The organism is Mongoliitalea daihaiensis (assembly GCF_021596945.1).
In the GTDB taxonomy this organism is placed as follows: Bacteria; Bacteroidota; Bacteroidia; order Cytophagales; family Cyclobacteriaceae; genus Mongoliitalea; species Mongoliitalea daihaiensis.
On record NZ_CP063779.1, the window covers coordinates 3920740 to 3978410 of the forward strand.

Consider the following 57671-nt stretch of genomic DNA (forward strand, 5'->3'; position numbering starts at 1 on the left):
GTGATATTGACAATAGACCTTCCGTTGACTGGCACAGCCTGTGGCTTGAAACCAATAAATGAATAGGTCAATACCGAACTAGCATTAGGTACATTGATGGTGTAATTTCCATCAATATCCGTCACAGAACCAATGGATGTGTTCTGTACCAAAACTGTTACTCCCGGAAGTGGCTGCCCATCTTCTTGGGAAATGACTTTGCCTCTCACCGTCAATTGCTGAGCATGTACCATCGCTGGTAAACTCAAAAGCAAGACGCACAGAAGAAAGTAACTCGTAAACGTTTTCCTCATAATTGAATTTTTTAGGGATAAATAATTAATTAAATGTAACCAAGCTAGAGCTCAGACCGAAGAATAAATGCTATTTTTTGAAAGTATTCAATTGAAATCAATTGAAAACAACTCAAAAACAGCACAAAACATCAAATCAAACTTTGATTATGTCTAAAATATGGCATAAAAAAGCAAGAGCAAAACTTTTTAAAGGAAAATTTTCAAAAAATAGAATGATCGGTAAGGGAGAAATAAAAGTGATTAGTGGTTTGAGTGATTAGTAGATTGAGTGATTAGTGGATTGAGTGATTAGTGGATAGGTACTATTTCATCACTTAATTCTCTTAATCCCTTCATGATTTTTTTCTATCAAGTAATGTTGAACTAACGGAGCATAGCTCAACATAACATAAAAAAAGCCCCTGATTTCTCAGAGGCTTTTTCTTGTTAGTTTGTAATGACAATCTTTTCTATCTTCTCAATTTTTTTCCCATCTACGTAGGTTATTTCTTTTTTGATTTCAACCTGTTCTTGCAAGGCCTGTGTACCATGAGGCCTTTCTGAAATATGTGGTGCAATTACCAAAGCCACAATGGATGTCAATTTGATCAGGATATTCATAGATGGACCAGAAGTATCCTTGAAAGGATCTCCTACGGTATCTCCTGTAACAGAAGCTTTGTGGGCATCTGAACCTTTATATTGCATCACGCCATCGATCATTACTCCTTTTTCGAAGGACTTCTTGGCATTGTCCCAAGCGCCACCAGCATTGTTTTGGAAAATCCCCATCAATACACCGGAAACAGTGATACCCGCCAACAAACCACCCAATACTTCTGCACCAAAGGCAAAACCTACAATCATCGGAGAAATAAGGGCTATCGCACCTGGTGCTACCATTTCACGAATGGATGCTTTCGTAGAAATCTCAACACATTTTTCATATTCAGGCTTGTTTTTATACTCCATGATGCCTGGAATTTCCCGGAACTGTCTTCTTACCTCATTGACCATATCCATAGCTGCGCGGCCCACAGCTGCAATGGCTAAAGAAGAGAAAATAAATGGAATCATCGCTCCCACAAACAAGCCTGCCAATACATCTGCTTTGTAAATATCAATCGAATCAATGCCTGCAATTCCTACATAAGCAGCAAATAATGCCAAAGCTGTCAAAGCGGCAGAAGCAATTGCAAAGCCTTTACCCGTTGCGGCTGTGGTGTTTCCTACAGCATCCAAAATATCTGTACGTTCGCGCACTTCTTTCGGTAGACCGGACATTTCTGCAATACCTCCAGCATTATCTGCAATAGGCCCAAAGGCATCAATCGCAAGCTGCATGGCCGTCGTGGCCATCATACCGGCAGCCGCAATAGCTACACCGTATAATCCTGCGGCCAAGAAAGATCCATAAATACCACCTGCCAACACTAAAATTGGCAACACTGTAGACTCCATCCCTACAGCAAGACCACCAATGATATTGGTTGCATGACCTGTAGAAGACTGCTTGATAATGGAATTCACCGGGCGCTTGCCCATCGCTGTATAGTATTCCGTAATCATACTCATCAGTGCTCCGACAATCAAGCCGATCACCACCGCTCCAAAAACACCCATTTTGGTAAATTCAATGGAACCACCTCTGGAAAGCACCAACTGACCCTCGGGTAACATATACATGATTAGCGGATATGAAGCCGCCACGGTCAATAAGATGGAAATCCAGTTTCCTTTATTCAAAGCTGTCTGTACAGAATCTGTATCCTTATTAATTCTTACAAATACAGTTCCTACAATGGAGAAAATCAAACCCATACCAGCGATCACCAACGGCAACAGGACAGGAGCTATTCCACCAAAATTATCATCAGATACAATCTCTCTTCCTAAAACCATGGAAGCCAAAATGGTAGCCACATAGGAACCAAATAAATCAGCCCCCATACCAGCTACATCTCCTACGTTATCACCTACGTTATCAGCAATGGTAGCCGGATTACGGACATCATCTTCTGGAATACCCGCTTCTACTTTTCCAACCAAATCCGCACCTACATCCGCTGCTTTGGTGTAAATACCTCCACCAACACGGGCAAACAATGCGATGGATTCCGCTCCTAAGGAAAAACCAGCCAACACTTCTAAGGCTGTTTCCATGGCTGCACCATTCACGTCTCCTCCTGTGGAGACGACAAACATGTTGTAAAAAAGGATAAATAATGATCCCATACCAAATACTGCCAATCCAGCCACACCTAGCCCCATCACAGTCCCTCCTGTAAAGGAGACATGCAATGCATTTTTTAAACTGCTTTTGGCTGCTTGAGTGGTTCTTACATTGGCTTTGGTAGCGATATTCATCCCTAAATAGCCAGCAAATGCAGAAAGTACTGCTCCAATCAAAAAGGAGATAGCAATGACTGGCGAGGAAGTTTCAATCAAAGTACCTGACCATCCGAGCAAAATACCTGCGATCACTACAAAATATGTGAGGACTTTCCATTCAGCTTTCAAAAAAGCCATAGCCCCCTTAGCGATGTGCCCCGCCAATTCTGTCATATTTTCATCCCCTGCTTCTTGCTTGGTAACCCAAGCTGATTTGATTGCCATGACGACAAGACCAATAATCCCCAGTAAGGGGACAATGTAGATAAACATTTGTTCCATAATGCGTGATTGAGTTTATTGTCAAATTTTCGATCCGACAAATATATTACTATTCATATACCATGCAATCAAAACATATAAAAGTCATCTAATTTTGATTTCAGTAGATTATTTGGAAAGGATTTAAAAAAAGCTTTAACCCTTTCACGCAAACTTTTTATCTTTATTCCGTAAATTATCTCTAAAACCTATTTTCAAATGACAGATGTAAGCCAACAATTACTTTTTGAGAAAATCCGTAAAGACATGGATTTTCTCACCCAGAGATTCAAAAATGTCCTAATCAATCTGGGAGAACATGAACTGGTCAAAAGCTTCGAATCGCAAAGTGGTCATCCAGAAATACTAGTGAAGCAGGCGGATGAATCCAAACATATCCAAACACTTAGCATCTATCTTCAATTGATGAATCTGGTAGAAGAAAATGCTGCAGTACAGTTTCGCAGAAAGATCGTTGACCATAGCGGTTCAGCCAATATCCGTGGATCTTGGGGTGAAACATTCCAACGCTTGCAAGCGGACGGATTTACCGAAGATGAAATCTTAAAGGTATTGACCGCTACAGAAGTGACCCCCGTCTTGACTGCCCACCCAACGGAGGCCAAAAGAATTTCTGTGTTGGAAATACATAGAGATTTGTACTTAAAATTGGTACAGCTAGAGAATACTTCCTTTTCCAAGACAGAAATCAAAGCCATTGAGCGGGACATTGAAACACTCATTGAGCGTTGGTGGAGAACGGGTGAAGTGTATTTGGAAAAACCAACCATTCAATCCGAACGAAACAACGTACTGCACTATTTCACCAAAGTTTTCCCCAAAGCCTTGGCCAAACACGATGAAAAGTTGAAGGATAGCTGGATTTCGGCTGGATTTGATGCTTCTCATATGCAAAAACCCTCCAACTTTCCCTTGCTTAGCTTTGGAAGTTGGGTGGGGGGAGATCGCGATGGGCACCCTTATGTATCAGCAGATATCACCGCCGAAACCTTGATGCTGCATAGGAAGTCTGCGCTCGAATTGATAGAAAAACAAATCCGAGAATTAGCCGCTAAAATATCCTTCTCTGCCATCCGAAATCCTACTCCAGGATTCTTTGAACAAGAAATAAAATCACTTCAGGAATCTTTGGGGGAGGAAGGAAAACAAGCGGTATTACGCAATTCATTTGAACCTTGGAGACAATATATCAATTTGCTTCTGGTCAAACTCGAGTACACAAAAGAACAAAACCTTGAAAAAGGGTTCACCAATGCTCAAGAACTCTCCCAAAAACTGCTAATCATGCGTGAAAGCTTGATGAGTATTGGGGCCATCGGGATTATGGAAACCTTACTCTTTCCAATCGAACGGCAATTGCAGTGTTTTGGCTTCCATTTAGCTAAACTAGATATCCGACAGAACTCAGCCTTTCACGATAAAGCGCTCGAACAAATCATTCAGCATTCATATCCCTATGAAGCCTTGTACAGCACTTGGTCTGAAGGAAAAAAAACCGAATTCCTAAACCGGGAACTGCAGACCAACCGACCTTTTGGTGTCATAGGTACAAGTTATGGAGAAGAAGCAGACAAAGTATTGGGTTGCTACCGGGTAGTCAAAAAACACTGTGACCGCTTTGGTAAAGATGGCATTGGATCCTTCATTGTGAGTATGACGAGAGGATTGAATGACCTCTTGACAGTGTATGTGTTTATGCGAGAGGCGGGGATCGCTATTGGCGACTTCCCGGTAGTTCCCCTATTTGAAACCATCGAAGATTTGCAGGCATCACCACAAATTATGAAAGCGTATCTTTCCCACCCTATTCATCAACGTCAAGAACGGGATGTACAGGAAGTCATGCTGGGTTACTCTGATAGTAACAAAGATGGTGGCATCGTGGCAAGCCGCTGGAATATTCACCAAACCGAGCAAGCGTTGAGTTCCATTGCGCTGCAACATGGCATGCGATTCAAATACTTTCATGGCATCGGTGGAACCATCAGCCGAGGAGGTGGAAAGTACCACCGTTTCTTGGAAAGCATGCCTGTGGGAAGCTTGACTGGAGAGATAAAGTTGACAGTACAAGGAGAGACCATTGCACAACAATTTGCAAACCTCCTCAACGGAGTATACAACTTGGAAATGCTCATCTCCGGAACAGTATTGCAAACAGCAAAAGCGATCAAAGGAGAAGCATTGGAAGCAGAAAAAATCAACGCCGCAGAACAGTTGGCTGCGATAGCGCAAGAACATTACAAGCAACTCATTCAGCATCCTGACTTCATTAAATTCTATGCAGAAGCCACCCCTATTGATGTTTTGGAATTAAGTAAGATTGGTTCCAGACCTGCAAGGAGAACAGGCACCCGCACCTTGGCTGACTTGCGTGCCATTCCTTGGGTGTTTAGCTGGACTCAAAGTAGATTCAACATTACAGGCTGGTTTGGTATGGGAAAAGCCTTGCGCACGCTTCGAACAGAACATCCGGAGTCCTACACACTGCTCAAACAAAACCAGGACCGTTGGCCTTTCCTACGCTATGTGCTCATACAACTTGAAACCAATGTCTTGAATGCCGACGAACAATGGATGAATACTTATGCTGCACTCGTAAAAGACGAAGGTGTTCGAACTAACCTATTAAAAATAATTTTAGAAGAGTATAAAAATTGCATGGATGAATTGGAACTGATGTTTGAGACGCCCCGTGCTACTCGTAGAGCCTCCTTATTGGATACTATGGAAAGAAGAACGGCAGCGATCGAAATCCTCCACCATTATCAAATCAATAATCTGATGGCTTGGCGGGAAACGAAACCCGATGAGAACAATCAGGAAATTATCACCCGCTTATTACAGATAACCACAGCTTTGGCTAATGGATTGAAGAATACGGGTTAATTCCAAAATGAACAATTACCCTTAAAGCTTTTTTCTCAGCTTAATTTTAAACAAAGTCCAACTTCTGTTTAAGCTGAGAAAATAGCTTTTTGCGTACTAATGGGTTTCTGATTTTGATATTTTTCAGACATAAAAACCCTTTGTTAGTAAAACATATTTAGTATTGAAATAATTATATTTGATTTATTTTTGGATACAACTATTTTTTCTGTCAAAAAATTTTTGAAAATTTTTATATCTCTCTAAATCACTCATTTTTAATTCAAAAATTGTTTTTTGAGTATTGAATACTTAAAAAAGTATTTTGAAACGATTTTCAAACTAAGTTTTTTCACTCCCTCTACCACTTAATAAAACCAATTTTTTTTTGAATTATTTATTGATAAATTTATGATAAGGAATGCGGTTTTTACAGAGAAAAGAGCCCAAAATTTCATTGTATGAAATGGAACATCCAGCATATCGCAAGTGTATTCATGTGGCTTACAACCTGGTTGTATGCCCAACCAATACTTGCGCAAAACTGTGGGCAAAACAATGTGACGGTGGCCGGCTTTGAGGTGACAGATTTGAATGGAAATCCCTTTTCAAGCACTAGCCCCTTTGAATTAGGTGAAGAGGTTAATGCAAGGCTCTTTATCACCATCAATGCCAGTAATTCAGAAAATGCCTTTTCAACAGCGATTTTTTATGATATTTTCATCGGTGAGACTAAAATCAATGAAGGTGGACGTCTCAGGGATTGTTTAGCTAATAATACACCACTTCCATTTGGCACTAGTGTTTTTGTAAGAGAAATTACCTTTACTTGGGGGGAAACATTATCCATTCGAAACATTTTAATCCGCTGGATCACAAACTCCAACTCAGCATGTTCAACCATCACAGAAACGGGAAATAATGCGCAGTGTTTTTCAAGTCCTCAAGGTTTTGAAGTCCCACTTCCCGTAATTCCTATCATTGATTTTAGTGCTGCAGCATGCGACAGAACTGTGAGTTTTGTAAGTGAATCACGTGGAGGAATTGGTCAATATACTTACTTATGGGATTTTGGTGATGGCACAACCTCTACAGAAGCGAACCCCGTACATACTTTTCCAGCTGTCAGTACTTACACGGTAAGTTTGAGGGTTACTGACGCCATTGGAGGTACCAATATCATTGTTCGAGACATTACTATTCCAACTATTACCATCAACATCGAAGTGATCCCTACCAAGCTAGGGCAAAACACTGGATCCATTACCGTTACTGCAAGTGGCGGAACAGGGCCCTACACGGTTACTTGGAGCAGTGCCGAAGGTTTCAATGGAACGCATAGTGGCTTTGACCCTAGTTACACCATAGAAAACTTGGGAAACGGCAGTTATGAAATATTTGTTACTGATAGTCAAGGATGTAGCAATTCTGTAAGCGAAGTTGTAGACTGGTCGTTGATTTTATCCTATGCGATAGAAAATTTTCAAGGACTCTACAATCCTACTACTCAGTCTGTAAAACTCTCTTGGCATACAGAACAAGAGTTTTTACCTGGCACTTTTACCGTACAGCGTGCGAGTAATGCGGCTCTACAGTTTGAAACCATTCATGAGTTTCAATCGAATGGATTTACTCAAACCGCAACCCAGTATACCTTTGTCGATACACGACTTCCTTTTGTACAGGGGCACATTTATTACCGAATCAAATACCAGGACAGTCCTAACAAGGCTATGTTCTCCACAGTCATTTCGACCCAGATTGCCAATGCAACACAAATAAGCCAAGGGTGGATGGCCTTTCCCAATCCAGTCAAAGGAGAGGCACTCATCCTTCGCTCTATGGGAAGAAAAAACTCTGAACCTCTGCTAATCAACCTCATTTCTACTCGGGGGGAACACGTACAGTTAAGCATTCAGGATCCTGGTATAGAAGTTAACCTCGCTCCCCACATCGAATCCTTCCCTAAAGGGCTCCTCATCATACAAATCCTCCAAAACGACCATCAGGAAACCATCAAGGTTTGGAAAAACTAACAGGTAAATGGTTAATCAAATTTGGAATGAATGAGGGGGATGATGAATTAGGAATTAGGAATGATGAATTTGGGATGATGAATTAGGAGTTAGGAATGATGAATTTGGGATGATGAATTTGGGATGAATGTTCCTAACGATCATTTGGGGTAGATTTTAATCTATGAATTGCAATGCAAGTTAGTGCTAAGTGGCTTGGCTACGACCGACATTTTTGCCATGGGTTTTAACCCATGGATGGGGATCATATCCTAGAATCAGAGGCTCGCAGGGTGATTGCCTTCGAGCTAAAAAGCGGTTTTCGAGCCGATACGAACGTGATTGTCTTAAAATCAATATTTTCGAGATTTGCAATCCTCTAGGTGAATTGGTTTTTTTGGGGATTTATTAGCTTAATTTGAACCAAAATGATTAATGCTACTTGCTTTCATTGTCGTTACTTTTGTCATTGCCACAAAAGTAACCAAAAAGGCTAGTCAGAAAAATCCTTCTCCCCGCAGGGCCCACGCCGGCGCGGTTTTCTGACCTCCTCCCCGCATCAGTACTACTATCGGACAATCTTAAAATAAACATTCAGGATTTTTTTATCTGAAAAAATCTAAAATTATAAATCTGCGCCAAATCTGTTCAATCTCCTGGATCTGTGAGAGAATTCGGTTTTTCTGACGTCCTCCCCGCAAGTACTACCAGCGGTAAGTGAACAGTGAGCAGTGAGCAGTGAACAGTGTAGTAACAAAAATCGATTAACTTAAGGAAAATTAAGTCTTGTTTCTTGATTCTTGTTTCTTGATTCTTGGTTCTAAATCTAAAATTATAAATCTGCGCCAAATCTGTTCAATCTCCTGGATCTGTGAGAGAATTCGGTTTTTCTGACGTCCTCCCCGCAAGTACTACCAGCGGTAAGTGAACAGTGAGCAGTGAGCAGTGAACAGTGTAGTAACAAAAATCGATTAACTTAAGGAAAATTAAGTCTTGTTTCTTGATTCTTGTTTCTTGATTCTTGGTTCTAAATCTAAAATTATAAATCTGCGCCAAATCTGTTCAATCTCCTGGATCTGAGAGAGAATTCGGTTTTCTGACCTCCTCCCCGCACGTGCTACCAGCGGTAAGTGAACAGTGAGCAGTGAACAGTGAACAGTGTAGTAACAAAAATCGATTAACTTAAGAAAAATTAAGTCTTGTTTCTTGATTCTTGGTTCTAAATCTAAAATCTAAAATTATAAATCTGAGTAAAATCTGTTCAATCTCCTAGATCTGCGAGAGGTTTACGGTTTTTCTGATCTCCTCCCCGCAAGTAACACCAACGGCTTTATATACCCTTCAAAATCTTTTTTCCGCGATTTCTGCGCTTTCTGCGAGAAGCTTTCGGTTTTTCTGACCTCCTCCCCGCAAGCACTACCAGCGGTAAGTGAACAGTGAGCAGTGAACAGTTAGGAATGATGAATTTGGGATGAATGTTCCTAACGATCATTTGGGGTAGATTTTAATCTATGAATTGCAATGTAAGTTAGCATTAAGTGGCTTAGCCACAACCGACATTTTTGCCATGGGTTTTAACCCATGGATGGGGATCATGTCCTAGAACCAGAGGCTCGCAGGGTGATTGCCTTCGAGCAAAAAAGCGTTTTTCGAGCCGATATGGACGTAATTGTCTTAAAATCAATATTTTCGAGATTTCCAATCCTCTAGGTGAATTGGTTTTTTTGGGGATTTATTAGCTTAATTTGAACCAAAATGATTAAAGCTACTTGCTTTCATTGTCGTTACTTTTGTCATTGCCACAAAAGTAACCAAAAACGCTAGTCAGAAAAATCCTTCTCCCCGCAGGGCCCACGCCGTCCCGGTTTTCTGACCTCCTCCCCGCACGTGCTACCAGCGGTAAGTGAACAGTGAGCAGTGAACAGTGTAGTAACAAAAATCGATTAACATAAGGAAAACTAAGTCTTGTCTCTTGATTCTTGTTTCTTGATTCTTGGTTCTAAATCTAAAATTATAAATCTGCGCCAAATCTGTTCAATCTCCTAGATCTTCGAGAGGTTTACGGTTTTTCTGACGTCCCACCCACACTTGCTACCAACGGCTTTATATACCCTTCAAAATCTTTTTTCCGCGATTTCTGCGCTTTCTGCGAGAGTTTTTGGACCTGCTACCAGCGGTTGTTAGTAAACAAATCTGTCTCAAAAATCCCCATAAGCCTGAAGGGCTTAAATATCTATTAACCCCGGGTAAGGTGTTACAGTAATAATTTTATACACTGACATCTCCTCACACCGCAACCCGGGGACAGGGATCGCCTCCAGAAACCAGAGGCTCGCAGGATGATTGCCTTCGAGCAAAAAAGCGTTTTTCGAGCCGATATGGAGGTAATTGTCTTTTAAATGGAATTACCGTAATATGATCTTTTTGGTATGTTTATAATTTTTGAATGGAGGTAAGAGATGGTACGGTTTTTACTTACATGTTCGTTACTTTTTGCATCGCCCAAAAAGTAACCAAAAACGCTAGTCAGAAAAATCCTTCCGCCCGCAGGGCCACCGCTGGCTCGGTTTTCTGACGTCCTCCCCGCACGTGCTACCAGCGGTAAGTGAACAGTGAGCAGTGAGCAGTGAGCAGTGAACAGTGTAGTAATAAAAATCGATTATCTTAAGGAAAACTAAGTCTTGTTTCTTGATTCTTGGTTCTTGGTTCTTAATTCTTGATTCTTAATTCTCGCTTCTCGCTTCTCGCTTCTCGCTTCTCGTTTCTCGCCTCCTGCCTCACGGTAGGCAAGCTCGCTTCTCCCCTAAAATCCTCCTCTAATGGTTTCCGCTATTTCAGCCAATTCCTCAGAAGTGAGTTTCAGCTTGGGTCGGGTGAAATTGATATCATCCATAGTCCGCAGTGGCACGAGGTGTACATGTACATGTGGTACATCCAAACCAATCACTGCTACTCCAACTCGAGTACATTTTATGGTTTTATCTATTGCCTTTGCTACCTTTTTTGCAAACACATGGAGACCTGCAAGCACCTCATCCTCTAAATCAAATATATAGTCTACCTCTTGCTTCGGCACTACCAATACATGGCCCTTACATAAGGGCATGATATCCAAAAAGGCAATGTAATGAGCATCCTCTGCCACAACATGTGCAGGGATTTCGCGATTGATGATTTTTGTAAAAATACTAGCCATGGGATAAAAATAAAAAATCCCGATGAATTTTCATCGGGACTGATAATTAATCATACGAAATATCTAAAACTTCAAATTCCAAAACGCCCGCCGGCGCGTTGATTTGAGCAATTTCACCTACTGTCTTGCCAACCAAGCCCTTCCCAAATGGAGAACCTAAGGAAATTTTTCCTGCCTTCAGATCTGCTTCTTCCTCCGAAACCAACGTGTAAGCCACTGTCATGCCATTTTTGACATTTTTAATTTTGACAGTACTCAAAATCCCTACCTTGGAAGTGTCTACTTTGGAGTTATCCATGACGCGGGCATTGCCTACTACCTCTTCCAACTTGGCAATCTTCAATTCCAACAAACCTTGGGCATCCTTCGCAGCGTCGTACTCCGCGTTTTCGCTCAAATCTCCTTTATCTCTAGCCTCCGCAATTTGTTTGGCGATATCGGACCTTCCCTTAGTCTTTAATTCCTGAAGCTCATCTTTTAGACGCTTCAAGCCTTCTTCCGTGTAATACTGAATTTTTCCCATGTTCGTATTCTTTTACTTGCTATGAAAAATAGAAGAAACGGCTCCCATATGGAAACCGTTTCCTCTACATATTTTGCTATATGATGTACAAATATATAAAATTCCCAATCATAAAACAATCAAACACAGATTTTGACTGCATTTGATGCTTCTCTCAGTAGTTAAATTCCTGTGAAATTTTTTGTACCAAAACCTGATTAATCTTTTCATAAGACTCCACCGTCCAGCCTGCCACATGTGGACTGAACACTACCTGCAAGCGGTCAGCCAACCGTGCAAAGGAAGCCTGCTGCTCCGAGGTGAACGTTTGGAATTTTTCATTTTCCAAGACATCCAAGACTGCCCCCTTTAATATTCCTTGATCAAAAGCCCAGTTGAGGGTATCAAAAGAAACCAACTCCCCTCTCGCGGTATTGATAAAAAAAATTGGTTTATGAAATTGTCGGAAAAATGACTGATCTAGAAAATTGGCAGTTTCAAAGGTCAGCGGCACATGTATGGATAAAATATCCGCATGCTCAAAAACATGATTCAAACTTACCTCCTGAACATGGCTTGTACCGAATCCTGATTTATACTTGTCGTAGGCCAAAACCTGCACATCAAACCCTTGCAAACGCTTAGCAAAAGCAGAACCCATATTTCCAAAGCCAATGATGCCTACTGTCTTTCCCTGCAATTCCACTCCTCGATTGGCTTCCCGTCTCCAAACTCCCTTCCGAACTTCTGCATCCGCCTGCGATAATTTATTCAATACTGCCAACAGTCCACCAATTGCATGTTCAGCCACAGCATCCATGTTACCTTCGGCAGCATGAAATAGTGAAATATTCCTTTCTATAAGAAACTCTTTATCAATCTGATCCAAACCAGCTCCTGCCCTCCCTATAAATTTCAAGGCTCCACCTGCTTCAATCAGCTGTCGATCAATGACAGTTTTTGATCGGATAATCATTCCAACATAGGCGCCCAAAATTTCCAAAATTTCAGATCTTCCAATATCGGGGCGGTAATCCACAAGCCAGCCACGACTTTCAAGCAAAGAAATTATTGACAGATGCATCTCATCGATGATCAACACACGATTGGTACTCATAAGAAGCTTAGTTCAGTCTATCCAATATCTCGAAACGTGAAGACTTGCTGATAAATTCCGGAACTATCTTTTTTAAATGAGAAACCATGTCATTTTCTACGCTTTTTTCAATCAACTCTTCAAATAGATTTATTTGCTTCTCCAATTTATAATATTCACCAGGTGCTACTTGGGCAATCATTATCCGTGGATGATGGGTGATTTTAACAAACTCTGAATTATTCAGCAGTTCTTCGTATAACTTCTCCCCTTCCCGCAGTCCGCTAAATACGATTTCTATATCTTCGCCGACTTTCTTACCACTCAATTGAATCATCTTTTTGGCCAAATCTACAATTTTGATCGGCTGCCCCATATCAAAGATAAAAATTTCACCTCCATTGCCCATCACGCCAGCTTCCAAGACCAACTGACAGGCCTCCGGTATGGTCATAAAATAACGAGTAATATCCGGATGGGTGACACTTACAGGCCCTCCTCGTTGAATCTGTTTTTTGAATAAAGGAATTACAGAACCATTCGATCCCAATACATTTCCAAATCGTGTGGTGATAAATTTGGTATGCTTGACAGAATGGTTTTTTTCTAGGAACATACTCAAGGATTGCACATACATTTCAGCCGCACGCTTGGTAGCACCCATTACATTGGTAGGGTTTACAGCTTTATCTGTACTGACAAACACGAATTTCTCTACCTGATGGGTTATTGATAAGTCCGCAACATTTTTGGTTCCCAAAATATTGGTTTTCATAGACTCCTCCGGATAATTCTCCATCATCGGTACATGCTTATACGCAGCTGCATGAAATACTATTTGAGGCTTGTACTGTTGGAATAACTGCTGCATTTTTTTCCGATCACGCACATCCCCTAAAATCACTCGAAAAGGATGCGATATACCTGACTCCTTTAATTCTTGCTCCATGTCATAGAGTGGAGATTCCGCCTGATCCAACAAAATCAAATCTTTCGGTTGATATTGTATGATTTGCCTGCATAATTCAGAGCCAATAGAACCAGCAGCCCCCGTTACCAAGATCACTTTCCCCTGTAAATCTTCTTGAACTTGCGGATTATTGATAGCAATCTGCTCACGACTCAATAAGTCCTCAATCTTCACGTCTTTGATAGCCTTGGCATCCAGATTACCATTGATCCACTGTTCCACCGGTGGCATAGTGCTGACATGGATATTAAGACGCAAACATTCATCGATAATTTCCCGCTTGCGAGCTATCGGAAGGTCCTTGATCGCTATGATTAGTTCTGTGATACCGTACTTTTCTAGAAGAAATTCAAGTTTATCCAAGCCTCTGTATATGGTCTTCCCATGAAGGATTTTTCCTTCCATATTAATCGAATCATCTAAAAATGCTACAATATTTAACAGAGTATCTCGATCACGTTTGATGACATTGTTCACGATGATTCCTGCTTCTCCTGCACCAAATATGACCCCTTTTTTGGTTGTCGGCATTGACTCTGTACTTCGCACGTACACAAATAACTCTTTGACTACCAGTCGATAAAATACCAATAAGCAAATAGAAGTAAGTGATGCAATGATCAGGACAGAAGTGGGAACCAAATAGCTGTGATCAAACAACCTCACGCTCAGAATGTTGAGTAATACCAGCAATGCAGCAGCATAAAGTATAGTTTGAGCGATGATAACCCCATCTTTGAACCCTGTATGACGGACTATACCCCGATAACTATGGGTAAACAACATCATTAAAATACCCGCACCCATAAAGATGCTGCTTCCTAGGAAAACATCGTTGGCCATTACAACATCCAACTCAAAGTTGAACCGCGTGAGGTAGCCGATAAGCCCAGCAAGCCAAAAGAATCCCGCATCCAATACGCCAATGATCCACCTTGGCAGTATGGTAAGTCTCCTTAAAAAGTCCATAGAAAAAATGGTTTAAATGAAACTAAGAAATAAATAGACGACAATTGAAGTGATAATGTAATCATACAAACTTATTTAATGAAATTATTCTTGAATTTTTTTTAAAAATTTGGTGGTGAAGAATAAAAAATAAGAAGGTACTATAAATGTACAATGAACGGTGATTCAAATTTGGAATGAGGAATGAATGTTTCTAGCGATCATTTGGGGTAGATTTTAATCTATGAATTGTAATGTAAGTTAGCATTAAGTGGCTTAGCCACGACCGACATTTTTGCCATGGGGTTTTAACCCATGGATGGGGATCATATCCTAAAACCAGAAGCTCGCAGGGTGATTGCCTTCGAGCTAAAGAGCATTTTTCGAGCCGATACGGACGTAATTATCTTTAGATCAGTGTTTTCTAGATTTGCAATCTTCTAGGTGAATAGATTTTTTTAGGGATTTATTAGCTCAATTTGAACCAAAATGATTAATGCTACTTGCTTTCATTGTCGTTACTTTTTGCATCGCCCAAAAAGTAACCAAAAACGCTAGTCAGAAAAATCCTTCTCCCCGCGTGGCCCACGCAGGCCCGGTTTTCTGACCTCCCGCCCGCTAGTACTGCCAACGGCTAATAGTAACAAGATAAAATTAGGACTTTTTTATCTGTCCAAATATAAAACCATCAATCCGTGTCAAATCTGTTCAATCTCCTAGATCTTCGAGAGGTTTACGGTTTTTCTGACGTCCCACCCACACGTGCTACCAACGGCTTCATATACCCTTCAAAATCTTATTTCCGCGATTTCTGCGCTTTCTGCGAGAGTTTTTGGACCTCCTCCCCGCTCGTGCTACCAGCGGTTGGTAGTAAACAAATCTATCTCAAAAATCCCCATAAGCCTGAAGGGCTTAAATATCTATTAACCCCGGGTAAGGTGTTACAGTAATAATTTTATACACTGACATCTCCTCACACCGCAACCCGGGGACAGGGATCGCCTCCAGAAACCAGAGGCTCGCAGGATGATTGCCTTCGAGCTAAAGAGCGTTTTTCGAGCCGATACGGACGAGATTATCTTTTAATGTAATACTTTAATATGATCTTTTTGGTATGTTTATAATTTTTGAATGGAGGTAAGAGATTGTACGATTTTTACTTCCATTGTCGTTACTTTTGTCATTGCCACAAAAGTAACCAAAAACGCTAGTCAGAAAAATCCTTCCACGCTCTAGGCCACCGCCGGCGCGGTTTTCTGACGTCCCACCCGCATCAGTACTACTATCGGATAATCTTAAATTAAACATTCAGGATTTTTTTATCTGTCCAAATATGAAACTATCAATCCGTGTCAAATCTGTTCAATCTCCTAGATTTGCGAGAGACCTAGGAGTCAACGGCTGTCAGTCATCTGTTTGGTCTATGGTAACAAAAATCGATTAACTTAAGGAAAACTAAGTCTTGATTCTTGGTTCTTGATTCTTGTTTCTTAAATTTCGCCTCCTACTTCAAGATAGTCAAGCTCGCCTCCTACTTCAAGATAGGCAAGCTCGATTCCTACCTTAAGGTAGGCAAGCTCGCTTCTCGCCTCACCGTAAGCAAGCTCATTTCCTAATAATTATTCTTTTCTGAAATTAAAGAAACGTTTATACGTAATCTGGGCCTGTGCCAAGTAATCATTGTAACTATTGTAATTGGCATTCCCATCTAGGTTATCACTAAAAGTAAATAATACTGTTCCTTCTAAAGCAATATCGGTTAAAGCACCTACCTTAAAAGATATCCCTCCTCTTAACGGAATATATCCTGTGCTGATGTTGCCTTTCGACTTTGGCTCATCTGAATTCATACTAAAAAATTTGGTTTGAAAGACGTGCATGACCCCGATGCCTAGCCCACCGTAAAGGTTAACTTGAGGTCTTTCAAAATGGTTTTTGTACGGAATTACATAAAGAATAGGAACCACGTCCGCAAATATGGCTGTTCCTCTGAATCTTGCTGCACTACCGGATCTTTCCCAAAGAGCAAGAATTCCTGGATTTGTGCTACCATTGGTCACTAACTGCTGAGCCCCAAGGCTGGTTTGAATGCCAAACTGAGAACCCAAACGTTTAGTGTAGGAAACTGTTAATGCCGGATTCCATTCGAACGTAAAGGTTCTAAAATCTCCTGCGTTGTCGGAATAAATAAATGATGGTCCAATACCCACCGAAAAAACATCCGTTTTCGGTATCCGATATTTATGAAAACTCTGACCAAAACTATGATGTGCAGAAAAGAAGCTTAAAGCGACCCAGAAAAAGACGTTGAGAGAAATTTTTTCTTTCATTTTGACAGAAAATTAGAGTAGATAGTATTTCAAGAAAATAAGTTAAAACTAATAATGTCTATCGTCTTGAGCCTAAACTCCTAGCTTAACCTAGGCAGGCTCTCATCGCTCCTTTCACTTCACTTACAAAACACTCACCTGTGCTACAATTCCAGCTCCTCTCCAGAGGCTAAAATCCGGAATATCTTTATTCACAACACTATGAGCTCCGATGGTGCACCATTTGCCGATTTTTACTCCAGGAAGAATCACTGAATTGGCACCGATCAAGGTTCCTTCTCCTACTGTTATCCCTCCACATAAAGTAGCCTGTGGAGCAATGTGAACAAAATCACCAATGATACAATCATGATCAACAGAAGCACCAGAGTTAATGATGGTCTGATGACCAATGCTAGTACCCACTTTTACAATCGCTCCTTCCATGACCACGCAGCCATCACCAATGTTGGCTCGCTTGGAGAAAATTACAGAATCGTGGATAATCGATGCAAACTTTACACGGCCTGCCAAGCGATCTGCTAGCATTTTCCTTATTTTGTTGTCACCGATGGCAATGAATACATCGCTTTGAAAAACATAATCGGCTGGAATAGGGCCCATTACAGGATATCCCAATACCTCTTTTTTATCTTGATCGTCATCGAAAACTCCATGGATTTTCTCATAACTATCAATGATATCAATAATGACTCTACCGTGTCCTGAAGCTCCGTAAATGTACATGGTTATGGTATTGTTTGGGGTGATTATCTGATATAATTATAAGCAAAAGTTATGAATTAGCTAATTAAAATTTAACTTTTTTTAGATATAAATTTATCAAAAGTTTTAAAAGTGATATTCTTGTGTTTAAAATACAATTAACTTCATACATGATTCATTGATTTTTAGCAAATTACAGCTTGTCAAAGCATTAAAAACGATCCATTGATATATGTTAAGGATTGACCTTACTCAAAATCACCTCTACCACTCGTCCGAGATCCCCTTCAGAAAGGTTGGATCCGCTCGGTAAACACAGCCCTCTTTCAAATAAAAGCTCAGAAACCTTCTTTCCGAAATACGGGAAATTCTCGAATACAGGTTGCATGTGCATAGGTTTCCACAACGGCCTAGACTCGATCGCCACTTCCTGCATGGCCCGTCGAAGTTGTTCCCGATCTACTCCTCCAGTCTTGGCAGGATCTACGATGATGCAACTCAGCCATCGGTTGGCATAGTAATCTGGCAATTCCTCCAAAAAAGAAATGCCTTGAATTTCGCGCAGCGCTGAACGATAAAACTCAAAGTTGGCTCTTCTGGCCCGAACACGCTCATCCAACACCTCCAATTGCCCCCGTCCGATGCCTGCCAATACATTGCTCATGCGGTAATTGTACCCGATTTTGGAATGCTGATAGTGTGGTGCTTCGTCCCGTGCTTGAGTAGCAAGGTGTTTAGCTGCGGCGATGCTTGCTTTAGAAGGAGAGATCAGAGCTCCTCCACTTGAGGTAGTGATGATCTTATTCCCATTGAATGAAAAGACACCAAAATCACCAAATGTCCCACAGTGTTTGCCTTGGATATGTGCTCCCATGGCTTCGGCTGCGTCTTCGATGACGGGTATTTCGTATTTTTGTGCAATCGCCATGATTTCCTTCATCTTTGCCGGCACTCCATACAAATGCACCGGGATAATAGCCTTTGGTTTCCGTGCTTTACCTGTCCAAGGCCCTGGCAAGTCTCCGGTCAAACAGCCTTGTATAGCCTTTTCCAAAGCTTCGGGACACATATTCCATGTATCTTCCTCCGAATCCACGAAAATAGGGATGGCACCCTGATAACGAATCGGGTTGGCCGAGGCAGAAAAAGTCATGGATTGACAAATCACATAGTCCTCCTCTTGTACTCCCAAAAGTACCAAGGATAAATGAATGGCAGCTGTTCCTGAAGAAAGTACAGCTACTTCACTACCTCCAACATAGCTGCTCAACTCTTTCTCAAAAGCGTCAATATGCGGACCTACGGGAGCTATCCAATTGGTGTGAAAGGCTTCCGTAACTAATGTAAGTTCCTTCGAACCCATGTGGGGAGAGGAAAGGTAAATGGTTTTATTCGTCATAGTAGTTTAGTTAACAGTAACAGCTGCCTCAGTGGCTAAGCGAAGTCGAAGAGTTTTAAATGGGCGTTTGTAACTGAAAAAGTTTGCTTTTTTCTAGGGTTTTTGCGGCGTAACCTGGGGTTGGTTACACACCCCGATCCAAAGGCCCGCACTTGGATTATCTTCAAGCAAATCATTGCTTTACGAGCCGATACGGAGGTAATTGTTTTTAAATCTGACCAAAAACCTAGACTTCTCTTTTGTAAGATTTTTGTTATTTATAAGCACTAATTGATAATTAGAATATTGCTGCTATTTACTCTTATTGTCGTTACTTTTTGCATCGCCCAAAAAGTAACCAAAAACGCTAGTCAGAAAAATCCTTCCGCCCGCAGGGCCCACGCCGGCTCGGTTTTCTGACGTCCTCCCCGCATCAGTACTGCTATCGGATAATCTTAAAATAAACATTCAGGACTTTTTTATCTGTCCAAATATAAAACCATCAATTCGTGTCAAATCTGTTCAATCTCCTGGATCTGTGAGAGACCTAGAAGTCAACAGCTGTCAGTCAACTGTTTGATCTATGGTAACAAAAGTAGGTTATCTTAAGGAAAATTAAGTCTTGATTCTTGGTTCTTGGTTCTAAATCTAAAATTATAAATATGAGTAAAATCTGTTTAATCTCCTAGATCTGTGAGAAGCATGTGAGAGAATTTCGGTTTTCTAACGTCCTCCCCGCACGTGCTGCCAGCGGTAAGTGAACAGTGAGCAGTGAGCAGTGAACAGTGAGCAGTGAACAGTGAGCAGTGAGCAGTGTAGTAACAAAAATCGATTAACTTAAGGAAAACTAAGTCTTGTTTCTTGATTCTTGGTTCTTGATTCTTGGTTCTTGATTCTTGGTTCTTGTCTCTTGATTCTTGATTCTTGTTTCTTGTCTCTTGATTCTTAAATCTCGTCTCCTACCTCAAGGTAGGCAAGCTCGCCTCCTACCTCAAGGTAGGCAAGCTCGTATCCTACCTTAGGGTAGGCAAGCTCGCTTCTCGCATCTCGCATCTCGCTTCTAATTTCTCGCTTCTCAAAACTTCCCCAAGAACATTCCAATAGTCTCATGCACATACGTTTCCCAACGTTGCAGGGCGTGGAGAGAGGGGATCCATTGAAGTCGGTCGCCTGCAGGGTGTTTGCGGATAATAAAATCAGAAGCAGCCGGTATAACCTCCAAACCATGGGCCTCAAACATCCGCTTAGCCCTTGGTAAATGTACCGCAGTGGTCACTAGGATGATTTTTTTAGCATCGGGATAGGCCTTTACAAACTCCTGCGCCTCCTCCCAAGTTGTTTTGGGCGTAGGAACTATACCCAATCTAGCTTCTTCCATCCCCGATTCCTTGGCATAATTGGCATACATCTCCGCTTGTGAAAGATATCCATCTCGGCCAGCGGAAGAAAAAACCAAGATTGATTCCGGCAATTCCTGAGCAATCCGCATCCCCTGAGTTACACGCAACAAGGGCGAGCCAGCCAGTTGATGCATGGAATTGATTGCTGGGTCAGGAGTTCCGCCTGCACCCAAAACCAAGATATAAGGAGCTCCCAACTTTTGCTCTTCCCAAATAGGGAAACTCCGCTCTTTTTGTTGAATCAGGTAATTGATCGGAGCTGGCATCAACAAAATAGTGGCCAAAGCAAGCAAGCCTGCCAACCAGTTCCTTCCCGCCTTCCACTGCCCCCAAGCCCCCCACAACATCCCACAAAAGATGTAAAATGCAGGGTTTAAAAAGAAGTTATGGGCGATGTAACGCATGGGGGATGGTGAAGAGTTGGGAATGAGGAATTAGGAATGAGGAATGAGGAATGAGGAATTAGGAATTAGGAATGAGGAATGAGGAATTAGGAATGAATGGTCTTAACTGGCATTTGGGGTAGATTTTAATCTATGAATTGCAATGTGAGTTAGTATTAAGTGGCTTAGCCACGACCGGCATTTTTGCCATGGGTTTTAACCCATGGATGGGGATTATGTCCTAGAACCCGATGCTCGCAGGGTGATTGCCTTCGAGCTATAGATCGGTTTTTGAGCCGATATGGGCGTAATTGTCTTAAAATCAATATTTTCGAGATTTCCAATCCTCTAGGTGAATTGGTTTTTTTGGGGATTAATTAGCTCAATTTGAACCAAAATGATTAATGCTACTTGCTTTCATTGTCGTTACTTTTGTCATTGCCACAAAAGTAACCAAAAAGGCTAGTCAGAAAAATCCTTCTACCCGCAGGGCCCACGCCGGCGCGGTTTTCTGACCTCCTCCCCGCAAGTACTGCCAGCGGATAATCTTTAAATAAACAACCAAGGTGAAGTTTGACCCCCTTGGGGTCTTAAGCAAGGAAAAAACAACCCATTATCAACCACGGGTTAAAAACCCGTGGCTATTGAGAAGTTTGACTCTTTCAGAGTCTTTTATATACCCTTCAAAATCTTTTTTCCGCGATTTTTGCGCTTTCTGTGAGAGACCTAGGAGTCAACGGCTTTCAGTCAACTGTTTGGTTTATGGTAACAAAAATCGATTAACTTAAGGAAAACTAAGTCTTGATTCTTGGTTCTTGATTCTTGGTTCTTAAATCTCGCTTCCTACCTCACCGTAGGCAAGCTCTCCTCCTACCTCACCGTAGACAAGCTCGCTTCTAAAAAAATCTTCTCTTTATTCAAGCATTTTAATGCAACCACCCTGCTCGCAGGCCTTATGCCTACGAGCAAATTAGGGACAAGCTAAGGTGGCTGACTTTTTTTGATACGATAAATCCTGAGTTTGGATATGAATATTTATACTTATTTTTCTATGACTCCGCAGCGTGGGGTGAAAATATGGAAGACTTGATAATCTGGCGGTTTACTCCCTTGCTACCTTGTAGGCAATTACCAGAATCTGGGGATCGAAACCCACGGATGGAATGTCAATTCCGCCCATACTGCCTCAACAAATCATCCAATCTCGGGGTGCCGGTTCGGTACCTCCTTCCGACAGGGGCCTCGGCATTGATGGAGTACTCCCAGCGAAATTCTTCTGTGGTACGGAGTTCCAACCGTCGGCTGCGCAGCAATTTTCCGGGCCACAAGGGGAAGGCTAGCTGGAAGCCTGCACTGTTGCCGAACTCGGTGGCGGTGGCGAAGAAACCTACGTCCCAACTGCCGTATTGCCGAATCAGATCCATGCGAACTCCCCGATCACCGGCCAAAAACTGTCCGCCCATGGCTTTTATCGTCAACCCTTCCCATGGCAAGCGGTATTCCACATCGGCCAAGGCTACCCAATCACTCACAGGCCCCGTAAAGAAACGCTCTTGACTGAACACATAGAAACCTGTGCGGTTCACCTGTAAGCCATAAGACCACCGTGACTGATAAGGGGCATAGCGGTACTGCACATCCCAACCATAACGGTCGAAGACAAACAAACCCGTTTGCAGCATCACAAAATGCCCGGGCTTGATCTGCCTGAGATAATTCACATGGGAAGGCCCTATATGGGGTCTTTCGGAAGTGCGATCCAGGCGATTGGTGATGGGAACGTAGAGGCCAGTATGGACGCTCAAACCGGGTAAAACGTACACCCGTGTATCCAAAAGCATCCCGAACTTTTCTTGGATAGGTTGCTCGAAATTTCCGAACCGAATATTCAGATCGGGCATCAAGCGGAAATTGAACCTATACTTTTGAGGGGACCAGGCTTGACGGAGGATGTGGCGCTCGGATTCTTCCAAAGAAGTCCAACGATTATCGGCATCAAATACCCCCATGTTTTCTCCCCATAACAAAGGTGCCAAACGCAACAAGGAATCCGCAATTCCGTCTTCAGCAGCCAAGGTTCGGATCAAATCCATGGAAGCCAAAGGATCCCGGAAGTTTCTGTGCTCGTATTGGATCAGGTAGCTGCCAGATTGCTCCAAGATATGTACCTGCTCGAAACCTGCCCGCTTCATGGCTACATCTAACTGTGCCTCTACCGTCCAAGGAAGAAGGACTAAGCCCAGCAATAGCCCGATGATTTTCTGCAAACTACTCATGGGCTTTGGTTTTTAATCGTCTCAACTCCCGTGGCTTGACATCCAAAGGTACATTCAGGTGAATACCAGCCCCCAGATGACGCAGCCCGTAGGCATTGACCTGTAGGGAAATCCGTTCTTTCCAAAGATTGGCAAAGGCCCCGGCATGCATGCCCCGACCATCATGTTCCAGCATGAAACCACCCAAGTTTTGGTAGCTCATCTGAAGGGCTCCAAATAGGCCTGTTAGGTACAGGTTATTGATTCGTTCTTTTCTGGCGAATCCGGGGAGTAAGGGTTCACGGTTTTTGTCAAGAGCTTCGGTTCCTACCCAAAATACCGGAACACCATAGCCTAGGCTTCCCGTAATTTCCCAGGAATCGTGGATTTTTCTGTTTTTGGTCAATACAATGGCTTGATGGCTCAGGTAATCCGCAGGGGAATTCAATTGGGGAAGGGTGAAAAATACGGAAACATCCGGTCTCCAAGTATCTTCTTTTTCTTTCAACAATCTTAATGAAAAATCTAAATGCCTATCCCCTATCCCTATGCGTGGAACTTGGGGTAGATAGGTCATATTCAGGTTGATCCGCAAAAAAGGTGTCACATCTACCGTGGCATGGTACATGAGTTCATCCGAAAATCGTCCCATAAAATGATTAATCGCATGGGCTTGAGGAATGCTAACGAGGCCTACACTCGCCATAGGCCGCTCGGACCACTGACCTTTGGGGGTAAAGATGTAGCCGGGTTTCCCGAGTACATTGTGTTGGGCTAGCAGGTCGGTGGACATTCCACTGATCAGGCATCCCACAAAAAAGAGGCTGAGTAAGAGATACTTACCCAGCCATTGTTTGATTTGAACGTTCAATTACTTGTTAAATTTCATCTCCTTCATTGTCGGAATTGCTCTTTTTAAACAAGTTAGCAACTTTTACCCGCAAGCTCAACCCGATCTCAAAACCTGCCAGGGCATTGGTCGTAGTTTGGATAGGTGCTCCCGGTTCCGGTCTGAAATTCACGTTATAGTTTCCCGTATTGTAACGCATATCCAAGCCTACCCCGAATATTTCAGAAAACATGTATTCGGCATCTGCTTTGAAGTAGGCACCGGTGGTTCTTCCTGAAAATACCGTAGGATTCACCGAACCTTGGGCACCTACGACGGTACGGCTCACTTCGTTTTGGATGTAATAGGTATTGATCCCTAGACCCGCGCCGACGGTGAATTCATCGGATAAGCCCTTTTGATATACTGCTCCAAAAGAAAGGGGTACAATGCGCTGCTTAATTTCTTCGGTCAAGGTAAAACCTGGGAAGACACTTTCGCCTGTAAAGGTGGAATTGGCAATCGCTACCCTTCCTTCTACCCCGAGACCTTGGAATAGATCCACGGTAGCAAACAAGGAAGGAATCAGCGAACTGCTGCGATTGGTACTGTTTAGCGGTTGGAACATGGAGGAAAATTCATCTCCACTGCCTCTTCCCCAACTGCTGAGGCCTACACCTACTCTTGATACCTGTACTTGTGCCATGGCAAACTCCGTACTCATGGCAAACAACAAAATGATTAGTATTTTTTTCATGATTTCTTAAAATTAGCTACCTGAACCTTGATTATGACATGCATTCAACGCTGTATTCAAAATAGCATTGGCTTCCGCAATCGCTGTATTGAAGGCGGTGGTCAATGCAGCAATGGCAGTGTTGCGGGCATTGGTGGCGGCGGCGATATCTGCTGCACGTGCTGCCTCTATTGCTAGCAAGTCAGCTGCCAAACCTGTCGTCAAAGCTGTTTTCCAGCTCACCACATAAACAAAAGCAAACAGGCGGATACGATTAGCCAAGGCCGCATTAAGGGGCTGAATGGCCGAAGCCGAAGCCAATAACCCTGTCGCTACTATCTGTACATTTTGAATTCTTTGCTCATACAAGGTAATCACCTGTGTTGTGCGATTGGTAGCACGGGTAGCGGCTTCCTGTGTACGTCTATCAAAATTTGCCGTGATGGTAGCCAACTGTGCATCTCGGTTTTGTGTGATGCGGGTCACTGCCTGATCATAGGCTGCTCTTGCCGCATCTGCACAAGGACCTACCAAGGTATTGAGTCGGGCATTAAGACCTTCTTCCAATAGGTCAAAACCCCATTCCGCAGCAGGCGGTACAGGTTGTGGAAGTCTTAATTCCGGGAATAGGGCACTCATATCCGGATTTTCCAACAAAGCCTCCACCGCTGCAAGGGTTTCCTGAGACAAGGCATCTTCCACATTTAAAATATCTTCAATTCTATCCGCAGAAAGTGCACCCACTTCCGCAGCAAAAACTGCTTGCTCCGCAGGAGTCAAAGCTTCGATAGCTTCTTCAATATCAGACAAAACCACCTGATTTGCGGGTGTGATATCTGCCGGAGTGGTAGCACCCGTAATGTCGGTAATGACTACTTGGGTAATTTCCGGTTCGATAATTTCTGCCAAAGGCGGAATTACCGGGGCTGGATCCGGATCGTTGACAGTAGGAATGTTCCCCACATTTTCAAAGTCATTGTTGACAAAGTTGAAGGGATCCAAGAATTCCAAGTCTCTGTCAGAGCATTGGAAAAAAGCCATTCCGATAAACAGAAATAGCGGGAGGACCCAATACTTTTTGTTGGACCGTGTTGTGAGCTGTTTCATAAAAGATTCATTTAAGTGTATGGATTGAGTTTAAAATAATTACGCTTCCAACTCATCAGCCTGCTCCCGCCTACGCAAGGATGGGCCTTTGAATACGAAAATATGTTGGGTTTATCTGGTAATTCCCTTGATTAAATAAAAGACCTTGCAATTCCCTCAACATGTACCCTTGTACACCTCCAACCAAGCCTCGCTAAAAACTTTTGAATCTCCCGTAGTCTACGGTCAAAAATATAAAAGCATCTAACATCATGAGCATCAAGGCTATTCTAAAAGTAAAAAAAAAAAGAGACAAATACTCAGTTTGGTAGAAAAAATCTATCACAAACTGAGTATTAATTTTTTAGCTCATCCGATCAATAGTAGAAATAATCTCCGCTCTGTCCGGATGGCTGATTCTTGAAGAGCGTAGAAATACGGTAACGCAAGCTGATACCGATTTCAATTCCTGCCAAACTCACTTGATTGGTTTGCGCAGCAGCACCCGGTTCCGGTCTAGAAACCAAGTTGTAGTTCCCCGTATTGTAACGCAGATCTAACCCAACTCCAATGGCTTCGGACAACATGTATTCCCCCGCCAACTTAACATAGGCACCCAAGCTGCGCCCGTTAAAGGTGGCAGGTCCTGAGGAACCTGGGATTCCTACAACGGTACGGGTCACTTCGTTTTGGATATAATAGGTATTCACACCTGCACCCAATCCTAAGCTGATGCCTTCGGCCAAACCTCTATGATACACGGCACCAAAAGATAAAGGAATGATGCGCTGACTGATTTCATCGGTAATGGTAAAGGTAGGGAATTCGCTTTCCCCCGTATAGGTGGCATTAGAAATCGCTACTCGTCCTTCTACTCCGATTCCTTTGTACAGATCCAAGGTGGCAAATAAGGAAGGAATGACAGAACGGCTACTGCTATTACTGTTTTGCGGCTGAAACATGGAAGCAAACTCTCCATCTGCGGCCCGATTCCAAGCACTTAAGCCAAATCCAACTCTGGATAACTGAACTTGCGCCATTCCCAACTGGGCGATCAACGCAAATGCACATACTAGTATAATTTTTTTCATAGTCATGTCAAATTAGCTACCGGTTCCTTGATTGTGACAGGCATTCAACGCAGTGTTCAAAATGGCATTAGCATCTGTGAGGGCTGCGTTGAAAGCAGCGGTCAAGGTGGCGGTGGCGGTATTGCGGGCATTGGTCGACGCTGCAATATCTGCCAATCGAGCGGCTTCGATGGCAACTAAGTCAGCTGCCAAGCCTGCAAATAAGGCTGTTCTCCAGCTAACTACGTACACAAAAGTAAACTGACGGATTCGGGTAGCCAAGGCTGCATCGATTGGTTGAATAGCATTGGCGGAAACCAATAAACTGGTAGCAATGGTCTGCACGGTACCCAAGCGCTGCTGATATAAGGTATTCACCTGCGCAATACGATTGGTCGCACGGGTGGCGGCTTCTTGGGTGCGTCTGTCAAAGTTAGCATTGATAGTCGCTAATTGGGAATCCCTGTTTTGGCTGATGCGTGTGATTGCCTGATCATACGCAGCTCTTGCAGCATCCGCACATGGGCCTACCAAGGTATTGATACGAGCGTTGAGGCCTTCTTCGATTAATTCGAAGCCCAACTCAGCGGAAGGTGGTAAGGGTTGTGGCAAGCGCAATTCAGGAAACAGCGCACGCATTTCTGGATTTTCCAAGAGGGCTTCTACTGCTGCCAAAGCTTCCGCAGAAAGTGCCGCTTCATTGGTCAGGATTTCGGAAATACGGATGGCAGATAAGCCTGCAACTTCCGTAGCAAATACTGCCTGCTGTGCGGGAGTCAGGTCCGCAATGGCTTCACTAACATCTGCTAATATTGCTTGATTGGCCGGGGTGATATCAGCCGGTGTGGTAGCGCCTGTAATATCCGAAACTACCACTTGGGTGATTTCCGGCTGTACAATTTGTGCCAAAGGAGGAATGACCGGCCCTGGATCTGGATCGTTGAGTGCAGGAAGATCTCCGATGCTTTCAAAGTCATTATTGACAAAGTTGAAGGGATCTAGGAACTCCACGTCTTTCACAGCGCACTGGTAAAACGCCAGTCCTACAAACAAGAACAGTGGAAAAATCCAATGCTTATGGGAAGACGAGGTGTATAGCTTTTTCATAAAGGCTTGATTAAGTATAACACAAAAGTACTAAAGAATCCATGGAGTGACAACGAATGGAATATGTATTTGTTTGATTGCTTATTTATTGACTGCAAAAAATTTAGAAAGATGGTTAAGTTTCTCAGGTGAAAGATGTTCAATTCTTTTTATCAATTTCTCTTTTCAAAAAGGATTCCCAATAATCATCCTCCTCATTTGACCAATCTTCTGCCAAAGATGTACTGCTTAAATGCATGGCATGCTTGGTTAAAAGAACGTCCACTGAATCAGTTTTGAATTGCTTTTTTTCTTTGGATAATTTTATGTTGCTGACTTTTTTCATTCGACGATTAAGTCAAACTAATTCACCAATCATTTAATAAAATTTTTCTACGAAGAAACAACATGCCAATCTTTACTCAGTGGTTTCAGCAAATCTGCTTCTTTCATAATAATCGGTAATTCATCCACGTCCCGAAGAAAAATCAATCCTTCTTCAAACGTATAGTGCTTGAATGATTGATCAAAGGTTGGGTCTTGGGCCAACAAACGAACGGTATCCTCTGCAAAATTCGCTCCCGCAGATGCAAAACATTGAGTAAAGGCTACATGGCGGACATTGATTTCTGTAATTAACGGATTTCCTTCCGCATCTTCCTTAAAATCAGCGGTAAAAAACCCATGTAGTGTTGAATCCGTATGCTTGGCTATTGTTTCCATAGCTCTTTTAGAAAGTTCTACCAATTTGGGTTCATTCAACAATCTTCCAAATGAGGTATTCCCTGTAATTCCAGATGGAGCTACTTTTGACATGATATATTCTACTCGCTCCCCCGTAGCAGCTCTTACCAATGCTCCGTTCCAGTACAGAAGTTTACAAGCTAGGTTTCTTCCCGGCAGGTATTCACTAGCCAAAAATGTACTCACCATGGGATTAATGTGTATCCAGTTTTTTAACTCTTCCAAAGAATTAATCTGTAAAGAACCCAATCCACTAGATCCTGAGGAACTTCTCACCCAGTAAGGATATCCTAAAGTTTCAGCTATTTTTTCCAAATTAGGATCAAAGCGCTCAAATTCTACAGATTGAGGCACTAGTTTTTCATTTGCTAAAATAGAAGTCATGTGGGCTTTATCAATCAAAAGTTCCGCTACGGAGAAATCAGGAATCAAAGCAGGGCAAGGTAAGCTATCTGTTTCTTTTCGTTTGCTCCATTCAATCACTTCCAATTCAGGTAAGATTATGGCCATATCGATAGATTTCTCTACAATTATCCCTTCAATTGCCTTCCAATAACTTTCTGGTTCAGAGGCAGGTGGAATTAAATAGCTTTCCTGAAACAAGTCTGATTGGTATAGACCAATGCTCAGTGGATTGATATCGGTACCAAAAAACTCCCAATCTGTATAAGTACTATACTTCAAAAGGGACTGTGCAAAGCTTCTTGGGGTTGGTCCTCCTACCCCGGTAAATAAAATTTTCATAATACCTGAATTACGACTGGTTTGTGAATGAGAACTTTGTGAAGAAAAAATTAATTATACCCGTTAAACGGTTCCATGGGACGATCTTCTGATTGATTGACACCCTCTTTTTTGAAAACCTTGTAAAAGGTCAGTAGCAAAATCTTAATATCCATCAGAAAGCTGATGTTATTGATGTATTCTATATCCAATTCAAACTTGCGTGTCCAAGAAATGGAGTTACGACCATTTACTTGTGCCCAACCCGTGACTCCTGGACGAACAGAATGTCTACGAAGCTGCTCTGGAGAATACAAGGGAATGTACTTAAATAACAATGGACGTGGCCCAACCAGACTCATATCACCTTTCAAAATATTAATCAATTGGGGTAGTTCATCTAAAGATAACTTGCGAATAAAATCTCCTGCTTTAGTTATGCGCTGCACATCAGGTAGAAGTTTCCCTTGCGAGTCCTTTCTATCCGACATCGTTTTAAACTTGATGATGTGAAAAGGCTTTTGCATCAAACCTGGTCTTTCCTGATAGAAAAATATTGAGCCTCTGTTTTGTATAAAAAGTATCAATAGAACTACCAAAAAAATAGGACTGAAGAGCACGAGGGCCACTAAAGCACCTAAAATGTCAATAATTCTTTTTAAGAAATTTTTATAGAACATGAGAGATAACTTTTGGAAGGTTGATATTTAGATCCTCCTAAAATATTTTATTTGAATTTTTCCAATTCAGCCTTCAAACCTTTCTTCATTGGTAATTGCCAAAGCAACTTGCACCAATCATGATTTCCTTCAATCAAACCTGGACCTTTTTCAGTGATAACTACATCCCAACCAATGGATCGATTCTGAGGGTGTTTCAGGGCTGCTTTTTCTACCATTTCCAATGTTTCTTTCCAAAATGGTACTTGAAAACCCTCTATATTGACTCCGGTAATCGGATGAATGGCTTCATCAGATTTAGTGATATCACTGTATACACCAGGTCCAGTAACAATACCTGTTTTATCATCTATTTTAGCGGCTATGTTACCAGCAGCCATATTGTCGACTGGTGAGTTAATGGAAATTCTTAATCGACAACCTAATAATTCTACTTCATTACCTGAATTCAACTGAGTAAAAATTCGTACGGTGTTCACTGCTGAAGGGGATAATTTTTGAAGACTCGAGTGTTGGATTAAAAATTCTTCGGCTAATTCATAGCCCTCTTGTTCCATAAATTGAATCAAGCTTGCTGGCACAAAATCGATGCTTTCCCTGATTAAGACCCCTTTGCCACATTTCCCATCCGATACTTTAAGGACAATTTTTCCCGAAGGATTTCGGAGAAGCGCCTGTGCAAGTTGCAAATCTTTTCTTATAGCTTCCAAATCAGCAACTTGATGCACAAAAAATTCGCCATAGTTCTTATAAAAAAGAGTCTTATCGTCTAGGATATGACGCGCGGATATTGGATTCATCCGTAACTGGTATTCATACATGTAGCCTGTACCTGCCCAGTGTTGTCTTTCTTCTTTTGATAATTCAAAGAATCGAAATTGAAAATATTCGAGTAACGAAATATTGTATCGAAATACAGAAGATAAAGCATCAAGTGTAATAGATGCATTTGAAGTTCCCGATAACGTAACCGAATGATTTAAAAATTGATAAAACTTCCTCCTATCCAGTTGCTTAAGATAATACCCTAAATAAAGTAGCCTTTTGAACATATTTGATTTATTTAAAAAATGCTAGCTAATAATTGTTATTGAGGTTCTATTAGACTTAGCAATTAACTGATTCAAAAGATAAAGATAAGGTGTGTCAACATTATCACTATTCATTTCGAATAATTTCTACCAACTCTCCCGCCGACACGAACTCTACCTCCGGCCATTTTTGAACAATAGCTTTCAATAATTTCCTCAAATCCCCTAACCCCTTTTCCCTGTTCTTTGGGTCAATATGCCCACAGAAATTCACTCTATGGGAAGAAATCAGAGCAGGTTTATTCCAACGGAAGGCAGCTTCTATTTGAGTAATCGCCTTGGCTACATGATCAATAGCTGAATCCGTTGGTTCAAAAACCACATTGCGCACTAGTTCTACCCTATCTTGGGCTTTTTTATAGCCCATACTTGCAAACTGCTTTTTGTATTTCCCAAAACCTAGGTGTTTTCCTTGATAAAAAGGTCTATCCAAGGCCTCCAAACCCCAGCTTTTCAGTTCTCCTTCCAAATGGGCAGGAAACTGCTGAGCCGGAGGGGTAAATATCTTGGATTGATAGCCATAGACTTTTTCAAAAGCTTCCAACCCTTCCTGTATGACTTCAGGAAATCTCTTAGTATCCTCTATAGGATCCCAGAAGGAAAAAGCAGCGGTCCAGCCTATAGAAGAATAACCCGAAGACCCAATATTTGCTAAAGAGCGATTTTCTAATGAAACCATTAATGCAGGATCTTTTTTGGAGAGCTTTTCTTCAAAAACCTTCAAGTTAAAGTGTTCCCTTCCATGGAATTCAGGACGCATGAACCCTTTAGCCATACCTTCTTGCCAAAGCTCCCAAGTTCCCTCATAGGCTTTGGGCTGAAGGCGACTTAACTTTTGAAATGTATCTGGCAATAATTCATAGTGATAGGTCTCATAACCTTCCTCCTGCATTTGTTCGAAATCAATATTACAGGAAAGGGCATAAGGTGTAAATACAGCAGGATTCCCATTTCTGTCTTTTACAGAATTTAAGACCTTATACAACATCTCTAGGTCCTCCTTGGTCTCAAGGGTATCAAATAAATCGAATCGCTGCGCTTTTTGGGGAATTTTTTTACGAATATTTTCTAATGCTTTTTTGGAATCCACACGGACATTCCCATAGTCATCCACTGAAAAAATAACCAATTTCCTCTTTGTTCGCCATCCGGGAATATTTTTTAAATTATCTATTAAAAAGTTTCTTATGGACATAACATCAATTTAAACAGTTCAATATGGTATTATAAGCAATTTCAGGAGTCAAGCATCTTTTAAAATATGTATTTCCATTTTGCCCCATGGTTGATTTTAAGTCAGGTGATTGATACAACTTCAACAAATTTTCATGAAATAGTTGATGATCTCCCGCATAAGACCACATACCAGATTGTTCTTCATCCAAAATTTTCCCGAAATCAGTTGCCCTATCCAGACTAGCTAAAACTGGGATTCCCACATTGAAATAGTCAAGGGCTTTACTGGGAATATTTGGAATGGTAAAATCTTTATGTAGACTGATCAAACCTATATCACAAACACTCAGTAAATCCTGATATTCTTGCTTGGGTATGGTTCGCTGGATTTTGATATTGGTCAGTCCTTTCGATTTTGCCTCTGCCTCAATTTTGTTTATTTGAACTCCTTCGCCTAACAATAAGAAAACAATATCCGGGAATTGAATTACCGACTCTGCTAAAACTAAAACATTTTCAAGTTGCTGAGGCTTGCCCATATTACCACCGAATACTACCACAAATTTATTTGCGATTCCATACTTCTTTTTTAGAAGTTGAGGGTCGGATCCAAAGCCATTGTAGGGTTTCTGATAGTTTTTTAATTCATGTAATTTTACTTCGGATACTTCAGGATTATGTTTCATAACATAATCAATATTCCCTTGAGACATACACCCAATGTAGTCTGCCTCTTTATAGAGTTTTCGTTCTTTTTTTCTGAAGTAACGGTGAGTCAGCCCCTCTTTTTTCATAAAACCCAAATCCACCGCATTTTGAGGAAAAATATCACGTAAAATCAGGTAAAACTTGTTACCAAATTTTCTTTTTATTTTAGCAGCCAAATCCACCAAGGTTATCGGAGGAGTAGGCGAAATTACTAAATCAAATGATTTTTCTTTGTAAAATTGATTTAAGGCACGCTCAAATTGGAAGGGAAGTAAGACGTTTGAAATTCCTTTTAAATAATTCGGAACGTTCTTAATTGGAAGTGTCTGCGCCCTAAGTACTGGAATTCCATTTTCTACATAAATACCTGTCTTCCCGATTCCAGGAGCAACTACCGTCACTTCATGTCCATGGTTCACAAATTCCTCCACCAAAGTCGTGTACATATTGAACGATTTATTCATGTCTGGAAAAGCGAACATTAAAAATAAAACTTTCATAAATTACTGGACAAGACGAGTGTAGAGATTAAAATATGTATTCAGATGTTTATCAAGACCAAAAAGTTTCTCCGCTCTTTTTCTGCAATTCTCAGAATAATTTACCTTGCCTTGGGTAATAATGTATTGAATGGATTTCAAAAATTTTTGTGGATCAAGGCCAGTGACTATTTCTCCCACTTTAGGACTAACCAACTCTGGTAAGGCAGAAGAATCATTGACAACGCAAGGGGTGCCGCAAGATAATGCCTCTGCAACAACCATCCCAAATGTTTCAGCAATAGAAGGACTTACAAAAACATCAGCCGCATCATAAAAAACAACTAATTCTTCGATATTCCTGGTCTTTTGATAACCAAGAATATTTCTTGGTAGGTTTTTGATTTGATTTTCACTCAAACCAATTAAAACAACCCGGTAATTATCATCTAAATACTTTGCTACTTCTAAAAATATCCTAAGCCCTTTACCATCTGACCATTCATTAGCAACCCCAAGAATTACTTTATATTCGGAAAGACCTAACTTTTTTTTAGAGTCTGCATGGTCTTTTGGTTTGAAAACGTCCAAGTCAATTCCGTTATAAATTGCTTGCACTGGATATTCCTTTAAAAAAGACTGCTTCACCTGGGACTCTAACCAGCTAGATACGGCAACTATGGTCAAGTTATCCAAACCTTGAAATGAAGCTTTTTTTCTAATAAAATTGTTTTTGGAATTATCTAATCCTATAGATTCCGGATATAAAAAAGAAAGGGGACAGGTATGGCATTGGGTTTTCCATTTGTCGCAACCTACTCTTTCGTAGTAACAACAATGCCCTGTAAACGCCCAGCAATCATGTAGTGTCCAAACGACGGGTTTTCCATATTTCTTCAAAAAATCAAAAAGCAATTCTACATTTAAATAATACCCATGAAGGTTATGTAAATGGATTAGATCTGGATTTATTTCCGAAATTTGATTGATCAGCTTGGCAGTCGCTCTTTCCGAATGAAATCCATGAGTATCGAAAGCTCTTGTTTGAACCAAATGATTCAACTGATCAAGTTTTGAACCGATTTTAAGAGTTTTGGATTTGCTTTTTCTAGCACTTCTACCAAAGGCAACTATACTCTCCCCGTCGTTAGCTATGACAAAAGCACCAAGATCTTCAACTATCCTTCCTGTGCTGCCTACACCTAGGGTAGAATTTATCTGAAGTAATTTCATTTAATTCTGAAATAAAGACTTTTCAAACTGCTTAACAACATTTTCCTTTTTAAAACGTCCCAAGGAAAGCACAGCATTATTGGACAATTTGTTTATAAGCTGTTTGTCTACAATTAATTGATTGAGTAATTCTGCCAATTGGACATCATTTCCTGGCTCAAAAAGCAATCCATTTGATTTATTTGCTATGATCTCTGAAGGTCCTGCTATGCAATCAGAAGCAACGCAGCATAATCCTACGCTCATAGCTTCCAATAATGCATTTGGAAAACCCTCATAAAAGGATGGTAAAACAAAAATTTGTGACTCTAGAAGTAAATGGGCAAAATCCTGCATTTTCCCATGAAAAACGACCTTATCGTCAATTTGAAGTTCTTTACTTAAGTGTTCAAGTGGTTCTCTTTCTTTACCATCTCCTACCAAGTGAAGTGCCCATTCTTTATTTCGTAATTGAGCGAATGCTTTTAGTAGAACGTGGTGGCCTTTCTCCTTAGACAATCTACCAACGGTAATGATTTGTTTCTTTTGGATCGGCCTATCAAAATTGGTTAATTGAACTGGGTTAGGAATTACTGTTATTTTCTTAACCTTATACTTTTTACTAAGAATTTCTTTAGCTCTTTGAGTTTGAACAATCAATTCGTCTGCAAAACGATAGAAAATCCTGTTTATGGTCTCAATGAAATTGCCCAAAAACAAATTAGGCCCCATCCTATTTGTTATTATCATCTTAGGTGGAAGGCCTCTAGTAGCCAAAATTGCGAATGAATTAAACCAATCTCCAAAACAAATGATAGCATCTGGTTTATTTTGCTTTATTAAACCTCGGATAAATGGAATAATCCTGATAGCATAAATGAATTTATTGATTTTACTTCTATCAATATCAGGAAAATAAACAGCTATAGAAGGATGTAGATCAAACTCGATAGAAGTTTTGAATAAGGAAATTATGAAAACCTTAACTCCCTTTTCAGCCAGTGAATTAGCTAAAAAAACCAGAGCCCTTTCCTGGCCCCCAATTGTCAAACCACCTCCAATCAAACAAACAGATTTATTTTTCACTTATCTCATTTAAAACCAAATCCACCATCCATTCACAAGAATCAAACTTTCCTTCATGGAAATTCAGTTCTTTGTCCCAATATCCGGCACATTGATCGTAGCCTTCTATGGCAAACCCATAGCTAATCTCAACAATCAGTGGATTTTGATACTTATCAAACACATAATCAAAAGCTACTACTTGAGCTTTTAAAGAATCTGCAAACTCAAATGATTTTTGGATAAGATTTTCATCAAAATGGTGTTTTTCATAAACGATATTACCGCTCCCAGATGCTCTAAAATCATTCTTTCTAACAAGCCGTTTGATGGCAAATGCCTTACCACCAATTACTATGATACGAATATCAAATTCGTTATCCGGAATAAAGTCTTGAAAACAGACTTCAAATCTTTCTTTTGGCAAAAGCTTTGCATACCTGGGAATATTTAAAATTCTATAACATGATTTTATTACGCCAAAAAATGAATCCTTACCTTCCCTAAATTTCCTCCACCTCTCCTTTACTACTCCATAATGATCAAATACATTAAATCCAGAAGAAAAGGCCTTATTAATTGAAGAAATAGCTTGTTTTTTTTTATGCACCAATTTCACATTAGCAGATCCTGCACCTCGTGTCAATTTAAAAACTTTTGGAAAATCAGTATTCTTTACCCACTCTATGGCTTCTTCTTTGTCCAAAAAATGGTAAGTAGGAACTAAAGGTAATCCCAAGGATTCCAACAAATATTTTTGAGCAATTTTATCATCAAAATGCCACCCAGTTCTGAAATTGGGAAAAACCATTTTCCCTGAATGCTCAAGGGCAAAAAGCAGTCTCTTTGCCTTCAAAATATCTTTTGAATTGTCCTGCCAATGATGCCACATGAGGGCATCACACTCCTCCAAGTGATGAATGATATCACTATCATAACAATTCACCAATTTATAAGGGATTCCCTTTGACTCACAATATTGAATCCACCTTGGAGTGAATCCTAGATTATTATTGTGGATTGCTATCTTCATTTTCAATTATTGAAATTAAAAGTTCTCTATGCGATTCACACTTCAACATATTTAGTAAAAATAATTTCTTTCGTTTACTCCAAAGACTTGGAAGAAGGTTTCTGTTTTGTAAAGCTTGGAGGACTTTATTGGAATGAGGTTCAATATTTATACTATAATATTTTCCGCTTTTTGCTGTCCATGCTTGAAACTCACTCTCTAAATCTTTATCACTTTGAATAATCCTAGATAATTTATCCAATTGATTTAACTCTTTATCGGCAACCTCTCCTTCCTGTAGCTCAAAAGTATTACCATTTGCACTTTGATAAAAAATATGTGTATTTGAATTAATTTTATTCTCTGAAAAATCGATTTCTACTGCTATACCTTTGTTCCAATAAGTAAGCTCAGAACCTTTTTTATCAAACAAGAAGTTCCCAACCGAATAATAAATAGGTTTTCCATTGTACGATTCAAATCCACTTATGCAGTGCGGATGATGGTTTACAATTGCATCTGCTCCAGCATCCACATAAAACCTTAACAGATCTCTAAATGATTTACTTGGTAAATTATAATTCTCATGTCCTCCGTGCGTAATTAAAAGCACAAAATCAGCATTTTTTTTAGCTTTTTGAATAGAATAAAAATTAGAGACTGTATCAAATCCTGCGGCTCCAGGATAATCTCCTTTTGTTGTTGACCATTCATTTTCAGCAAAATTTAAAATGGCTAGTCTTTCCCCCTCCTTGGAAGTATAAATATACGGTTGTTCTGCGACGGATAAGGAATTTGCGGCTCCAACATAGGCTAATCCAACATTTGCTAAAGCTTCTATAGTATCTTGAAGTCCTTTTGGGCCATAATCCATAATATGATTATTAGCCAAGGTAGCGAGACCAAAACCTGAGTTTTTTAAAAAATCAGCAAATACTTTATCTGACTTTAAAGCTGGTCCAGTCTTATTTATTGCTTTATTGTGCGTTGTAAGAGGCGACTCCAGGTTAACAACAGCCAAATCCGACTTTTGAATTATGTCAAGAAATTTACAGAATATCTTACTTGGTTCGTTATTCAATAATTGATTTTTCAATTCAAAATTTGGGTAAAAATCTCCTACGACTAATATTTTCATAATAAAGTTTATGAATTGTAAATTTTTCCAGCAAGTTTTTCAGAATTTGAAAATTTTACATCTGGCCACTTTGTCAAAATTCTTCTTATTAAATCATTTAATAATTCTAGTCCTCTCTCCCTATTTTTAGGGTTTAAAGAACCTATATAATTTACTCTATGGGTATCAATAATGGCAGGCCTGTTATTCGAAAAGGATACTTCAATTTGTTTCAATGCCGAATTAACCCAATCTTTATTCAAATCTGAAGATGGTTCAAAAAGAACATTTCTAATAAGATACCCTATTCCTGATTTGGACTTTTTACCAAGATAATTTTTAACAACTCCTTGTTTTTTTTCTTGAATAGATGGTAAAATTTGGGAAGAGCCCCCCTGCATGCTTTGAATCCCATATCTTTTTGAAACCTCTTCAACCATAGTTCCCCATACATAATTGGGAGCTATGAATGTTTTTGGAGAAAACTCAAAGGTATCTTCAAAAATCTGTAAACCTTCACTAATTATTTGTTCTATCAATTTGGCATCATGCCCAATTTCATCAAAGACTGCTAAGTATGATCCACGTTTTTCAGGTACGATATGACCGCTAATGGCAAACATTTCATGATTAAACCCAATCAGTGTGTCTTTTCGTTTATTTTTTAAATCGGTAAGCCAGCGCTTGATATTCACATGTTCTCTCCCATGAAATTGCGGATACATTACGCCTTCTGAAATCCCTTTATACCAATAGTTTATTATATTTTCCGATGAAAAAGGTCGATATGTATCAGTAAAGGGTTTATAGTAATATGTTGAAAAATCAGACTCCTTTATCTTTTGAAAATCAGGGTTAGCCATTATTGTATTAAAAGTAAATTGAGGGCGATTCCCTTCCACATCTTTGTATTTAACCAGAACATTAAATAGGCTTTCTAAATCCTGATTTGTTTCCAAAGCATCATTTAACATGTAATGACACCTATCAATAGCTACTCCATTTTTTTTTAACTCCTCAAGAACTTCATTTGACGAAGTTCGAATGGCTCCCCAATCATCTGATTCAAAAACAACAATCTTTTCATTGGTTTTCCAACCTCGGTATTGATTAATTACCTCAATTCCTCTGTTAAGGATCTTATTCACTCCAAACAACTCTTTTAATGTAACTTGTATAACTCAAAATAATCCTCACCATTTTCTCACTGACATTAGGCATAGAGTAGTCGGCAACAGGGCGGAATGTAGTAATTGGTAATTGGTGATTAGTGATTGGTGATTCATCACTACTTTTTGCATTTCCATTACAATTGTTTCTCTCACCTATAGACTGAAGTTCCAATTGAGCCAGCCCCTGAAGGATACGCTCCGGGTTCAAACCCACCATCATCACAGACGCCTCTTCCATCGCCTCAGGTCTTTCATGTGCCTCACGGATATTCAATGCCCTAAAATTCATAATCGACGACTCCTCAGAAATCGTCCCACTATCCGACAACACCGCAAATGCATTTATCTGCAAGGCATTATAATCCGAAAAACCCATAGGCTTCTGCCACTGAATTAGAGAGTGATTAGTGATGAGTGATTGGTGATTAGTTAGACTCTCCAACCTCTTCCTCGTACGAGGGTGGGTAGAAACGATAATCGGGTATTGATATTTTTCAGCTATTTGGTTTAGGGATTCTAATAACCCAAAAAAATTCTTGTCACTACTGATATTCTCTTCTCTATGCGCAGAGACAACAAAGTACTTCCCTTGTTCCAAACCCATGCGCTCCAGAATATCACTGGCTTTGATTTTAGGCATGTAGTGATTCAACACTTCGTACATGGGAGAACCTGTTTTGATAATTCTATCAGCAGGTAAACCTTCTCTCAACAAATACTCTCTTGCGATGTCGGAATAGGTTAAATTGACATCAGAAATATGGTCAACAATCTTACGATTGGTTTCCTCTGGTACGCGCTGGTCAAAACATCTATTTCCTGCTTCCATATGAAAGATAGGAATATGTCTCTTTTTCGCAGGTATGGCACATAAACAAGAGTTGGTATCTCCCAACACCAAAAAGGCATCTGGCTTCACCTCTTCTAGAATAGGGTCAATATTGATCAATATTTGACCTACGGTAGCAGTGGCAGTTGCACCCGCAGCATTCAAAAAATAATCCGGCTTCCTTACCCCCAAATCTTCATAAAACACCTCATTCAATTCGTAATCATAATTCTGACCTGTATGTACTGTTACATGCTCAATCGCAGGACTAGCATCTAAAGCAGCCATTACACGGGATAGGCGGATAATTTCGGGGCGAGTCCCGACGACGGTCATTACTTTGAGTTTATTCATATCTGAAAGAGCCAAGGCAAAAGGCAAAAGTAAAAAGTTAAGATTGACTTATGACCTGGGTTTGGTTTTAATTGATAAAGAATCAAGGCAAAAGGCAAAAGGTTGAGTTTGACTTTAGACTTGGATTGAGTTTTAAATTTTTAAAGAGCCAAGGCAAAAGGCAAAAGTAAAAAGGTCGGGAATTACTTTATTATTTTGCCAATTTTTACTTGGATTCATTTAGTTTTTTTAGGATACTGGCTAGGATGTTTTTTATTTCTTTGCTTTCGTTTACTAGAAAGTCTAATTCTGAATTCGGGTTTTCATCAAGGGCTTTTAGGACTCTTAACCAATAGTTGGATTCTCTTGCTTCCTTCAAGGATATCCTAACTTTATTCTTAAAATCAGCTTTGGAAGAACCAGCTTGTGCTTCTTCGTAATTGGCTCCAACAGATGTTGAGGATTTACCTAATTGAAACTTAATGATCTGATATTCGGAAGTATTCGGTAAGGTCTTGAGCAGCTTCAAACACCTAACCCCAAAGTTAAAAGTCCTCTCCAACAAATCATTTTCTCTCATATTCAATCAACCCTATCACTTCGCTCTTTTTACTTTTATCTTGTTTCTTCAACCTTGGCTCTTTTTACTTTTGCCTTGGCTCTTTTTCCTTGGCTCTTAAACAACTTCAAACCAAGTATCCGGATCCCCCGCATCATACGGCTCATTGATCCAGAAGATGGTGTACAGCGTATCTTCCCCTATATTCTTGATATTATGCGTATACCAGATGGGCATATCTACGTAGGCAGGTTCTTCTCCGTCTAAGTAAAAATCATGCACTTCATCGGTGCCGATTTTGCGGAGCTGGATAAGTGCTTTGCCTTTGATGACGGCGAAACGCTCGATTTTGCGAGTATGGAAATGGTTGCCGCGAGTGACTCCTGGAACAGTAGTAGAAAAGGAAGTTTGTCCAGCAATCCCATGACGGGCAATTTCTACGAAAGCTCCACGGTTATCGGTATGCTGCGTAAATTTTCGTGGGAAATAGTTTCCAATATCCATGTAACAGCGATAGGTATTGAACAACTTGTGTTCAAATGCACTATTGATTGCAGGAAATTCTCCCTTTTCTTGATAAACTTCTTTATAGTGCTGTAACAAAGCCAAAATTTCAGACACCTTAGCTTCTGCGGTATGGGAAATTTGAAGCTCATGGGTATTGTCTTCGGCACGAATGGACTTGATAATTTCCTCCACCAACTCGCCTACATAAATCAGTTTCAATAGTCCATCTACTTCAATCTTGGGTGATTCATTGTGCGAAACTTGATGACAGAAAGTAGCTATCACCGAGTTGTAATACGGATGTCCAAAGGGTCCATACACATTTGGAATGACCATACCCGTAAACTTCCCTCCATTACTACTTGCCCAATCGGAAAGCATCAATCGACCTTCTTTTTTGGATTTACCATAGAGGTTATCACGCTCCTCTTGTGTAGAGGATGAAATAATTACATGCGCTTTACTTTTGGTTCTTTCAAGTGAAGTAACCAGTTTCTTTACCAACCCGGTATTCATTGCATAAATGACCTCTGGATCATTATGGCGATTCAAGGCTGCCAAATGCACAATCACATCACATTGCGATACAAATTCGTCTAACCTCGCATTATCTTCAAAAAATACTCGTTCAAAATCAATCAAGGCAAACTCCTCCGTGTACAGCTTCAACGTCTGATACAAATGCCACCCCACAAACCCATTCTGACCGGTGATACCTATTTTTTTCATATCTGATTTTTAATGGAAAGTTGATGACGCGGATTTTGCGGATTTACACAAATAAATATCAGCGATCATCTACCTGATCCATGTCATTCGTGTTCTATTCTCACCAATTTATGTTCTCTAAAGACTGCCTAAAGTCATCAACCTTTGACTCTTCTAACCCAACATCCGAAAAAATCATCAATACAGATCCTTCTTCCAACCCCTCAAATCCATTGTAATGTCCTCCAGGGATTTCCAAAACTTTACTTTCAGTATCCTTCAGCAAGTATTCTTTCTTCTCAAGCGAATCCATCTCCACGGTCTTCACAAAAAAACTCCCTTTCGCTGCAAAAAACCACTTGGTTTCTTTCTTATGTCCCTGCCAAGCCCTTACTACTCCAAGATTGGGCTCAATACAATACATCCTCACTACCCTGGACATATCAAAGTCATTCACAAACCTCACTACTCCCCTCTCATCCCTATGCAAATTTCCTTCGATTACGCTCATTCTACTTTTTACTTTTGCCTTTTTACTTGGCTCTTAAAAATACTTTTGTCCTTTTACTTTTGTCTTTTGTCTTCAAAAAAACCTTGGCTCTTTTTCCTTTTTACTTGGCTCTTAAAAACACTTTTGTCCTTTTACTTTTGTCTTTTATCTTTTAATCTCTTTCACCACTTCCAACCCTCCAATCAACCTCTTCACTCCTTCCACATCCAACCGTTCCGTATTATGCGAATGATAATCCTCGATTTTAGCTATATCCTGTTCTCCCTCGGAGAAATACATCGCATAATTCAAATCCCGGTTGTCTGCAGGTATGCGATAAAAATCTCCCATATCCACTGCTTTGACCATTTCTTCACGCGTACATAATGTTTCATAGAGCTTCTCTCCATGTCTAGTACCTATGATTTTAATTTCATTATCAACTTTGGCCAATTCCTTGATAGCCTGCGCCAAATCCCCGATAGTCGCAGCCGGAGCTTTGTTGACAAATAGATCCCCAGGATTGCCATGTTCAAAAGCAAATAAGACCAATTCGACCGCATCTTCCAAACTCATCAGAAATCGAGTCATATTGGGATCGGTGACAGTCAATGGTTGATTATTAGTTATCTGATTGATAAACAACGGAATCACCGAACCACGAGAAGCCATGACATTCCCATAGCGGGTAAGGCAGACCGTGGTGTCTTTCAAGTTTCTTGCCTCGGCTATGGCCACTTTCTCCATCATAGCTTTGGATATCCCCATGGCATTGATGGGATAAGCAGCTTTGTCAGTACTTAAACAAATCACTTTTTTTACGCGATTGTAAGCCGCCGCACGAATCACATGTTGTGTGCCCTCCACATTGGTCTTGACTGCTTGCATAGGGAAAAACTCACAGGAGGGTACTTGCTTCAAAGCTGCTGCATGGAAAATATAATCCACTCCACGAGTTGCAGGTTCCACCGAATCAAAATCTCGTACATCCCCAATATAAAACTTCAGCTTAGGACTTTTCAATGAATTTCGCATATCATCCTGCTTCTTCTCATCTCTAGAAAATATCCGTATCTCCGAAAAATGGTCTGTATGCAAAAACCGTTGCAACACCGCATTCCCAAACGACCCCGTCCCCCCAGTAATCAAAAGTGTCTTATTTTTTATCATGGCTTTTAAAACCTTTCTTTTGTCTTTTTACTTTTATCTTTTGTCTTTTGCAATCTTGGCTCTTTTCACTTTTGCCTTTTTACTTTTGCCTTGGCTCTTCCCCCACTAACTCCTCCAAAAATCCTAACAACTTCCTCGCCTGTACCTCTTTATTAAAATGCTCCTCCGCTACCTTTTTTCCATTCGCTCCAACTCTCATAGCATTTTCATAATCACCTAACGCCCGCTCCATTGCCTCAGCAAAAGACTCTACCGAGCCTTGTTCAGCGAAAAATACTGATTCATTTTCTGTTAAATAAGCTGGTATTTCCCCTACTCGTGTAGCACAAACAGGTTTCCCTGTAGCTAAGTATTCCCCAAGCTTGGTTGGAAATCCTCCTTGAGCTTGTTTAGAATTAGGTCTAGGCAATACAAGCAAGTCAGCATTACAAATGATATTGGGAATTTGATCTCTAGAATATTCTTTCATCCAAAAAACTCGTTCCTCTAAACCGAAATCCTTAATCAGTTGCAAATGTAAAGGAGTATCATAATTCCAAGCACCTACTAAATAGACTTTATGTGAAGGGAATTTTTCTTTGATAGAATTAAAAGCTTTAATCAAGTTACTTACCCCGTCTTTTGCATCATTCATAACCCCTACAAAAGCAATATAAGGCTTATGAAATTCATGAAGTGGTTCTTTTGGACCTTGAAACCTCTCCAAATCCACTGTCATAGGTAGATGCAAAAGTTTGGGTTGAGGCTTAGGAAAACTTTGATAATGCTTCATTAAGGTTTGGGTCATCAAGGCCATGCCATCATAGGCAAAATAGGCTTTTTCTTCAAACAAACGTTGTTTGGCATCCCCTTGCCATCGTTGAAGAAAATTACCCTTATTGTATCGGTGAATGTCAAGAAATTCACTCATTTCAATAAAAAGCTTTGCGTGAGGATTTTGCTTTTTAAAAGCTACTGCAAATTTAAAACTAAAAGGTGATGCATCTGTCCAAATGACTCCTTTCTCATATTTGAGACGTTTTTGGAGCTCCCTTATTACTTGGCCATTTCGAATGGCCTGTCCTATGTAATTATGAAAACGAACCTTCAAATAGCCTTGAACCAAGATAGGCAGTACATATTCATAGCTTATATTTTTATGAACGCCTTTTGCTCCAAACGTAGTTTTCTCTTCAGCACTGCTATAGCCTCCACAAATCAACAAATGGACTTTTGCACCTAAGGAAGCTATTCCTTCGATCAAGGTTAACCATCGATTGGCGCTTGCAGAGGATTGGTTAAATGGGTTATTGACAATAACAACAGTAACTTGCATTTAAATTAATGCTTTTAATTGCTCTGAAATAAGATTCTCACTGTTAAATTCTGATATATCAATGGCCTTATTATTTGAGGCTTGATGGATAATATTTATAAATTCATTTCGGCTATTGCATAAATGTCCAGCTTTCTTCAAAATATCATCAAACAAAATTCCATCCTTCCAAACATAGGGAAGCCAAAATAAGGTGACTCCCTCTTTAATCAGCTCTAATGCACCAGTTGTAGGTCCCGAAATCATTAGAATGTTTTCATAATTACATTGGTGAATAGATAAACCAGTGTGATTGATGACTTCAAAATCAGGAAAATAATTCTGAATTTCACCATGGGTAAATTTAGCAGAAGGATGACTTCTAAAGAAAATTTTTTGAATACCTAAAGCACTAAAATTAATACTCTTTAACTCATTTAATAAATATTCAGAACATTCTTTAATATGTGTAAGCACTACATAAACAACTCGCTCTTTGATAAACTCCTTTTCACCGTTTTCGTTTTCCGGCACAAAACGTCCGCCCATTTTCACCTGTTCACAAAAGTGAAATGCTTTAAAAGCATCTTTACTGAATGAGTCGCGGACAATAAAATTATTTGGAAGACTCGCTTTTGAATAGGCTTTGATATCTGCTTCAATCAATCGTTCTGAGCTGCTCAGTGTCTTTAATGTTCGAGATGCGATTATTGTTACATTAATTTTAGATTCATGCGCTTTTGCCCATAGGATACGGTATTCCGGCTTGGTTAAGGTACTTACATGCACCAAGTTCCTTATTTCATTTCTTTTGAAGTACTTTTCAGCTCCTCTTTCGTATAGCAATAAAGACCAAAGTTTAAAAACATCACGAAATCTGAAATAGAAACGATATACTTTCGGTAATCTTGATGTATTTTGTTTGATAAAAATTGAAAGCGTTACTGCCCTGTATAGCTGTATAATTCCATCTAATAAAGTGTTTTCGGTTCTAAAAACCACAACATCTTCTTTGTCAAAACCTCTAATCTTGTGTTCCTGACCCGAAAAAACCCGATATGGTTGGTAAAACTCATAATTATCTAATGGATCCAAACGATTACTGGTCGGGCTTTGGTTGACATCGAGCAAATTACCGCTGAATTTCGGGTTCCTTTTTTTTAAAAAAGATGGGAGATTTCTTTTAAATGAAATGCTTGAATGATACACAACTTTTAAGATCTCACGAATCTTCCCTTTGTAAAAACCCGAAGACATGATTGTTAACAAACCAAAACCTTTCAATTCTGTTATCGCGTCCATTGGAAGTGCATAGCTCAAAATAATCTTTTCTACACTATTAGCTTCTGATACAATTTTTGCTAGCTCAAGTAAATAGTACAACTTCACAAGGTCTGTAACATTCTCACCTCTTAAAAACTCAGAAGTATAACACCATAAAAAAGCACCTTTCTTATCATTGGGGTATAGGGATGCAGCTTGCATTAAATCCTTGTCAAAACGCTTATTTGCTCTTCTTAAAGCTTCAACTCGAGTTAAATAATCAAAATAAAGGTGCTCGCTCTGTCCATTTATATACAGATTCAATCCTTCTCCTTTATCAAACTTAATTTCGAGAATCATCCTTAAAACAATGGTTCTATACTTGTAAGAGCTTCTAATTTAGCGTTGTTATAGGCCATAAAGTGAATATTGGAACTATTTGCTGCTTCATAATCATTGTAACTATCACCAATCAAGACACACTCCTCTTTTTTATAACCGTGCATTTCAATCAGCTCTTTCACCCATTCTTTTTTGGGTTTAGGCGAGCCATGTATAGATGTAAATAAGTTATCAATCCCCATTGATTCACACAAAAATCGCAATTCATTTTGGTCTGAACCTGAAGTAATATGCATGATGTATTCCCCTTGATTTTCTTTGACAAAGTTTAAGGTTTCCTCCATCAATAATTCAGGGTTAACCAATAATTCCTTCATAATTAGAGAAAAGCGTTCCGCCCAAATAAGTATATCACTGTCAGATATGGACTTTTTTCTAATCTCTTCAAAAAAATATCGAAATTTTACATAACGAGATAAGCCCCCATTCGCTTGATGAAAGGCTAACAATTGATCTACCTCCTCTTTTGGAAACTCAGCTAATACATGTTCAAACCCTAAATCACGGATTGAGTTGGAATCCATTAAAACACCATCAAAATCCCAGAAAATTACTTTAATCATTTTGCTCGGAGAGTTTTAAAAGTACTTTGTCAATATCTTCCGGTACATCAACTGCAATTGAATCACTAGATAATTTAATCATTTTTACATCATAACCTAACTCGAGGAATCGAAGAATTTCGATATCCTCAATATCTTCTAATTCTGTTTTTTTTGTTTCCGATGCAAACTCAAGTAGTGCTTTTTTAGGAAAGGCATACACGCATACCTGTTTGTAAGCTTTTATGAATGTATCTATTTTGTTATTTGGAATAGCTCCCCTACTCATATATAAAAGTCTTCCATCGGGTCTGAAGACAACTTTCGGAATAGTTAAGCTCCTGTAATCAGTTTCATTATCTATCTCTGTGTATCCATTGATAATTTCTTCGTCTATATCGTTTAAAGCAGAAATAACATCTTTGATATCATTAGGATTCATAAGAGGCTCATCCCCTTGAACATTAATATAATAATCGAAATGATATTTCTTTGCAAACTCAGCTACTCGATCGGTACCCGTCAAACAATCTTTAGAAGTTATAATTACTTGGATTCCTTTTGATTGACAGTGTGAAACAATAATTTCATCATCCGTCAAAACAAATACTTTTTCCTTTGCTACTGCTTTGATAACCTGGCCCCATGTTCTCTCTATCAATGACTTACCCGCAATATCAATTAAGGGCTTGTTTGGTAATCTAGTTGAAGCCAATCGAGCCGGAATAACAACTACGTACGAATTCATAGTAATGAAAAAATTGATAAAGATGGAACAGGGTAGGAAGTATTAACTAAACTCACAGGCTGTATACCAGATGCTTCTTGAAACTTATTAAACAAATAAGTATTTTCTGCAAAGAGCTCTTGAGCTTTTTCATCCATCATTGCTTTTGCATAACCATCAAATCCTATTAAATATACATTTTGGGCATTTAAATTTTTAGCTACCTGAAGTGCAATAAAGCAGTGTGAATCAATATATTTCTTTGAGAATGTATCCTGATTAAGCTCAACTCCTTTGTCAATAAGTGTTGAAGGAATATACGTCCCCATTTTCCGGGGCGATGGCGGCAATACGCATAAATTGTCTAAAGGCAAATCGCCTTTAAATACCTCTTCCATCCGGTGCCCCTCATTTCCGACTAAGCAAAATATCTGCTGATTCTCAATTCCCTCAAATGTTAAAGCGTTTTTAGAGCTTGCATGAACGACAGTCACATTTTTATTTAAATTTAAAAATTGAATGATGGCCTCCTTATGAGCTTGAACACTAGGTCCACCACCTACTATTAAAACACTCTCCGACGAATGCTTATTTTCCCAATTTTTAACAGATATATTATCGCTAACCCCTTTTGCTTGATTTTGTAGCGCTCTTATTATAGAGTTAAATGAATAGTATCGCTTACCAACCCAATCCATCACATCCTTTTGAGGCAAAGAGTGTGCGCCAGATACCATGTAAGGCAAATTGGTACCCCATTCATAGGTTTTCTGCAATGCCGAGAAAGCGTCTACCACTTTAGAAAGCGGATTAAAATCAACCTCTAATTTTCCCTGGGCATTTAAAGCGGTTAATAATAACTCTGTTTTCACATTACCAGCACCTCTTCCCATACCCGTGACGGTCGCATCCACCATTGCGCAGCCCTCTTCAATAGCTGTTAAGGTATTGATCAAGGCTAATTCCATATTGTTATGCCCATGAAAGCCCAATGGAACATCAGGAATATAACTTCTTACCAACTGAATCGTTTCTTTCACATCTTGTGGATATACACCGCCATAAGAATCTACCATATAAAAGTAATCGGCTATGCCTTTCACCTTGGGTAATAATTCCAAAAAGTCTTTTTGACCTTTCCATTTAGACATGTACATCACGTTAAAGCCTACTTCAAAACCCATCTTTTTTACAGCTTCAGCCAACGTTAACGCCCTCCCAAATTGTTGGGGGTCTATAGCCAAACGCACCATATCAATCAAACCTAAACAAGGTGATAATAACTCTTGCACATGCTCAAGTCTAATATCCTTTTCGTTCAATATGATAACCAATTTCTTGGTGGTTTGCGCCTTTAAACGTTGCATAACATAAATAGGAAGATAAAAATATTCTCCGTAATACCCTTGTAAAGGGATCGAACGGTAACCGACCTCTAAATAATCGACAGGCAAATCGTTACATGCTTTGATATAGGTATTTACTAGGTTTCTATCAAAATCCCAATTAGTGTAATATCCACCATCTCGAAGAGAACAGTCTAAAATTTTCATAAAATCAATTACTAATATAAATGTTGATCATTTAATTTTTTAAAACTAACCTCTGCAAACCAGTTAAGAAGCAGTGGTAGAAACACAAACATATAGAGGAAAAATAATAATAAAGAGTATGTTTTTACAACACCCAAAACAAAGAAAAATATAAATGAGTACTTATAAAATAGTTTTAAATCCTCAAAATGAATGGAATTAATTGAACGTTTATAAAATGTATAAATTATGTAAAAGATAAAGGAAGCTCCTAATAGGCCATACGTTCCTAAAATATCCAAATAAAAATTATGCCCTCCAACATCACCCCCTCCAAAAAAAGGATTGGAAATAAATGCATCAAAAGATTTAGATGCTCTAATTTCATATCCCCCTAAGTACTGATTACCGTCTTGTAGTTTCGTATCTATATCAATAGAAAAATCTGTGCTTTCAAGGCTTCCATCAAGTCTCATAGCAATATTTGTGAGGCGAGGAGATAAAAAATCTGATTTTAAAAAATCAGCAGATGAATAAATAAAATTAATAATTAGTGGACTAAAAACTGAAAAAAGAAAAAATATAAAAAAAATTGAAAGAATTGATCTTTTAAAATCAGTTAAATACCATTTATAAGGCAATGCCAAAACTGCTATAAAAAACAATAATAGTGGGGTTGTAAAACCCATTTTATAGAATGCGTAAACCTGAATAACTAAAAAAACTATAATCATTTTTCTATCAAAGAAATAAAAACCTTTTTTAACATAAATGTAGATTAAAAACAAAGATGTAAGCATCCACATCAAAGAAAAAGCATAACCGCCAACTCCAATTGTCAAATAAAAATTTATTAATTCTGTATTCCCTTCTTTTGATAAAGCCCCAGCCATAGCCCTTGAAGCATCCGGAAAAAATTCCAAAGCTATTGAGGTAGTAATTGCCGTTATAATTAATCCCGCAATAAAAGTTTTTAAGAAGAATACACTCTTAGATCTATTTAAATTATAATATTCAAAATATGTAGAGCTAATTAAAATAGGAACTATGAAATTAGTGAATTTTCGCGCATTATCTTCGTTGTAAATGTTGAAAGATTGATAAATAAAATGAAGCAACAATAAAAAAAAAATTACAATAAAATTTCTTTTTAAAAATACCTTAGGGTTTAAGGTAAAAGATATTCCTAAAGCACCAATAAAAAATAATTCATAGTGAGGGACACGTGGTATTGACGAAATAGAAGGTAATAATGCGACAAGTATACTTATTACATAAAAATAGTGTAACATACTTATGAAATAATTTTCATATAATCCTCCAATGTACCCATATCAATCCAACTTTTTTCACTTACTGGAAAAACACCAACCTTTCTATTTTGCTTTATCAATTTTTCAATCAGGTGTGTAATATGGAAGAATTCATTCACTGGCACATCTTTAAGCACACTTGGCTCCAAAATATACATACCTGAATTAATCTGAAAAGTAAATACTGGCTTTTCAGAAAGTCCTTCCAACATACCATTTAATCCTGTGGTAAGAGTGCCATAAGGAATTTCAATATTCTTCATAGCAGAAATCAAGGTTATTTCATTCTTATTTTCCCAATGATATTTCAATATCTCTGCATAATCTTGTTCGATTAAAATATCGCAATTAGATACAAAAAAGGTAGAATCCAATTTATCTTTTAATAAATGTAAACTACCGGCAGTTCCTAACGGCTTATCTTCTTTAAAATAGTCGATGGTATATGGCAAATTTTGTTGTGTTAAATAATACTCAATCAATTCAGCTTTAAAATTTACACTGACATGGAATTTATTGGATCCATGGCGATTAAATCGATAAAATATCTCTTCTAACATCGATTTATCCCCTATAGGTAACAAAGGTTTAGGAAAAACATTGGTTAATGGTCTTACACGGCTACCATACCCTCCCGCCATAATTACAATAGGTAAATCAAACTGGTCTAAAGGAATTTTGTCCTGTTTTTCAAAAATATCCTCCCAAAAAATAACGTCAACTATCTCTCTATTCTCATTTACGATCGGCATGAACTCTGCGCGAATAGAAAGCATTATTTTTTTTATATCTTCTTTACTATCTATAGGTTTTGCAATGATATAGTCGCTTCTTAAAATATTATTTATTCCTGAATCGAGCGAATAACCATTTAAAATAGCACGCTGAATATCACCTATGGAAAGTAAACCATAATAAAATTGACTATTATCAATTACAATTAATAATTTTGTTCGAAGTTCATCCATTGTTTTCATAGCAAAAGATATTGATGAACCTCTGTGAATAAAATACTTTGCAAATACCATAGTTATTTCACTTTTCTAGCTGGAACACCAACAAAAGTACCACATTCTGTAATATCTTTAGTGACTACAGCTCCAGCTCCAATAATAACATTATTACATATTTTTAACTCTGGGAGGATAGTGGCAGATGCGCCAATATAACACATTTCACCTATTGAAACTCGACCTAATACTGTGCACGAAGGTGCTAAAGTTGTAAATGATCCAATTTTTGAATCGTGCATAACGCATGCATTAACATTTACCTTAACGAATGAACCTAAAACTACATTTGAAGAAATATATGCTCCATTTTGTACTAAACTACCATCATTAATAATCGCTGTTCTTGAGATTTTAGCTGTATCTGAAAGTAATCTTGGAAAACGAAATGAATATTTTTCTAGGTTATCAAATATTTTTTTCCTTACAATTGGTAAATCTGGAGTAATACAAAAATCTATATTTTTCACTTTATCAAAAAAAATATTAACATTATCATCACATCCTAAATAAATGGTATTCTGACCTACATCTTCTCTATCAATTACATATACTTTATCAAATTGAATTTCATAACATAATTCAATGATTTCTGAAAACCCTCCTACAAGAACTATTTTCTTTTCCATAAATAAACTAACTAAGCAAAGATGTAATATTAAATATATTTTCCTTAGAAAGCGCTGCAAACATTGGTAGCGTAATCATTGAATTTACCATTTGGTCTGTTTTTGGTAATTCTAAATAATACTTTTGATAGACGCTAAAACGATGTACTGCTGGATAATGCATGCTCGTTTGCACACCATATGTAGCAAGCATATCTCTAATTACATCACGCTTTTCAGCTTCTGTTTTTTTCAATACAATTGGAAAAATATAGTTAGAAGTAAAATCTGAATGATTCTTAAATGGTATTATGATATCAGGTTTTGAACTTAACTGCGTTATATACTCCTTTCTAACAATGGCTCTCTGATCTAAATCAGCCTGAATTTTATCTAATTGAACAAGCCCAATGCTAGCACGTATATCATCCATACGGTAATTATATCCGAAGTCTACAACATCATAGGCAGTAGCATGGCCTTTTGCGCGTTCATAAGACATAGAAGTCATACCGTGAGACCGTAAAAGCTTTGCCCTATTATAATACTCTTGAGAATTTGTTACAAGCATACCTCCTTCTCCTGTACTAATATTCTTGTTTGAAAAAAAACTAAAGCATCCAACGTCTCCAATCGTTCCTAATTTTTTTCCTTTGTATTCAGAAAGAGGAGCGTGACAAGCATCTTCAATGACTTTTAAATTATGCTTGTGGGCAATATCCATAATAGCATCCATATCACAGGGAAAACCAGCATAATGCATAACTACAATTGCTTTTGTTTTCTTGGTGATTTTTGACTCAATATCTTGGGGACAGATAACTGGTCGCTCAACACTTTCTATATCTGCAAATAATGGTATTGCATCGACATATCTAATAGAATTACAGGTAGCCACAAATGTCAAAGAAGGACAAATCACCTCATCACCTGGCTCAATACCTACTAATTTCATCGCTAAATGTAATGCGACGGTACAATTACTAAGAGCTACTGCATGATTTACATTAAGCATTGAAGCAAACTTTGTTTCAAACTCAGCGGTTTTTGGACCAGTAGAAATCCATCCTGACTTAATGGTTTCTAATGCTGCTTGTTGTTCCAGCTCATCAAAATTGAGATTGAAAAGGGGAATTGAATATGCCATTTTTTTAAAAATTAATTGGTTAAAATATTATTGTAACCTGCTTCTAACTGCTTCCTAAAATTTTGATTACTGTTTAAGTTAATGATATAGTTATAAGCTCTCTCTTTTAAACTTTCCTGCGCCTCTAAATCGTTGTATAAATTAATTATTGAAGTTGTCAATTGAGCTATATCATTAGTAGGTACTAAAATTACGTTTTCATTTTGGCTGTTAAGCATCGGTAAGCATCCTGTAGCATAAGTTATTACAGGAAGCTTCATTGCCATACTTTCTCGCACTGTACTAGCGAGAATCTCACTATGAGTTGGTAATACATAAATCTTCGCTTCTTGCGCCTTTTGATACAACGCTTCCTGAGTTTCCATAAAACCTGCCCATGCCACTTGTTTTGAAATACCTAATTTTTCAGCTTTGGTAATTAGCTCATTTTGATATTCTTTATCACAAGGACCCATCACCAAAAGACTTAATTCTAAATCTTGACTTTTTATTAAATAAACTGCTTCGAGTAAATCTTCTATTCCCTTTGATTGAGTGACTCTTGCGTAAAATAGTAAGTCATACTTTTTTTTAATAGAACTATTATCTTTCGGAAGATTTATTGGGTATATAAGAGGATAAAATTCCGCATTTGGAGAGTGTTTTAAAACTATACCATCCATCCAAGAGCACGTTGTAAAAAAGCGTTTGGCAGATTTTATTACCTCATTCTGAATGTGGACGCGGACTTTTGGTGCTGCATTTGCGCCTTCCTCAATTTTAAAGCCTTGTATGCTTATAATTGTCTTTTCTTTTTCTTTGTCATTCAAGTCAAGAAAAATGGAAGCAATGGGTATTTCTGCTCCCCAAAAATGAATTACATCTGGATTAATTTTTCTTAATATTTTCAGTGCTGGACCTCTAAGGTTTTTATAATGTGTCCAATGATCTAATGGAAACCATGAAGGCCATCCGTTACCAAAAAAGGGAATACCTTGATTAAAAAAATGATAGTGTATGTTATCGGTATTAAATTTTTTATAGCTATCAATATAATAGTGTGCTGAAATAATGTGTATTTCATAATTTTTATTTCCAGCGAAGGATTTAACAGCTGCAGGAATCCAAGGAGCAAAGGGTTTTGTATACCTTTTTGTTTTAATAATTTCTTGGACCTCTAAACTTGAAAATCCTGTAAACCAAACAATTTTTTTGACACTCACTTTAGTAACGTTCTTTTGATTTTTGATATAATTCTTTTAAAAATGGGTGCTTTATAATTTATATGATTATTAAAATGAAATTTATCATAAACCGCATTTACTTCTATTTTCATTGGATGCGTTGAAACTGAAAAATCATAATCAACAGGTCGAAAGTGAACATCTAAATGTCCTTCTTTATCCACTCTTGAACTTTCAACTCCAATATTCATAGCAAGGTTATTTTTCGGAGTAATTGTAAGTAGTCCATTTAAATAGTTGTAAAGAAAAAACTGAGGCCCCCAAGCATTCATTACACCATTATCAATTTTAGTTTTAACATTATAGTAGTAATTAGACATGTACTTCATCTCGGAAGAACCTAAATTCAATTCTTTAAGAATTTTCTCTACATTTTTACCTTTCAAAAAATTAAGATCAACATCAAATCCTTCCCATGTTCTTTTCCATAAGGCCCATCCCCAAATATGAGTATACCTTGAAAAATAATAATCAGTAGCTGAATCAATGGGAGTGTAATTATTGGCTGTAATAATTCCTACTTGAGGATTATCTTTGTATCTTTCAAGCATTTGGTCAGCAAATATAAAAAAAGATGGCCCTGCAATGATGTCATCTTCGATCACAATCAACCTATCAACTTTTTTGAAAATTTGAGTTATGGCTTGACTGATATTTAACTTACAACCCATATTATGTTTAGGAATTATAAACTCAATATCACAATCCCAATTAATATTTTTAATTATTTCAATTACTTGATTGTTTTTTTGAACTTCTGCTTCTCCTTTTTCAGGCCTGGGTGCATCTATAGCCGCAAATATTTTTAAAGGCTTAACTGACATTAAAGAATCTATAACCTTTTGAGTTGTATCGGGTCTGTTAAAAGCGATTAATAAAATAGGAATTTTAAAACACATTATTTCTTGAATAAATTTAAAACAATTTTTTTCTCGCTTTCCTTCATACTAAAAAGGTAAAATGAAGTACTGAAAAGAAAAACGAATAATGTGCTAGATAATATAAACAAATAAAATGGAGTTAAAGTAGTTGAAAATAATAGTATTGAAGGAATTACTGTTAACATAATAAGTGGAATTACTTTGAAAGTAGTATTACTTAAAAAGCTTAAGATATTCAGGTTTAATATTAACTTCCCAAATAGAAGCCTGTTCATTAAAATGAAAAGTGAAAATAATATTCCAACCAAGTAAATTGCCACAGGGTTCGAGTAAAAATTAAGAGCTATATAAACCGAAAAAGCACTTATTATTCTGATAGTTGTTTCTGATATTTGAAAAGATTTTATTTTTCCAGTCGCTTTTATTGCAGTAGTGATTTCAAAGGATAACTTTTCAATGAATAAAATGACTATCAGTAATTTTGTGAAAATTATTGTAAAAGGGGGAACATCTTTTAACCACAAATTGACCAAAAAATCAACATTTAAAAAAAAAGGAATCCCTATTAATGCGAATAAAAAAATGGAATATTTAGTACTTAACTCTGAAATACGTAACATCCTTAGTCTATCCCCACTGCCTTCGCTTTTCATTATTTGAGGATTAATTGCACGTGTTAAACTTACCGATACCATATTAATTTTTGAACTAATATTCGAGGATAACCCTTCAGAAGCGTTCAGTGATACTCCAAAAAAATAGTTTATGAATACGCCATTTAATCTTGTTGTAGCCATAGCTCCTAAGCTACCAAAAATATTCCAAGAGGTATATGCAATTATGTCGTTAAAAATTTTTTTATCAAAAAAGGTTTTCAATCTGATTTTACATTCATGATACTTGAAAACTGAGAAAAGTTGCTTTGTAAATCGAACAGATAATTCAATTATTAAAAGAATTATACCATATTTTACTAAAACATTATCAGTTGAATAAGATAAGTAAATAGCTCCTGCAAATCTCAAAATCACAGCAGCTAAATCTACCACAGACATTGCTAACAAATCCTCATGAGCATTCATCACTGCGTCATAAGGTACGCTGATTATTGAAATGAATGTTGTAAGTACCATTAGATGAAACAATATCCATGCTTCATTTATCTTATCATTGGGTATTTTTAATATTTGTTCAAAAAAAACATACCCACCAATTTCCATGAATATAACAACTAGGAATGCTAAACCAAAATGGAGAAGAAGCGTTGTATTAAATGTTTTTAAGCTGATTTCTAAATTATTTTTCCCCAATGCATGTGCAATGAATCTCATTGAAGCACTTGACATATTTGAGTTAAGGATTCCTAACATACCAATTACTCCACTAATTAATGCAAAAATCCCGAAATTAACTTCTCCTAAAGCATCCAGTATTATTCTTGTTGTAAACAACCCAAAGGCCATACTTAAAATAAGCTGAACATAAAGTATTGCCGTGTTATTTATAACTTTCTTACTAGCTAGCAATAGAACTACATTTTAGCATCTAAATATTTCCCTGTTTCCTTGTGCCCGAATTCAGGAATCATCCAGTGAAACAAATCAACAATTTCTTGTTTTGACCATGCTCCTTTAATTCGTAAATCCTTAATTGCATTTTCGAAATGAGTAAGCTTATCGAGTTCGATATTCAGCTTATTTTTAATCACCCCTAAATTTTCAAAGCGTTCCATATCGAGAATCTCCATATCCGTAAAAAACTCTTCGAAATCCTTTTCTCCTGTAGTATCGCTCTTAGTAAATAAACAAGGCCAGTACTTTCGATTAGTGTCTGCTAAGTGGTGATTTGTATTGAAAAATTGCCGTGCTTCTTCCTCTGATAAGGAGATATAAGGTTCATACCCTAATTGCTTCAGGTAATTGACCGCAATTTCTGCAAAGGTGATCAAATGTAAAGTTTCACTCAGTTTAGGAAAAAAAATATCTCGATTTTCACCAAAGACGCAGGACATTAAACATAATTCGCCTGACTCTTGAGGTACTACAAAGTATCTTTTAATGTCATTTGGTGCGACTATTGGCTGGCGCTTTTGAATTCGCTGATTAAAGCCATGAAGTAATGACCCATCTGAAAAAGCCACATTAGCAAACCGAGCA

Annotated in this window: 48 protein-coding genes (2 of these 48 only partly in view); 3 read left to right on the forward strand and 45 right to left on the reverse strand. The window is 38.8% G+C overall.

Translation table 11 applies throughout. From position 1 onward, the window contains the following. Positions 1 to 293: the start of a SusC/RagA family TonB-linked outer membrane protein gene (locus IPZ59_RS16720; RefSeq protein WP_236137190.1), read on the reverse strand. The gene continues 2914 nt to the left of window position 1, outside the view; only the first 293 of its 3207 coding nucleotides appear in the window; its start codon is at positions 291 to 293; its stop codon lies off the left edge, out of view. Between the two features lie 101 nt (positions 294 to 394). Here IPZ59_RS16720 and IPZ59_RS16725 point away from each other — a divergent pair, with 101 nt between their 5' ends. Beyond that, positions 395 to 556, forward strand: a complete 162-nt coding sequence (locus tag IPZ59_RS16725) for a hypothetical protein (protein ID WP_236137191.1) — start codon at positions 395 to 397, stop codon at positions 554 to 556. Positions 557 to 722: 166 nt separating this feature from the next. On the opposite strand, the gene IPZ59_RS16730 is transcribed toward IPZ59_RS16725, so the two are convergent. Then, entirely contained in the window at positions 723 to 2948 is a 2226-nt protein-coding gene (locus tag IPZ59_RS16730) for a sodium-translocating pyrophosphatase (protein ID WP_236137192.1), read from the reverse strand. Between the two features lie 198 nt (positions 2949 to 3146). Between IPZ59_RS16730 and IPZ59_RS16735 the strand changes: the two genes are divergently transcribed. Both IPZ59_RS16735 and IPZ59_RS16740 read left to right on the forward strand, forming a co-directional pair. Continuing rightward, positions 3147 to 5834: a phosphoenolpyruvate carboxylase gene (locus IPZ59_RS16735; protein ID WP_236137193.1), complete on the forward strand. Its 2688-nt coding sequence runs from the start codon at positions 3147 to 3149 to the stop codon at positions 5832 to 5834. A 440-nt stretch (positions 5835 to 6274) separates the two neighbouring features. After that, positions 6275 to 7849: a PKD domain-containing protein gene (locus IPZ59_RS16740; protein WP_236137194.1), complete on the forward strand. Its 1575-nt coding sequence runs from the start codon at positions 6275 to 6277 to the stop codon at positions 7847 to 7849. Positions 7850 to 10631: 2782 nt separating this feature from the next. On the opposite strand, the gene IPZ59_RS16745 is transcribed toward IPZ59_RS16740, so the two are convergent. The 43 genes from IPZ59_RS16745 to IPZ59_RS16955 all read right to left on the reverse strand — a co-directional run. After that, positions 10632 to 11024 carry an HIT family protein gene (locus tag IPZ59_RS16745; RefSeq protein WP_236137195.1) on the reverse strand — a complete coding sequence of 131 codons (393 nt, stop codon included), beginning with the start codon at positions 11022 to 11024 and terminating at the stop codon, positions 10632 to 10634. 46 nt (positions 11025 to 11070) lie between these two features. Then, positions 11071 to 11547: a transcription elongation factor GreA gene (greA, locus tag IPZ59_RS16750; RefSeq protein ID WP_236137196.1), complete on the reverse strand. Its 477-nt coding sequence runs from the start codon at positions 11545 to 11547 to the stop codon at positions 11071 to 11073. Positions 11548 to 11701: 154 nt separating this feature from the next. Continuing rightward, positions 11702 to 12643 carry an NAD(P)-dependent oxidoreductase gene (locus tag IPZ59_RS16755; RefSeq protein WP_236137197.1) on the reverse strand — a complete coding sequence of 314 codons (942 nt, stop codon included), beginning with the start codon at positions 12641 to 12643 and terminating at the stop codon, positions 11702 to 11704. A gap of 7 nt (positions 12644 to 12650) precedes the next feature. Then, entirely contained in the window at positions 12651 to 14561 is a 1911-nt protein-coding gene (locus IPZ59_RS16760; protein WP_236137198.1) for a polysaccharide biosynthesis protein, read from the reverse strand. A 1598-nt stretch (positions 14562 to 16159) separates the two neighbouring features. Next, positions 16160 to 16870, reverse strand: a complete 711-nt coding sequence (locus IPZ59_RS16765; protein WP_236137199.1) for a hypothetical protein — start codon at positions 16868 to 16870, stop codon at positions 16160 to 16162. A 123-nt stretch (positions 16871 to 16993) separates the two neighbouring features. Beyond that, a complete protein-coding gene (locus IPZ59_RS16770; protein WP_236137200.1) occupies positions 16994 to 17596 on the reverse strand; it encodes an acetyltransferase in 603 nt (200 codons plus the stop codon). Positions 17597 to 17810: 214 nt separating this feature from the next. After that, positions 17811 to 18974, reverse strand: coding sequence for a DegT/DnrJ/EryC1/StrS family aminotransferase (locus IPZ59_RS16775; protein WP_236137201.1), 1164 nt, complete (start codon positions 18972 to 18974; stop codon positions 17811 to 17813). A gap of 1054 nt (positions 18975 to 20028) precedes the next feature. Next, entirely contained in the window at positions 20029 to 20757 is a 729-nt protein-coding gene (locus IPZ59_RS16780; RefSeq protein ID WP_236137202.1) for a YdcF family protein, read from the reverse strand. 1145 nt (positions 20758 to 21902) lie between these two features. Then, the gene (locus IPZ59_RS16785; RefSeq protein ID WP_236137203.1) at positions 21903 to 23012 is read right to left on the reverse strand and encodes a YjbH domain-containing protein; all 1110 of its coding nucleotides are present in this window, start codon (positions 23010 to 23012) and stop codon (positions 21903 to 21905) included. Then, the gene (locus IPZ59_RS16790) at positions 23005 to 23862 is read right to left on the reverse strand and encodes a hypothetical protein (RefSeq protein WP_236137204.1); all 858 of its coding nucleotides are present in this window, start codon (positions 23860 to 23862) and stop codon (positions 23005 to 23007) included. The genes IPZ59_RS16785 and IPZ59_RS16790 overlap by 8 nt, the downstream gene beginning before the upstream one ends. 7 nt (positions 23863 to 23869) lie before the next feature. Next, positions 23870 to 24577: an outer membrane beta-barrel protein gene (locus IPZ59_RS16795; protein ID WP_236137205.1), complete on the reverse strand. Its 708-nt coding sequence runs from the start codon at positions 24575 to 24577 to the stop codon at positions 23870 to 23872. A 12-nt stretch (positions 24578 to 24589) separates the two neighbouring features. Then, positions 24590 to 25663 carry a hypothetical protein gene (locus IPZ59_RS16800; protein WP_236137206.1) on the reverse strand — a complete coding sequence of 358 codons (1074 nt, stop codon included), beginning with the start codon at positions 25661 to 25663 and terminating at the stop codon, positions 24590 to 24592. Between the two features lie 356 nt (positions 25664 to 26019). Continuing rightward, positions 26020 to 26733: a hypothetical protein gene (locus tag IPZ59_RS16805; protein WP_236137207.1), complete on the reverse strand. Its 714-nt coding sequence runs from the start codon at positions 26731 to 26733 to the stop codon at positions 26020 to 26022. A gap of 12 nt (positions 26734 to 26745) precedes the next feature. After that, positions 26746 to 27819, reverse strand: coding sequence for a hypothetical protein (locus tag IPZ59_RS16810; RefSeq protein WP_236137208.1), 1074 nt, complete (start codon positions 27817 to 27819; stop codon positions 26746 to 26748). A gap of 139 nt (positions 27820 to 27958) precedes the next feature. After that, a complete protein-coding gene (locus IPZ59_RS16815; RefSeq protein WP_236137209.1) occupies positions 27959 to 28144 on the reverse strand; it encodes a hypothetical protein in 186 nt (61 codons plus the stop codon). 47 nt (positions 28145 to 28191) lie between these two features. After that, on the reverse strand, positions 28192 to 29286 hold the full coding sequence (locus IPZ59_RS16820) for an ATP-grasp domain-containing protein (RefSeq protein WP_236137210.1): 1095 nt from the start codon (positions 29284 to 29286) through the stop codon (positions 28192 to 28194). A gap of 50 nt (positions 29287 to 29336) precedes the next feature. Continuing rightward, on the reverse strand, positions 29337 to 29945 hold the full coding sequence (locus IPZ59_RS16825) for a sugar transferase (protein WP_236137211.1): 609 nt from the start codon (positions 29943 to 29945) through the stop codon (positions 29337 to 29339). Positions 29946 to 29992: 47 nt separating this feature from the next. Further along, the gene (locus IPZ59_RS16830) at positions 29993 to 30997 is read right to left on the reverse strand and encodes a sugar-transfer associated ATP-grasp domain-containing protein (RefSeq protein ID WP_236137212.1); all 1005 of its coding nucleotides are present in this window, start codon (positions 30995 to 30997) and stop codon (positions 29993 to 29995) included. 106 nt (positions 30998 to 31103) lie between these two features. Continuing rightward, positions 31104 to 32231 (reverse strand): hypothetical protein, encoded by a 1128-nt coding sequence (locus IPZ59_RS16835; RefSeq protein ID WP_236137213.1) that lies wholly within the window; start codon positions 32229 to 32231, stop codon positions 31104 to 31106. Between the two features lie 4 nt (positions 32232 to 32235). Further along, positions 32236 to 33420 carry a glycosyltransferase family 4 protein gene (locus IPZ59_RS16840; RefSeq protein ID WP_236137214.1) on the reverse strand — a complete coding sequence of 395 codons (1185 nt, stop codon included), beginning with the start codon at positions 33418 to 33420 and terminating at the stop codon, positions 32236 to 32238. Between the two features lie 3 nt (positions 33421 to 33423). Then, positions 33424 to 34632, reverse strand: coding sequence for a glycosyltransferase (locus tag IPZ59_RS16845; protein WP_236137215.1), 1209 nt, complete (start codon positions 34630 to 34632; stop codon positions 33424 to 33426). Continuing rightward, on the reverse strand, positions 34633 to 35697 hold the full coding sequence (locus IPZ59_RS16850; protein WP_236137216.1) for a glycosyltransferase: 1065 nt from the start codon (positions 35695 to 35697) through the stop codon (positions 34633 to 34635). It abuts the gene before it with no gap. Beyond that, complete coding sequence (locus tag IPZ59_RS16855) at positions 35687 to 36415, reverse strand: ATP-grasp domain-containing protein (RefSeq protein ID WP_236137217.1); 729 nt, start codon at positions 36413 to 36415, stop codon at positions 35687 to 35689. The genes IPZ59_RS16850 and IPZ59_RS16855 overlap by 11 nt, the downstream gene beginning before the upstream one ends. 271 nt (positions 36416 to 36686) lie before the next feature. Beyond that, positions 36687 to 37826, reverse strand: a complete 1140-nt coding sequence (locus tag IPZ59_RS16860; RefSeq protein ID WP_236137218.1) for a CapA family protein — start codon at positions 37824 to 37826, stop codon at positions 36687 to 36689. Between the two features lie 8 nt (positions 37827 to 37834). Continuing rightward, positions 37835 to 38953: a hypothetical protein gene (locus IPZ59_RS16865; protein ID WP_236137219.1), complete on the reverse strand. Its 1119-nt coding sequence runs from the start codon at positions 38951 to 38953 to the stop codon at positions 37835 to 37837. Further along, a complete protein-coding gene (gene wecB / locus IPZ59_RS16870) occupies positions 38946 to 40160 on the reverse strand; it encodes a non-hydrolyzing UDP-N-acetylglucosamine 2-epimerase (RefSeq protein ID WP_236137220.1) in 1215 nt (404 codons plus the stop codon). The genes IPZ59_RS16865 and wecB overlap by 8 nt, the downstream gene beginning before the upstream one ends. Before the next feature lie 205 nt (positions 40161 to 40365). Continuing rightward, positions 40366 to 40719: a four helix bundle protein gene (locus tag IPZ59_RS16875; protein ID WP_262912222.1), complete on the reverse strand. Its 354-nt coding sequence runs from the start codon at positions 40717 to 40719 to the stop codon at positions 40366 to 40368. A 96-nt stretch (positions 40720 to 40815) separates the two neighbouring features. Beyond that, positions 40816 to 41934: a polysaccharide biosynthesis C-terminal domain-containing protein gene (locus tag IPZ59_RS16880; RefSeq protein WP_236137222.1), complete on the reverse strand. Its 1119-nt coding sequence runs from the start codon at positions 41932 to 41934 to the stop codon at positions 40816 to 40818. Between the two features lie 100 nt (positions 41935 to 42034). After that, entirely contained in the window at positions 42035 to 42424 is a 390-nt protein-coding gene (locus tag IPZ59_RS16885; RefSeq protein ID WP_236137223.1) for a WxcM-like domain-containing protein, read from the reverse strand. Between the two features lie 144 nt (positions 42425 to 42568). Beyond that, complete coding sequence (locus IPZ59_RS16890) at positions 42569 to 43573, reverse strand: polysaccharide biosynthesis protein (RefSeq protein WP_236137224.1); 1005 nt, start codon at positions 43571 to 43573, stop codon at positions 42569 to 42571. Positions 43574 to 43652: 79 nt separating this feature from the next. Then, complete coding sequence (locus IPZ59_RS16895; protein ID WP_236137225.1) at positions 43653 to 44888, reverse strand: glycosyltransferase family 4 protein; 1236 nt, start codon at positions 44886 to 44888, stop codon at positions 43653 to 43655. Continuing rightward, entirely contained in the window at positions 44889 to 46490 is a 1602-nt protein-coding gene (locus IPZ59_RS16900; protein ID WP_236137226.1) for a hypothetical protein, read from the reverse strand. A 2-nt stretch (positions 46491 to 46492) separates the two neighbouring features. Then, on the reverse strand, positions 46493 to 47095 hold the full coding sequence (locus IPZ59_RS16905) for an HAD family hydrolase (protein ID WP_236137227.1): 603 nt from the start codon (positions 47093 to 47095) through the stop codon (positions 46493 to 46495). Then, complete coding sequence (locus IPZ59_RS16910; protein ID WP_236137228.1) at positions 47088 to 47822, reverse strand: 3-deoxy-manno-octulosonate cytidylyltransferase; 735 nt, start codon at positions 47820 to 47822, stop codon at positions 47088 to 47090. Before IPZ59_RS16910 ends, IPZ59_RS16905 begins: the two co-directional genes overlap by 8 nt. Beyond that, positions 47819 to 49354: an aldolase catalytic domain-containing protein gene (locus tag IPZ59_RS16915; RefSeq protein ID WP_236137229.1), complete on the reverse strand. Its 1536-nt coding sequence runs from the start codon at positions 49352 to 49354 to the stop codon at positions 47819 to 47821. Before IPZ59_RS16915 ends, IPZ59_RS16910 begins: the two co-directional genes overlap by 4 nt. 11 nt (positions 49355 to 49365) lie before the next feature. Next, positions 49366 to 50625, reverse strand: a complete 1260-nt coding sequence (locus IPZ59_RS16920; RefSeq protein WP_236137230.1) for a hypothetical protein — start codon at positions 50623 to 50625, stop codon at positions 49366 to 49368. 2 nt (positions 50626 to 50627) lie between these two features. After that, positions 50628 to 51674, reverse strand: a complete 1047-nt coding sequence (locus IPZ59_RS16925; RefSeq protein WP_236137231.1) for a nucleotidyltransferase family protein — start codon at positions 51672 to 51674, stop codon at positions 50628 to 50630. 2 nt (positions 51675 to 51676) lie between these two features. After that, complete coding sequence (locus IPZ59_RS16930; protein ID WP_236137232.1) at positions 51677 to 52285, reverse strand: DapH/DapD/GlmU-related protein; 609 nt, start codon at positions 52283 to 52285, stop codon at positions 51677 to 51679. Positions 52286 to 52292: 7 nt separating this feature from the next. Then, a complete protein-coding gene (locus IPZ59_RS16935) occupies positions 52293 to 53411 on the reverse strand; it encodes a DegT/DnrJ/EryC1/StrS family aminotransferase (protein WP_236137233.1) in 1119 nt (372 codons plus the stop codon). 11 nt (positions 53412 to 53422) lie between these two features. Then, entirely contained in the window at positions 53423 to 54613 is a 1191-nt protein-coding gene (locus IPZ59_RS16940; protein WP_236137234.1) for a glycosyltransferase family 4 protein, read from the reverse strand. Further along, positions 54610 to 55533, reverse strand: coding sequence for a glycosyltransferase family protein (locus IPZ59_RS16945; protein WP_236137235.1), 924 nt, complete (start codon positions 55531 to 55533; stop codon positions 54610 to 54612). Before IPZ59_RS16945 ends, IPZ59_RS16940 begins: the two co-directional genes overlap by 4 nt. Continuing rightward, positions 55533 to 57041: a lipopolysaccharide biosynthesis protein gene (locus IPZ59_RS16950; RefSeq protein ID WP_236137236.1), complete on the reverse strand. Its 1509-nt coding sequence runs from the start codon at positions 57039 to 57041 to the stop codon at positions 55533 to 55535. The genes IPZ59_RS16945 and IPZ59_RS16950 overlap by 1 nt, the downstream gene beginning before the upstream one ends. Before the next feature lie 5 nt (positions 57042 to 57046). Continuing rightward, a protein-coding gene (locus tag IPZ59_RS16955) for a UDP-N-acetylglucosamine 4,6-dehydratase (RefSeq protein WP_236137237.1) crosses the window boundary here: on the reverse strand, positions 57047 to 57671 show its 3' portion. 578 nt of this gene lie beyond the right edge of the window; the window shows 625 of its 1203 coding nt (coding positions 579-1203); its start codon lies off the right edge, out of view — the gene reads right to left on this strand; it ends in the stop codon at positions 57047 to 57049.

Excerpts from the sequence above, each read along its gene's own strand:
- IPZ59_RS16795 (WP_236137205.1), bottom strand. The coding sequence starts at position 24,577 with ATGAAAAAAATACTAATCATTTTGTTGTTTGCCATGAGTACGGAGTTT.
- IPZ59_RS16735 (WP_236137193.1), top strand. The coding sequence starts at position 3,147 with ATGACAGATGTAAGCCAACAATTACTTTTTGAGAAAATCCGTAAAGAC.
- IPZ59_RS16910 (WP_236137228.1), bottom strand. The coding sequence starts at position 47,822 with ATGAATTCGTACGTAGTTGTTATTCCGGCTCGATTGGCTTCAACTAGA.
- IPZ59_RS16825 (WP_236137211.1), bottom strand. The coding sequence starts at position 29,945 with ATGTTCTATAAAAATTTCTTAAAAAGAATTATTGACATTTTAGGTGCT.
- wecB (WP_236137220.1), bottom strand. The coding sequence starts at position 40,160 with ATGAATAAACTCAAAGTAATGACCGTCGTCGGGACTCGCCCCGAAATT.
- IPZ59_RS16900 (WP_236137226.1), bottom strand. The coding sequence starts at position 46,490 with ATGATTCTCGAAATTAAGTTTGATAAAGGAGAAGGATTGAATCTGTAT.
- IPZ59_RS16890 (WP_236137224.1), bottom strand. The coding sequence starts at position 43,573 with ATGATAAAAAATAAGACACTTTTGATTACTGGGGGGACGGGGTCGTTT.
- IPZ59_RS16800 (WP_236137206.1), bottom strand. The coding sequence starts at position 25,663 with ATGAAACAGCTCACAACACGGTCCAACAAAAAGTATTGGGTCCTCCCG.
- IPZ59_RS16755 (WP_236137197.1), bottom strand. The coding sequence starts at position 12,643 with ATGAGTACCAATCGTGTGTTGATCATCGATGAGATGCATCTGTCAATA.
- IPZ59_RS16730 (WP_236137192.1), bottom strand. The coding sequence starts at position 2,948 with ATGGAACAAATGTTTATCTACATTGTCCCCTTACTGGGGATTATTGGT.
- IPZ59_RS16805 (WP_236137207.1), bottom strand. The coding sequence starts at position 26,733 with ATGAAAAAAATTATACTAGTATGTGCATTTGCGTTGATCGCCCAGTTG.
- IPZ59_RS16925 (WP_236137231.1), bottom strand. The coding sequence starts at position 51,674 with ATGGTATTTGCAAAGTATTTTATTCACAGAGGTTCATCAATATCTTTT.
- IPZ59_RS16880 (WP_236137222.1), bottom strand. The coding sequence starts at position 41,934 with ATGAAAAAAATAGGTATCACCGGTCAGAATGGGTTTGTGGGGTGGCAT.
- IPZ59_RS16820 (WP_236137210.1), bottom strand. The coding sequence starts at position 29,286 with ATGAAAATTTTATTTACCGGGGTAGGAGGACCAACCCCAAGAAGCTTT.
- IPZ59_RS16895 (WP_236137225.1), bottom strand. The coding sequence starts at position 44,888 with ATGCAAGTTACTGTTGTTATTGTCAATAACCCATTTAACCAATCCTCT.
- IPZ59_RS16745 (WP_236137195.1), bottom strand. The coding sequence starts at position 11,024 with ATGGCTAGTATTTTTACAAAAATCATCAATCGCGAAATCCCTGCACAT.
- IPZ59_RS16860 (WP_236137218.1), bottom strand. The coding sequence starts at position 37,826 with ATGAAAATATTAGTCGTAGGAGATTTTTACCCAAATTTTGAATTGAAA.
- IPZ59_RS16775 (WP_236137201.1), bottom strand. The coding sequence starts at position 18,974 with ATGACGAATAAAACCATTTACCTTTCCTCTCCCCACATGGGTTCGAAG.
- IPZ59_RS16875 (WP_262912222.1), bottom strand. The coding sequence starts at position 40,719 with ATGAGAGAAAATGATTTGTTGGAGAGGACTTTTAACTTTGGGGTTAGG.
- IPZ59_RS16760 (WP_236137198.1), bottom strand. The coding sequence starts at position 14,561 with ATGGACTTTTTAAGGAGACTTACCATACTGCCAAGGTGGATCATTGGC.
- IPZ59_RS16930 (WP_236137232.1), bottom strand. The coding sequence starts at position 52,285 with ATGGAAAAGAAAATAGTTCTTGTAGGAGGGTTTTCAGAAATCATTGAA.
- IPZ59_RS16810 (WP_236137208.1), bottom strand. The coding sequence starts at position 27,819 with ATGAAAAAGCTATACACCTCGTCTTCCCATAAGCATTGGATTTTTCCA.
- IPZ59_RS16840 (WP_236137214.1), bottom strand. The coding sequence starts at position 33,420 with ATGAAAGTTTTATTTTTAATGTTCGCTTTTCCAGACATGAATAAATCG.
- IPZ59_RS16740 (WP_236137194.1), top strand. The coding sequence starts at position 6,275 with ATGAAATGGAACATCCAGCATATCGCAAGTGTATTCATGTGGCTTACA.
- IPZ59_RS16835 (WP_236137213.1), bottom strand. The coding sequence starts at position 32,231 with ATGTCCATAAGAAACTTTTTAATAGATAATTTAAAAAATATTCCCGGA.
- greA (WP_236137196.1), bottom strand. The coding sequence starts at position 11,547 with ATGGGAAAAATTCAGTATTACACGGAAGAAGGCTTGAAGCGTCTAAAA.
- IPZ59_RS16815 (WP_236137209.1), bottom strand. The coding sequence starts at position 28,144 with ATGAAAAAAGTCAGCAACATAAAATTATCCAAAGAAAAAAAGCAATTC.
- IPZ59_RS16780 (WP_236137202.1), bottom strand. The coding sequence starts at position 20,757 with ATGCGTTACATCGCCCATAACTTCTTTTTAAACCCTGCATTTTACATC.
- IPZ59_RS16920 (WP_236137230.1), bottom strand. The coding sequence starts at position 50,625 with ATGTTACACTATTTTTATGTAATAAGTATACTTGTCGCATTATTACCT.
- IPZ59_RS16905 (WP_236137227.1), bottom strand. The coding sequence starts at position 47,095 with ATGATTAAAGTAATTTTCTGGGATTTTGATGGTGTTTTAATGGATTCC.
- IPZ59_RS16945 (WP_236137235.1), bottom strand. The coding sequence starts at position 55,533 with ATGTGTTTTAAAATTCCTATTTTATTAATCGCTTTTAACAGACCCGAT.
- IPZ59_RS16935 (WP_236137233.1), bottom strand. The coding sequence starts at position 53,411 with ATGGCATATTCAATTCCCCTTTTCAATCTCAATTTTGATGAGCTGGAA.
- IPZ59_RS16845 (WP_236137215.1), bottom strand. The coding sequence starts at position 34,632 with ATGAAATTACTTCAGATAAATTCTACCCTAGGTGTAGGCAGCACAGGA.
- IPZ59_RS16885 (WP_236137223.1), bottom strand. The coding sequence starts at position 42,424 with ATGAGCGTAATCGAAGGAAATTTGCATAGGGATGAGAGGGGAGTAGTG.
- IPZ59_RS16830 (WP_236137212.1), bottom strand. The coding sequence starts at position 30,997 with ATGTTCAAAAGGCTACTTTATTTAGGGTATTATCTTAAGCAACTGGAT.
- IPZ59_RS16765 (WP_236137199.1), bottom strand. The coding sequence starts at position 16,870 with ATGAAAGAAAAAATTTCTCTCAACGTCTTTTTCTGGGTCGCTTTAAGC.
- IPZ59_RS16785 (WP_236137203.1), bottom strand. The coding sequence starts at position 23,012 with ATGAGTAGTTTGCAGAAAATCATCGGGCTATTGCTGGGCTTAGTCCTT.
- IPZ59_RS16915 (WP_236137229.1), bottom strand. The coding sequence starts at position 49,354 with ATGAAAATTTTAGACTGTTCTCTTCGAGATGGTGGATATTACACTAAT.
- IPZ59_RS16770 (WP_236137200.1), bottom strand. The coding sequence starts at position 17,596 with ATGTACATTTACGGAGCTTCAGGACACGGTAGAGTCATTATTGATATC.